This is a genomic window from Pedobacter frigidisoli (assembly GCF_032678525.1).
In the GTDB taxonomy this organism is placed as follows: Bacteria; Bacteroidota; Bacteroidia; order Sphingobacteriales; family Sphingobacteriaceae; genus Pedobacter; species Pedobacter frigidisoli_A.
Genome location: NZ_JAVTSE010000010.1, coordinates 1 through 56335, shown reverse-complemented (window position 1 = coordinate 56335; position 56335 = coordinate 1). Strand labels below are relative to the sequence as shown.

At 38.3% G+C, this 56335-nt stretch carries 64 protein-coding genes, 1 tRNA gene and 1 pseudogene; 26 read left to right on the top strand and 40 right to left on the bottom strand.

The features are described 5' to 3' along the window. Positions 1-904: 904 nt before the first annotated feature. From R2Q80_RS20715 to R2Q80_RS20695, 5 genes are all read right to left on the bottom strand, one after another. Complete coding sequence (locus R2Q80_RS20715; protein WP_316801441.1) at positions 905-1972, bottom strand: DNA adenine methylase; 1068 nt, start codon at positions 1970-1972, stop codon at positions 905-907. Then, a complete protein-coding gene (locus R2Q80_RS20710; RefSeq protein WP_316801440.1) occupies positions 1960-3696 on the bottom strand; it encodes a hypothetical protein in 1737 nt (578 codons plus the stop codon). The genes R2Q80_RS20715 and R2Q80_RS20710 overlap by 13 nt, the downstream gene beginning before the upstream one ends. Positions 3697-3698: 2 nt before the next feature. Next, the gene (locus R2Q80_RS20705; RefSeq protein ID WP_316801439.1) at positions 3699-5213 is read right to left on the bottom strand and encodes a BREX system ATP-binding domain-containing protein; all 1515 of its coding nucleotides are present in this window, start codon (positions 5211-5213) and stop codon (positions 3699-3701) included. Continuing rightward, the gene (locus tag R2Q80_RS20700) at positions 5207-6160 is read right to left on the bottom strand and encodes a hypothetical protein (RefSeq protein ID WP_316801438.1); all 954 of its coding nucleotides are present in this window, start codon (positions 6158-6160) and stop codon (positions 5207-5209) included. The genes R2Q80_RS20705 and R2Q80_RS20700 overlap by 7 nt, the downstream gene beginning before the upstream one ends. Positions 6161-6668: 508 nt before the next feature. Then, positions 6669-6738: transfer RNA gene (locus tag R2Q80_RS20695), tRNA-OTHER, on the bottom strand. A gap of 686 nt (positions 6739-7424) precedes the next feature. On the opposite strand from R2Q80_RS20695, the gene R2Q80_RS20690 reads away from it, so the two are divergent. Further along, the gene (locus R2Q80_RS20690) at positions 7425-9269 is read left to right on the top strand and encodes an AAA family ATPase (protein WP_316801437.1); all 1845 of its coding nucleotides are present in this window, start codon (positions 7425-7427) and stop codon (positions 9267-9269) included. Beyond that, positions 9269-9937, top strand: coding sequence for a hypothetical protein (locus R2Q80_RS20685; RefSeq protein ID WP_316801436.1), 669 nt, complete (start codon positions 9269-9271; stop codon positions 9935-9937). Before R2Q80_RS20690 ends, R2Q80_RS20685 begins: the two co-directional genes overlap by 1 nt. A 216-nt stretch (positions 9938-10153) precedes the next feature. On the opposite strand, the gene R2Q80_RS20680 is transcribed toward R2Q80_RS20685, so the two are convergent. From R2Q80_RS20680 to R2Q80_RS20645, 8 genes are all read right to left on the bottom strand, one after another. Next, positions 10154-10309 carry a hypothetical protein gene (locus R2Q80_RS20680; protein WP_316801435.1) on the bottom strand — a complete coding sequence of 52 codons (156 nt, stop codon included), beginning with the start codon at positions 10307-10309 and terminating at the stop codon, positions 10154-10156. Positions 10310-10406: 97 nt separating this feature from the next. After that, positions 10407-10532: a hypothetical protein gene (locus R2Q80_RS20675; RefSeq protein ID WP_316801434.1), complete on the bottom strand. Its 126-nt coding sequence runs from the start codon at positions 10530-10532 to the stop codon at positions 10407-10409. Between the two features lie 271 nt (positions 10533-10803). Next, positions 10804-10944 (bottom strand): hypothetical protein, encoded by a 141-nt coding sequence (locus R2Q80_RS20670; RefSeq protein ID WP_316801433.1) that lies wholly within the window; start codon positions 10942-10944, stop codon positions 10804-10806. Positions 10945-11216: 272 nt separating this feature from the next. Next, positions 11217-11636 carry an arsenate reductase ArsC gene (locus R2Q80_RS20665; RefSeq protein WP_316801432.1) on the bottom strand — a complete coding sequence of 140 codons (420 nt, stop codon included), beginning with the start codon at positions 11634-11636 and terminating at the stop codon, positions 11217-11219. Between the two features lie 60 nt (positions 11637-11696). Further along, complete coding sequence (locus R2Q80_RS20660; RefSeq protein WP_316801431.1) at positions 11697-12167, bottom strand: DUF6428 family protein; 471 nt, start codon at positions 12165-12167, stop codon at positions 11697-11699. Between the two features lie 49 nt (positions 12168-12216). Further along, on the bottom strand, positions 12217-12546 hold the full coding sequence (locus R2Q80_RS20655; RefSeq protein WP_047801009.1) for an ArsR/SmtB family transcription factor: 330 nt from the start codon (positions 12544-12546) through the stop codon (positions 12217-12219). 113 nt (positions 12547-12659) lie between these two features. Then, positions 12660-12863: a hypothetical protein gene (locus tag R2Q80_RS20650; protein ID WP_316801430.1), complete on the bottom strand. Its 204-nt coding sequence runs from the start codon at positions 12861-12863 to the stop codon at positions 12660-12662. 5 nt (positions 12864-12868) lie between these two features. Continuing rightward, entirely contained in the window at positions 12869-13975 is a 1107-nt protein-coding gene (locus R2Q80_RS20645) for a transglutaminase domain-containing protein (RefSeq protein WP_316801429.1), read from the bottom strand. A gap of 283 nt (positions 13976-14258) precedes the next feature. Here R2Q80_RS20645 and R2Q80_RS20640 point away from each other — a divergent pair, with 283 nt between their 5' ends. Further along, positions 14259-15464 carry a hypothetical protein gene (locus R2Q80_RS20640; RefSeq protein ID WP_316801428.1) on the top strand — a complete coding sequence of 402 codons (1206 nt, stop codon included), beginning with the start codon at positions 14259-14261 and terminating at the stop codon, positions 15462-15464. A gap of 313 nt (positions 15465-15777) precedes the next feature. On the opposite strand, the gene R2Q80_RS20635 is transcribed toward R2Q80_RS20640, so the two are convergent. Next, complete coding sequence (locus R2Q80_RS20635) at positions 15778-16578, bottom strand: metallophosphoesterase (protein ID WP_316801427.1); 801 nt, start codon at positions 16576-16578, stop codon at positions 15778-15780. Between the two features lie 82 nt (positions 16579-16660). On the opposite strand from R2Q80_RS20635, the gene R2Q80_RS20630 reads away from it, so the two are divergent. Genes R2Q80_RS20630 through R2Q80_RS20620 form a run of 3 tightly spaced genes read left to right on the top strand, consistent with a single transcriptional unit; the run spans position 16661 to position 19228 of the window. After that, entirely contained in the window at positions 16661-17104 is a 444-nt protein-coding gene (locus tag R2Q80_RS20630) for a DUF6932 family protein (RefSeq protein ID WP_316801426.1), read from the top strand. Beyond that, on the top strand, positions 17101-17631 hold the full coding sequence (locus R2Q80_RS20625) for a helix-turn-helix transcriptional regulator (RefSeq protein ID WP_316801425.1): 531 nt from the start codon (positions 17101-17103) through the stop codon (positions 17629-17631). Before R2Q80_RS20630 ends, R2Q80_RS20625 begins: the two co-directional genes overlap by 4 nt. A gap of 1 nt (position 17632) precedes the next feature. Next, positions 17633-19228: a KGGVGR-motif variant AAA ATPase gene (locus R2Q80_RS20620; protein WP_316801424.1), complete on the top strand. Its 1596-nt coding sequence runs from the start codon at positions 17633-17635 to the stop codon at positions 19226-19228. Between the two features lie 243 nt (positions 19229-19471). On the opposite strand, the gene R2Q80_RS20615 is transcribed toward R2Q80_RS20620, so the two are convergent. The 5 genes from R2Q80_RS20615 to R2Q80_RS20595 form a co-directional block, all read right to left on the bottom strand. Then, entirely contained in the window at positions 19472-20641 is a 1170-nt protein-coding gene (locus tag R2Q80_RS20615) for a chromate transporter (protein WP_316801423.1), read from the bottom strand. A 3-nt stretch (positions 20642-20644) separates the two neighbouring features. Beyond that, on the bottom strand, positions 20645-21160 hold the full coding sequence (locus R2Q80_RS20610; RefSeq protein ID WP_316801422.1) for a hypothetical protein: 516 nt from the start codon (positions 21158-21160) through the stop codon (positions 20645-20647). Between the two features lie 62 nt (positions 21161-21222). Beyond that, positions 21223-22062 carry a chromate resistance protein ChrB domain-containing protein gene (locus tag R2Q80_RS20605; protein ID WP_316801421.1) on the bottom strand — a complete coding sequence of 280 codons (840 nt, stop codon included), beginning with the start codon at positions 22060-22062 and terminating at the stop codon, positions 21223-21225. 158 nt (positions 22063-22220) lie between these two features. After that, a complete protein-coding gene (locus R2Q80_RS20600) occupies positions 22221-22439 on the bottom strand; it encodes a hypothetical protein (RefSeq protein ID WP_047801004.1) in 219 nt (72 codons plus the stop codon). Next, positions 22439-22816 carry a hypothetical protein gene (locus tag R2Q80_RS20595; protein WP_047801003.1) on the bottom strand — a complete coding sequence of 126 codons (378 nt, stop codon included), beginning with the start codon at positions 22814-22816 and terminating at the stop codon, positions 22439-22441. The genes R2Q80_RS20600 and R2Q80_RS20595 overlap by 1 nt, the downstream gene beginning before the upstream one ends. Before the next feature lie 774 nt (positions 22817-23590). On the opposite strand from R2Q80_RS20595, the gene R2Q80_RS20590 reads away from it, so the two are divergent. Next, positions 23591-24556 carry an NADP-dependent oxidoreductase gene (locus tag R2Q80_RS20590; RefSeq protein ID WP_316801420.1) on the top strand — a complete coding sequence of 322 codons (966 nt, stop codon included), beginning with the start codon at positions 23591-23593 and terminating at the stop codon, positions 24554-24556. Next, the gene (locus tag R2Q80_RS20585) at positions 24556-25467 is read left to right on the top strand and encodes an AraC family transcriptional regulator (protein WP_316801419.1); all 912 of its coding nucleotides are present in this window, start codon (positions 24556-24558) and stop codon (positions 25465-25467) included. The genes R2Q80_RS20590 and R2Q80_RS20585 overlap by 1 nt, the downstream gene beginning before the upstream one ends. A 688-nt stretch (positions 25468-26155) precedes the next feature. On the opposite strand, the gene R2Q80_RS20580 is transcribed toward R2Q80_RS20585, so the two are convergent. The 3 genes from R2Q80_RS20580 to R2Q80_RS20570 form a co-directional block, all read right to left on the bottom strand. Beyond that, a complete protein-coding gene (locus R2Q80_RS20580) occupies positions 26156-27046 on the bottom strand; it encodes a DMT family transporter (RefSeq protein ID WP_316801418.1) in 891 nt (296 codons plus the stop codon). Positions 27047-27059: 13 nt separating this feature from the next. Then, positions 27060-27581, bottom strand: a complete 522-nt coding sequence (locus tag R2Q80_RS20575) for a GNAT family N-acetyltransferase (protein ID WP_316801417.1) — start codon at positions 27579-27581, stop codon at positions 27060-27062. A 64-nt stretch (positions 27582-27645) separates the two neighbouring features. After that, positions 27646-27825 (bottom strand): hypothetical protein, encoded by a 180-nt coding sequence (locus R2Q80_RS20570; RefSeq protein WP_316801416.1) that lies wholly within the window; start codon positions 27823-27825, stop codon positions 27646-27648. Between the two features lie 73 nt (positions 27826-27898). Here R2Q80_RS20570 and R2Q80_RS20565 point away from each other — a divergent pair, with 73 nt between their 5' ends. The 6 genes from R2Q80_RS20565 (at position 27899) to R2Q80_RS20540 (ending at position 31747) form a co-directional block, all read left to right on the top strand. Continuing rightward, positions 27899-28765 carry a LysR family transcriptional regulator gene (locus tag R2Q80_RS20565; protein ID WP_316801415.1) on the top strand — a complete coding sequence of 289 codons (867 nt, stop codon included), beginning with the start codon at positions 27899-27901 and terminating at the stop codon, positions 28763-28765. A 247-nt stretch (positions 28766-29012) separates the two neighbouring features. Continuing rightward, positions 29013-29444 (top strand): response regulator transcription factor, encoded by a 432-nt coding sequence (locus R2Q80_RS20560; RefSeq protein ID WP_316801414.1) that lies wholly within the window; start codon positions 29013-29015, stop codon positions 29442-29444. Between the two features lie 19 nt (positions 29445-29463). Beyond that, on the top strand, positions 29464-29877 hold the full coding sequence (locus R2Q80_RS20555; protein WP_316801413.1) for a hypothetical protein: 414 nt from the start codon (positions 29464-29466) through the stop codon (positions 29875-29877). A gap of 278 nt (positions 29878-30155) precedes the next feature. Next, positions 30156-30503 carry a helix-turn-helix transcriptional regulator gene (locus tag R2Q80_RS20550; protein WP_316801412.1) on the top strand — a complete coding sequence of 116 codons (348 nt, stop codon included), beginning with the start codon at positions 30156-30158 and terminating at the stop codon, positions 30501-30503. Beyond that, on the top strand, positions 30490-31224 hold the full coding sequence (locus R2Q80_RS20545) for an ImmA/IrrE family metallo-endopeptidase (protein WP_316801411.1): 735 nt from the start codon (positions 30490-30492) through the stop codon (positions 31222-31224). The genes R2Q80_RS20550 and R2Q80_RS20545 overlap by 14 nt, the downstream gene beginning before the upstream one ends. Then, the gene (locus R2Q80_RS20540) at positions 31208-31747 is read left to right on the top strand and encodes a hypothetical protein (protein WP_316801410.1); all 540 of its coding nucleotides are present in this window, start codon (positions 31208-31210) and stop codon (positions 31745-31747) included. Before R2Q80_RS20545 ends, R2Q80_RS20540 begins: the two co-directional genes overlap by 17 nt. Before the next feature lie 219 nt (positions 31748-31966). Here the strand turns inward: R2Q80_RS20540 and R2Q80_RS21940 are convergent. Continuing rightward, positions 31967-32107 (bottom strand): annotated as a pseudogene (locus R2Q80_RS21940) (zinc-binding dehydrogenase); the annotation flags it as partial. A gap of 366 nt (positions 32108-32473) precedes the next feature. Between R2Q80_RS21940 and R2Q80_RS20535 the strand changes: the two are divergent. Together R2Q80_RS20535 and R2Q80_RS20530 are read left to right on the top strand one after the other, a co-directional pair. Continuing rightward, positions 32474-32878: a hypothetical protein gene (locus R2Q80_RS20535; protein ID WP_316801409.1), complete on the top strand. Its 405-nt coding sequence runs from the start codon at positions 32474-32476 to the stop codon at positions 32876-32878. A gap of 52 nt (positions 32879-32930) precedes the next feature. Further along, a complete protein-coding gene (locus R2Q80_RS20530; RefSeq protein ID WP_316801408.1) occupies positions 32931-33578 on the top strand; it encodes a DUF4279 domain-containing protein in 648 nt (215 codons plus the stop codon). A gap of 9 nt (positions 33579-33587) precedes the next feature. Here the strand turns inward: R2Q80_RS20530 and R2Q80_RS20525 are convergent, their stop codons facing one another. Further along, the gene (locus R2Q80_RS20525) at positions 33588-34010 is read right to left on the bottom strand and encodes a hypothetical protein (RefSeq protein ID WP_316801407.1); all 423 of its coding nucleotides are present in this window, start codon (positions 34008-34010) and stop codon (positions 33588-33590) included. A gap of 338 nt (positions 34011-34348) precedes the next feature. Between R2Q80_RS20525 and R2Q80_RS20520 the strand changes: the two genes are divergently transcribed. Continuing rightward, the gene (locus R2Q80_RS20520) at positions 34349-34786 is read left to right on the top strand and encodes a hypothetical protein (protein ID WP_316801406.1); all 438 of its coding nucleotides are present in this window, start codon (positions 34349-34351) and stop codon (positions 34784-34786) included. Between the two features lie 128 nt (positions 34787-34914). Here the strand turns inward: R2Q80_RS20520 and R2Q80_RS20515 are convergent, their stop codons facing one another. Next, the gene (locus tag R2Q80_RS20515) at positions 34915-35811 is read right to left on the bottom strand and encodes a helix-turn-helix transcriptional regulator (protein WP_316801405.1); all 897 of its coding nucleotides are present in this window, start codon (positions 35809-35811) and stop codon (positions 34915-34917) included. A gap of 192 nt (positions 35812-36003) precedes the next feature. Between R2Q80_RS20515 and R2Q80_RS20510 the strand changes: the two genes are divergently transcribed. From R2Q80_RS20510 to R2Q80_RS20500, 3 genes are all read left to right on the top strand, one after another. After that, positions 36004-36576, top strand: a complete 573-nt coding sequence (locus tag R2Q80_RS20510; protein ID WP_316801404.1) for a DapH/DapD/GlmU-related protein — start codon at positions 36004-36006, stop codon at positions 36574-36576. A gap of 255 nt (positions 36577-36831) precedes the next feature. Beyond that, positions 36832-37236, top strand: a complete 405-nt coding sequence (locus R2Q80_RS20505) for a cupin domain-containing protein (RefSeq protein ID WP_316801403.1) — start codon at positions 36832-36834, stop codon at positions 37234-37236. Positions 37237-37317: 81 nt separating this feature from the next. Beyond that, on the top strand, positions 37318-38316 hold the full coding sequence (locus tag R2Q80_RS20500) for a carboxymuconolactone decarboxylase family protein (RefSeq protein WP_316801402.1): 999 nt from the start codon (positions 37318-37320) through the stop codon (positions 38314-38316). Between the two features lie 276 nt (positions 38317-38592). Here R2Q80_RS20500 and R2Q80_RS20495 read toward each other — a convergent pair whose 3' ends face one another. Together R2Q80_RS20495 and R2Q80_RS20490 are read right to left on the bottom strand one after the other, a co-directional pair. Then, the gene (locus R2Q80_RS20495; RefSeq protein ID WP_316801401.1) at positions 38593-38799 is read right to left on the bottom strand and encodes a plasmid stabilization protein; all 207 of its coding nucleotides are present in this window, start codon (positions 38797-38799) and stop codon (positions 38593-38595) included. A 58-nt stretch (positions 38800-38857) separates the two neighbouring features. Further along, positions 38858-39106, bottom strand: coding sequence for a hypothetical protein (locus tag R2Q80_RS20490; RefSeq protein ID WP_316801400.1), 249 nt, complete (start codon positions 39104-39106; stop codon positions 38858-38860). Positions 39107-39517: 411 nt separating this feature from the next. Here R2Q80_RS20490 and R2Q80_RS20485 point away from each other — a divergent pair, with 411 nt between their 5' ends. From R2Q80_RS20485 to R2Q80_RS20470, 4 genes are all read left to right on the top strand, one after another. After that, on the top strand, positions 39518-39991 hold the full coding sequence (locus R2Q80_RS20485; protein ID WP_316801399.1) for a hypothetical protein: 474 nt from the start codon (positions 39518-39520) through the stop codon (positions 39989-39991). Positions 39992-40192: 201 nt separating this feature from the next. Continuing rightward, on the top strand, positions 40193-41998 hold the full coding sequence (locus R2Q80_RS20480; RefSeq protein ID WP_316801398.1) for a glycoside hydrolase family 13 protein: 1806 nt from the start codon (positions 40193-40195) through the stop codon (positions 41996-41998). A 1402-nt stretch (positions 41999-43400) separates the two neighbouring features. Continuing rightward, positions 43401-43988 (top strand): Crp/Fnr family transcriptional regulator, encoded by a 588-nt coding sequence (locus tag R2Q80_RS20475; protein WP_316801397.1) that lies wholly within the window; start codon positions 43401-43403, stop codon positions 43986-43988. A 99-nt stretch (positions 43989-44087) separates the two neighbouring features. After that, positions 44088-44837, top strand: a complete 750-nt coding sequence (locus R2Q80_RS20470; protein WP_316801396.1) for an SDR family oxidoreductase — start codon at positions 44088-44090, stop codon at positions 44835-44837. A 66-nt stretch (positions 44838-44903) separates the two neighbouring features. Here R2Q80_RS20470 and R2Q80_RS20465 read toward each other — a convergent pair whose 3' ends face one another. The 3 genes from R2Q80_RS20465 to R2Q80_RS20455 all read right to left on the bottom strand — a co-directional run bounded on the left by R2Q80_RS20465 (position 44904) and on the right by R2Q80_RS20455 (position 46354). Beyond that, positions 44904-45482, bottom strand: coding sequence for a Crp/Fnr family transcriptional regulator (locus R2Q80_RS20465; protein WP_316801395.1), 579 nt, complete (start codon positions 45480-45482; stop codon positions 44904-44906). Position 45483: 1 nt separating this feature from the next. Next, entirely contained in the window at positions 45484-45831 is a 348-nt protein-coding gene (locus R2Q80_RS20460; protein ID WP_316801394.1) for a hypothetical protein, read from the bottom strand. Between the two features lie 196 nt (positions 45832-46027). Further along, entirely contained in the window at positions 46028-46354 is a 327-nt protein-coding gene (locus tag R2Q80_RS20455) for a multidrug efflux SMR transporter (RefSeq protein WP_316801393.1), read from the bottom strand. A 294-nt stretch (positions 46355-46648) separates the two neighbouring features. Here R2Q80_RS20455 and R2Q80_RS20450 point away from each other — a divergent pair, with 294 nt between their 5' ends. Then, the gene (locus tag R2Q80_RS20450) at positions 46649-47935 is read left to right on the top strand and encodes a DUF2252 domain-containing protein (RefSeq protein ID WP_316801392.1); all 1287 of its coding nucleotides are present in this window, start codon (positions 46649-46651) and stop codon (positions 47933-47935) included. A gap of 179 nt (positions 47936-48114) precedes the next feature. Here the strand turns inward: R2Q80_RS20450 and R2Q80_RS20445 are convergent, their stop codons facing one another. Genes R2Q80_RS20445 through R2Q80_RS20435 form a run of 3 tightly spaced genes read right to left on the bottom strand, consistent with a single transcriptional unit; the run spans position 48115 to position 51423 of the window. Then, positions 48115-48657, bottom strand: a complete 543-nt coding sequence (locus tag R2Q80_RS20445) for a hypothetical protein (RefSeq protein ID WP_316801391.1) — start codon at positions 48655-48657, stop codon at positions 48115-48117. A gap of 20 nt (positions 48658-48677) precedes the next feature. Then, positions 48678-50018, bottom strand: coding sequence for a paraquat-inducible protein A (locus R2Q80_RS20440; protein WP_316801390.1), 1341 nt, complete (start codon positions 50016-50018; stop codon positions 48678-48680). 34 nt (positions 50019-50052) lie between these two features. Beyond that, complete coding sequence (locus R2Q80_RS20435; protein ID WP_316801389.1) at positions 50053-51423, bottom strand: paraquat-inducible protein A; 1371 nt, start codon at positions 51421-51423, stop codon at positions 50053-50055. A 615-nt stretch (positions 51424-52038) separates the two neighbouring features. Between R2Q80_RS20435 and R2Q80_RS20430 the strand changes: the two genes are divergently transcribed. Next, entirely contained in the window at positions 52039-52314 is a 276-nt protein-coding gene (locus R2Q80_RS20430; protein ID WP_316801388.1) for a hypothetical protein, read from the top strand. A 17-nt stretch (positions 52315-52331) separates the two neighbouring features. Here R2Q80_RS20430 and R2Q80_RS20425 read toward each other — a convergent pair whose 3' ends face one another. The 7 genes from R2Q80_RS20425 to R2Q80_RS20395 form a co-directional block, all read right to left on the bottom strand. Continuing rightward, the gene (locus tag R2Q80_RS20425) at positions 52332-52643 is read right to left on the bottom strand and encodes a hypothetical protein (RefSeq protein WP_316801387.1); all 312 of its coding nucleotides are present in this window, start codon (positions 52641-52643) and stop codon (positions 52332-52334) included. Positions 52644-52822: 179 nt separating this feature from the next. Then, positions 52823-53227: a DUF1634 domain-containing protein gene (locus R2Q80_RS20420; RefSeq protein WP_316801386.1), complete on the bottom strand. Its 405-nt coding sequence runs from the start codon at positions 53225-53227 to the stop codon at positions 52823-52825. A 9-nt stretch (positions 53228-53236) separates the two neighbouring features. Next, on the bottom strand, positions 53237-54070 hold the full coding sequence (locus R2Q80_RS20415; RefSeq protein WP_316801385.1) for a sulfite exporter TauE/SafE family protein: 834 nt from the start codon (positions 54068-54070) through the stop codon (positions 53237-53239). An 8-nt stretch (positions 54071-54078) separates the two neighbouring features. After that, entirely contained in the window at positions 54079-54735 is a 657-nt protein-coding gene (locus R2Q80_RS20410; protein ID WP_316801384.1) for a FadR/GntR family transcriptional regulator, read from the bottom strand. Between the two features lie 120 nt (positions 54736-54855). Further along, positions 54856-55236 carry a response regulator gene (locus R2Q80_RS20405; protein WP_316801383.1) on the bottom strand — a complete coding sequence of 127 codons (381 nt, stop codon included), beginning with the start codon at positions 55234-55236 and terminating at the stop codon, positions 54856-54858. A 197-nt stretch (positions 55237-55433) separates the two neighbouring features. Then, the gene (locus R2Q80_RS20400; RefSeq protein WP_316801382.1) at positions 55434-56081 is read right to left on the bottom strand and encodes a response regulator transcription factor; all 648 of its coding nucleotides are present in this window, start codon (positions 56079-56081) and stop codon (positions 55434-55436) included. Positions 56082-56184: 103 nt separating this feature from the next. Beyond that, positions 56185-56310: a hypothetical protein gene (locus R2Q80_RS20395; protein ID WP_316801547.1), complete on the bottom strand. Its 126-nt coding sequence runs from the start codon at positions 56308-56310 to the stop codon at positions 56185-56187. Between the last annotated feature and the right edge of the window lie 25 nt (positions 56311-56335).

The following is a 56335-nucleotide window of genomic DNA, read 5'->3' as shown; positions in this document are numbered from 1 at the left end:
GTGGTGCGTGTGTAAAATACCAAAATTAAAAAGAGAAGCTTTATTTTGTTCAAAGAGTGATTGAAGTATGGTATCGACGCGAGGATTGTGATGTTGAAATCATGTGTTAGGGGGATAATGTATATTAAATTTTCAAGCAAAGGCAAAGCCTTTGGTTGCTTAAACGTTACCGGGAGAAATATAACCGGATTGGCGCTATATCCTGGTCTTGCCTGCCTTAACCATCAATGAGTATGCGAACCAGCCGAGTATAATAATCGTTGCAATGAAAGAGCTGTTAAACTTAATAAATCGCTATCAGGTTAACAGAAACGACAAGAGATGAAAAATTAAGGCACTTAGTTTTTTCATTAAGTAAAATACTGATTATACGGTAGCCGATCAAATGCTGTATGATTGGTATTATATAAATTATTATTTTAACCGAAATCCTTATATAGGTCTCATCCCATCCGGTGACACTGTTTAACTTTCACTTTCAATTATTTTTAATGAAAAAAAATTAATTATTAAAGCATTTGTCATTATTGTCGATTTCATTTGCCTTGAGCAAACTAGCAGATGGCTTACAGAATTACAGTTAATTCCAGAACTCAGGAGTCTTTTCTATATTTTTGAGGAGGATGGAGTTTCACCAGAATTAAAAAAAACATATTTTATTCAATTCAAACAGTCACTGAAGTAGGGTATCGGCGCGACAATTATGATTTTGGAATTGTGTTCTATGGCAATCCTGTGTCTTAAATTTCGAGCATAGGTTCAAGCTTTTGCCTTATCTGGCAACCATTAAGTTAATATTTGGTTGCCAGACTAAACCGACTAAAATTTAGTCATAGATTAAGCTTTCGCATAAGCTATTGGGGAGCTTTTCTTTGCGATCAATTTTAATCAACTTGATTGGCTCCTATTCTTTCAAGTGATTAGTTCCGATAACCAAAAATTCACTGTTTGTTAAATTACTCTTACTTAATGCATATCCATACATCCCCAAATTAATAGTATAAACTTTATAATTCGGCTTGCATTTGACCATAAGATCTTCTATATCCTTAATTGACGGCTTACCATTATTTCGGTATGAAATCACGATATGTGAATGTTGGTGCATTAAAATTAGTTTCTCGAGTTGTGGAAGAAATGTTGCCCCCTGTTCAAATTCATTACTATTATTAATCTCTATCTGCTTATTTTTCTTTTGACTATTTATATGGGCTTCAATATCTTCATAATGAGCCAATCCTTCTAAAAAATGATATTTAGAATGATAAGTGGTATGACTACCATTTAAGCTAAAATAGGGTGGATCAATATAAACCAAATCTGCAACCTCAGTACAATTCAATGCAGAATCATTTGTTACGAGATTGTCGCGACCGTTATCAAATGTAAACTCGTCTAATTCTTGAATAAATCTTAAGAAAAGATCTTCAAAACTCCGTTCCCAAGTCGTTTTATTGCCAAAACCACCACCTGTGTAACCAGTACGCATGTTCAAGTTGTTCCGATGAAAAAGATTGTAAGGCCGCTTAATTATGCATGATTGGAAAAGTATATAGTACGCACTTAATTTTTTGTTCGGATCAATTAGCCTGTTGGTATTCTGGATAAAAATATCAATTTGTTGATTTTCGGAGTCCGTAAAATATATACCCGAGAAGTTTCTTTGAATTACATTGTCGTAAACAATACCTGGCTGTTGCAAAAGAAGTTCAACAGCTTCATTGTATGTTAGATTATTTGTAACATTCTCAATGAGTTTTTTGCCAATTAGCGAATTAAAAAGAAAGATATCATTATATATCACCCTCTTACCCTTGATTTTTGAATAATATGAAAATATCCCTGTCCCGCCAAAAACATCTAGAACAGAATCAAATTCTAGCCCTAACCTTTCTATCTCATTCCATATTCTATCTACTAATTTTCTTTTTGATCCATAGTATCTAGTAATGGGTAAGTTTATTTCAGGCATATTTTCTTTATTATGTTCTTCAAGTTAGTGTAATTCGGCTCGGCAATACAAGAAATCTGTTTACTGCTGTTTTCGATAGGTACATTAAATAAATATGGACGTACTGCTAAATCTGGGTTATCGCTATTATACCTTTTCATCCCTTTATGGGAGTTATCTATGTAAACACGTAAATCCTCGACGGTAGTATTACTATAAGCTCCAACGATAAGAAATTCAAGCTCAACATCTATGTCTGAAAATGCTCGGATAATTTTCTGACATTTTTTTTGATAGTCTTTTATATAGAATTTCGTAAGAGTAGTTTTGGCTTCAACAAAGAAGAATTTATTTTTATGTTTAATTAAAAAGTCAAATTCCCCTAGAGCCGTTGAACCTTGACGAAGATGAAAGTTGCTAATGAATTGAAAATCCATTTCTGTGAAAAGAGTATCTAAGAAATCCTCAAAGTATTTTGTAATAAAATAAAAAGACAACTCTGGCTGTAAAGCACTTACTGAAAGAGCGTCATTTTTTTCAACCCTACCTGGACCAGAATTATCTCTATAACGCTTTTGCTGACCAGCAGTCTTATCGTACCAATGCAAAAGGTTAAAATGAGTTGCGTCCTCCCCAATTTTCTCAAAAGAATATATCCCTAAAGCCGTAGAGTCTTCCGAATCTGAGATAAAGAAATTGAACTGTTTCAAGTATTTTATTTGACTAATTTTAAGGGTATTAGTAAAATATTTTTTGTAGGATGGCTTTCCTGTTAGTAAAGCTGTTTCTAGGTATAAATTCTCTTGTAGATTTGACAATAAGGCCGTAAAATCTTTGCGCTTGATCTTAGTTTTAAACTCATTAATCAATGAGGATTGGTAATGGTTCTTATTAATGTCATTAAGCTTAAATACCTCTTTTACCTGTATCCAATGAAATTCTATTTTAGAAGGTGTATCAATGTAAAGGTCGAGTTTCTGTAATATTGGGAAAAAGTAATCATTATATTTAACTCCAATCTCAGAACTATCTGCAACCAAATTAACAGCAGAGATATTTTGTTCTTCACCAATTTCAATTCCAAACGCACTTTTAAATCTTTCCTTATTAACCCATATATCTGTAATATCAATAATATCCTCATTTATCAAATGTGGGTCAAGGTAAGAGAATGACAAGTAAGGAACTTGTAGAGGTACTGCGTCATTAATTATCACACAGTTTTGATAAATTTCTTCAAATTCAATTGAAATAGATTTCAGAATACACTCTCTAATTGTTACATTCTGAATTCGATCAATTATTTGGCGGACAATTCTTTGATCTTTTATCGCTGAAACTAATGCATTTTTGGTGTTTATTTTTTTATTCTCCTCTTCGGTTCTTTCTTTCGCGGAAATAACTCTTTTGCTTTTATTCAGGACATAAATTAATCTTGAAGGTTGATGTAACAAAAGAATTTGGCTCCTTGTTAAATCAAGCCTCGTTATAATTCCACGATTGTGAAATGTAGCGATTTCATTAGCAATCCATGCAATCTTATCTGGCTCGCTAATGTTTTCTGGAAGTAAACTAAAGTCGATATTAATTTCATCTACAAAGGCTGGATCAAATAGTGTTACTAAATCAAATGTAGAATCGCTAATTTTAGAAATATCAAAAGCCAATTGACAAACAAATTGAACAGGCTTCAATAGGTTTATGTCATATCTGAAATATTCAATAATACTATTATTACTCAGCATACCTAAAGATTGTCATTTGTATATGCAGCAATTACTTTTGACAAGCCTGCTTGGTGTTCGAAGTTATCACGGTACATATTCAATAGGATGAAGAGTTCCTGTGGTTCAATATCTACAATCTCAATATTGCAATTTTCAACTACTACCATTCCATTTCTTAGCTCCAATTTAACTGGGGCATAAATAATGATATCTCGTTGAAAAGCTACGAAGATGTCCTCAACTTTATATTGAATAACGTCAATAGTGGTGTTTTCATTTAATATAAAATAATGAACTTTGTTGCCAACATTGTCAATAAATGATTGGTAATCGCGGCTTTTTATTTCGCTTCCGTTTTCAAGAAGTGAACTTCCCTCTAAATAAGTTTCAAGTGGGTCATAAAACTTAGTACTTAAAGATCTTAAAAGTCCTTCAAATTCCAGTTCGTTTTTAGTGTTCTCATATAACTTTCTTAGATTATACTGGTCTAACAAAAAATTCCAAGAGGGTTTATCAATAGCATTTAGTAAATGAGTGGCTTCTCTTATAAGATCTCGATTTTGACCAATCTTTTGTTTTAACAAATTTTTAACGATTGCTTCCTCCTCAGAAGTAGACTTATTCAGGCCAAATAGTTTTCTCAAGTTTGATACCAATACTGAAATCTGCTCCTTGCCGCTTATGTTGGGCAACATTAAAATATGAGGCTCTATCCTTGTGTAGAATGCCTCATTAAGTTGACGGATAAAATCTGGGTCTGAATTTGCGTCAGTTTGGCTACACATTAAATAATGACCTTTTACAAAACTAAATAAATCAAATATTTCTCGGTATGAAGTAAAGAATGCATTGAGTCTCAGCTTAGATTTCTCATAGATTTTTTCCAGCTCGTCTATCTGGAAAATTAAAAAAATATTACTTAATGCAAGTATATTTAAAAAAATAACTAATACCTCTTTACGTTCAAAGTTGGATAATTGTTCAAGTTCAAATCTGCCAAACTCCGCTTTAGTGTATAATCTACCTGTACCCAAATAAATGAGGCGTTTTATGTCTTCTTCCGAAGTTGTTGGAGCAAACAATTTATTAACAAACTCTTCAACAGACCTAAAACTCTCTGGAAAGCCGTTTGTTAATACTTCAAAATTATATGTTGACCTAAGAGCAATGACCTGACTTACAAGAGTTTCGGTGAAATGATCCTGTACCTCCTTTAGTAGAAATAAACCAATATCTGGTTGATCAATATTTGCTCGTTTATACAGAACCCTAACTTGTGCATTGTTTTCAAAAAATAACTCCAAATATTTAAGAAGATTTGTTTTGCCGTTCCCGTATCGAGCAATAATAAAATTGCTAACCATCCTACCTCCATCAATTGCTTCAATCTTTTCTTGAACTTGAGATTTAATGTCATCTAAGCCTACTACAAAATACGGTAATTGAGGTACTTTTCCCTCAGACAAGTCTTTAATTAAATTTTCTTTCGTTTCGTCCTTAATGGTGAGGTTTTGCCAAAGATTTGATATTACCATTTATATTTTATTTTTAAGACAGACACACCCCTTACTCTAAACCGCTTTCTCCTGTCAATTGAAGAAACAATATTACTAAAAAATATATGACTCTTGGCTTTTTCAAGTTCATAAAAAGTATTTAAGAAGAGCTCATAATTGGTATGTGAAATCTTCAGGTTATCTTTTATGTCATAAAGATTAACAAATCCCAAAACATCCTTTTTTTGTGTAATACATAGCTTGTAACTACTAGTAAATCGTTCTTTTAATGATTCATAGTCCCTTTTGCTTTTGAAACTTTCTGCCTCATACAGTTTCAAATTATTGGTAATTTCATTGAACCATATGTCTAATCGCATGTCAGATTGAATGATTTTCATGAATCTATTCCTGATGATATTCCTTGCATCTAGAATATCCATAGATCCAATCCAAGAGCTTCTAACTTTATTATAATTTGCAAGGCTTTGGTTATTGTAAATGAAATGCTTAATCCGATACATTTTTTTTATAAAATCAAAATAGCGGTTATCAGAATCAGTAAATTTATATTTAAATTCAAGCCTCTTAAATAAGCACAAAGCAATCAGTAAAAGAAAATCGTTTTCAAGAAGCCGTTTAAAAAAGAATTCACTTTCTTTTTTAGTGAGATGAGCAGGATGGGCTTTTGATTTTATAGAAAGTAGTTGTTTGCCAAAATCTGTTAAGCAATTTTGATCGTCAATTAGTTTTAACTTATCTTTAGAAAGATTAACGTAATAGGAGGCAGCCTTATAAGTCGAATAAATTTGTTTGTCGACGTCTTCATAGCGTTCCATTCTCATAACACTCATGATCAGCTCCTTTTTCTTTGTCTTAGGCAGGCCATTTAAGCGTGATGTTACGCTACTAACGGCATGCCTACTTACTAAGCCTGGATACTCCAAATGGGGACTTTTTGCATATATTTTTTGAAGTTTATTCATTAGATGTAGATAAAATTCCACATTTAATGATGAACTCGCCATTTTTAATTTAGTGTTTCTAATGAACTCGCATACCCATCTCGTTGTCTTCAGCGGTTGATGAAATGGTCGATGGAGGCTTTCAAAAAAAGGGGGTAATTCGGTATTCATTAAGTTGATGAGTAAATTGAAGTTTAAAGTTAAAAATATTATCCAATTGCTTGCCCTCTTTGCTCCGATAACTATTATTACGAGCCTTGATGCGTAAAATAGTACTAGGTTAATACATAGCAATTTGATTCTGAGCTATCTTAACCAATCTCAGAAAGTTGGAAATTGAGCTCGAGTTATGTAGTTTAACATAACTTTCCTGGATTTTTAGGTGCTGAAGCACTCTAGAAACTGTGCCTTCTATTGGGAAAAATCAAAAGACAAAGCTGTAATATGTAAAGTACAAAGAGTTTGGGAAAAGTCTGGGCATAAAAAATCGCTGATTCAGTTGTAATAACTGTTGTACAGCGCATTCCAGTAGCCCGTACGGGAATCGAACCCAGGTTTCCATATGAAAATCTGGCGTCCTCACCCCTAGACGAACGGGCAATTAAGATGACTTTAGACTATGGATCTCTATTTGGAAAAACTCCAACATTAAACTTACTACTCTTTTTGTAGCGGGTATACGACTCGAACGTGCGACCTTCGGATTATGAGCCCTACAAGCCATCAACTGGTCCACCCCTCACTCTATATCTTCAAATTTTCTTCGTTTGAAAGAGTGCAAAGGCATAAAATGTTTTGATACATCCAAACTACCTGATGGGTTTTTTTAATATTTTTTTTACTCATATTTTTTATCTGGAGAACATCAAATGTTAGGGTAGCTTTTAACGATATTTTTAAGGTTGCTAATCAGCGTTTTGAACTGCTAATAATAGAACTAAAACTTATTTTTTTCCAACTTTCGAATTAATAGATTCTCTCTTGCTCATTTAAGCAAATAGCACAATTCATTATTGTTTTTAGTTGGTTATTTTGATTCCAAGTCCTGGTTGCTCTCATCCAATTTGAGATGTTGTTAAGTCAAGTGCTATAACAAAAATAGCTTAATGGTTTAATCAAAGCCAAATGTCCCCATTTTGTATAATAAAAAGGTAGTAGCGAAGCTCGCTCGAATTAATAGGAGACTTCAGGTGTTGCCGAATTGACAGTCAGGGATTAATAAATCATTTGGTTTTAAGTAAAAACATTCCGATTTTGTGAAAAATAACAATCTCAAATTATATGTATGTCTATACCCAATAAAATTAATGCTGAACATGTTCAATCCTCTATAGAGGAAATCAACAAAAATGGTATTCCACGCAACAGAACTTTTGATAGATACTTTTTACTTATTTCCGAAAAGAAATATCCTGTTAAATATGTAATATCGCTTGCAAGTAAATATACGGATAATAATAGCGGTGCATTGGCTCCAAATGTTTTCAATACATATCAAGCACAGAAATATTTAACCAATTTAGGATTTAATATTATTGATAAATACGACAATACAGAAACTACAAATGAGGGATTTAAGCTCCTAAATCTTCGCATTGTAAATAATAAGCTTCTTGGAACAATAAATTATAGCTTTATAAATCAAGAAGATACGCAGAACAAAATTTATTCAACAGTAATAATAGGTCCAAACGGTACTGGGAAAAGCAATTTATTTCGGATCATAATAGAGCTGTTCAGGGAATTACATTCACAATCCTTAGGGGGCGCAAGATTTTACAATGTTGATGGCCGTTTTGACCTAGAATTTTCAATAAATAACGATATCTATAGCTATACTAATCTTATTGATGAAAATATTGCTGCTAAATTTACTATAGCTGGAGAAGTCGCTCAGGTATTTTTGTTAAAAAATGGGGAAATAATTGAGTTTGGTGATGCTCAATTTCCTTTGGCAATTGTTGCCAATTCCATTATGCTAACAGATAAATTTCCTGTGCTAAATAATGATGCTGAGAAGTTTCCCATATATAAATATTTGGGAGTGCGAAATACACCGCAGAACGCTAGTACAAGATCATATGTCAGACGTACAGTTGATTATATAGTTTCTGAAAAAGACTCAAATGCATTTAGAAGTGGCCTTTCGAAAGTTACGGAGTTTCTGGGCATCAATAATTCTATCGAGGTTTATTATCTAACTATAAATGCTCCAACATTCTTTAAAGGTGAAACATCATTAGAAACTTTTAGAAAATATTTTTCTGATTTAGAGGAAAAATATAAAGGTAAAGAATATCCCCCGCAAAAACTTAATGTATATCAAAGGTTGGTTAAAGAGGAAGGAGTGATAAAGTCATTAAGTGATTTCTGCAATAGACTTTTTAGTGAAGGCCGTCTTCAGAAAAACAGAAAGGGAAGTTCTATAAAGAAAATAGCATATAACCTTGTGGAAGAAAGCTCTTTTCAATTATTGAAAAAAGAAGCAGAACTGCTAGATCATTTAAGGGCAATAGGTTTATTGTATGCTCCAGAAATTAGCCTTAATCAATCCGGAGAATACAACTTGCAAGAGAGTAGCTCGGGTGAATACCATTTCTTTTCTTCGATGGTCGCCCTAATGGCAACTGTGAAAATGAATAGCCTAATTTTCTTGGATGAACCAGAAGTAAGCTTACACCCAAACTGGCAAATGAAATACCTTTCATTCTTAAGATCTCTTTTCTCAGATGAAAATTATAATACATGTCATATACTTGTAGCAACTCATTCCCACTTCCTAATTTCAGATTTGGAAGGAGATAATTCCAAAATCATTGGACTTAAAAAGGTGAACAACTCCAAAGACGGGAATAACATTCAAGTAGTTGACCTTCCAAGAAACGTGGATACCTATGGTTGGTCTGCGGAAGATGTACTTTATAATGTTTTTGACGTATTAACAGTTAGGAACAAATATATTGCCGATGAAATTGGGGGAATTTTAGATTTATTATCCAAAGGGCAGCCCAATGAAGTAAATCGCCTTCCATCAAATAAATACCAATTGTTGCTGCACTTAAAGGATAATCTTAAAGATATTGATCCCCTTAAACAAGTAGTTATGTCAATTCTAAAAAAAGTAGAATAATGCCTGTTCCAAATAGTTATCGTTTTTTAATTGCCAATGAATATAATTTAACAGCTGCGGATAATACAGAGATTACGGCTGGGAAGTCAAAAAAAATAAAATGGGATAAGGGTTACCCGGGTTTCAAACTAAATATTAGAAGGCACCTGAAACACGAGCAAAAAAATCGTTGTGCATTTTGTAGGATAAGAGTTTCAGTTGGTACGGCATATTCTAACCTAGAACATTTGGTAGGAAAAACTGATTATCCCCAATTTGAATTTTTATCAAAAAACCTAGCTTATTGTTGTCAAAAATGCAACTTTTCAAAGGTTGCCAAACAAACATTAGCAACACCCAACGCAATTAAATCTTCTCAAATTTATCCGATAGTTTCGAATGGTTTCACAATTGTAAATCCATATCATGATCTATATGAGAATCATTTCGATTTTATTGATCAAATAATTATAACTGTAATTAATAATTCTTCAAAGGGTCTAAATACAATTGAGGCTTATAAGCTATCAAGAGTAGAATTAGCTGAAGAAAGAGCTTATGAACATCAAGTTGACATGAGTACCTTAAATAAACAATTGATATCAAGATTATTAGATCCATCTATTACTCAGGACACTATTACTCAAATTAACAATATAATTGCAGATTTACCTAACTGGGAAGTTTAAAGCCGTTTAATATATCTCAGTTTATAAAATCTTCAAAAAGGGGGAAGATATAGGGGAAGTAAAGCCTCTTACAGGTACGATTCCAAACGATACCCGTAAACGAAAAAAGTTGATCGTCAGCGGTATCGCTTTAAATCAACTTTTTAAATTTCCTGTGGCCCGTAGGGGAATCGAAACCTCCATGCAAAATTCACATTATCAATATTTTACGAATAGTTAAATTTCGTGCTCACTGAATAAAGGCACATCGTTTAAAAAGCTGGTATACATGATGCCGATATATTTTCCATCAATGCTAACGTGATATTCGTTTTGTCTTTCGGCAGTAACACCGATTTCCAAATTATCGATATCGAAGTTATAGATCTCCATTAGAATAAAAGAGGAGTCTTTTTGCTTCTCGGCGTATTATCTATATGATCTAAGGCTTCTGGCTTATTTCCGATTTTCGCCGTTCTCATCAGCAAGTTTAGATGGAAAATCCATTGGCATGGTAATAGATTTGATCCTGTAAATCTTTCTCATCAATTACCGGCGCCTTATAGTAATCGGCGTACTCGTAGGTTTTGCTTTTTTGGGTGGCTCTGTAACACATAACCCTAATTTACAAATATTTGGATAAATCAGCAATGTGTTACTGACTTCAGTACATATTAATTGGCCGATCGACCCTGGCTAATTTCAATAATTGGCTTCTGATTCGATCCCCTACCCTGGTTAAATAAAACTGCTATCTATTTATTCATTTTAACTATCTTTTTTTCAATTTGTGTATCGTACTCTGTGATGATATCAATGAGGGGTTGCAGGTCGCCGGCACAGTAATCGGGATTGTAATTTTGAAAAACCACCTTCCAGCCAGTAGTTTACTTAATGATGCTGCCATAGTAAAAGTTGTTTATCATTAAATGATAATTACCCCCACCTCCGTTCGGTGCAGATACTTCAACAACTTTATCTCCATCAGGAAAAGCACCGATAAATTTTATTGAGATAAGATATGACATACTTTTAAATTAACAGCACAAAGTATGCTAACTTTTTTAGTAAAAGCAAAATAGTTTATAAACAACTGGCAGCGCTTATCGGTGATAATAAACACGGGGAGTACATAGGATTGGTATGTTGTGGTTAGAACTTCAATTTTACTGTTTAATCAAAAGAAGACCGTGCTCACTCCAAGAACCATGGAGATAAATATCCATAAAGTCAGATACCGGTCTAGGAAACCAAGCTTTTTCTTTCGGACACCGGGGCACAATTATTTGCACTCATATCATTATCCCGTAATATAGTTGCTGATAAAATCAGCAGAATAAACTTTAATCAGGTCTCTAACCCTTCTGAATTCGTCCATGATTTCTTCTGGCGTTCCTTTTGCTTTTGCAGGATCCGGAAAGTTCTGGTTAAAGCGCTCTACCTTTCCGGGAAAATAGGGACAAGCCTCATTTGCATTGTCACACACGGTAATCACTGCATCAAAAGGAATAGACAGGTATTCATCCACATGGTTGGAAGTATGAGATGAAATATCAATGTGATCTTCTGCCATTACCTGCACCGCTTTTGGATTTACGCCATGTGTTTCTATTCCTGCACTATAAATATTGGCTTTACCTTCTGCATAATGACGCAGGTAACCTTCAGCAAGCTGACTTCTGCAGCTATTTCCTGTACACAGGACTAATATGTTTTTCAATTCTCTTTAAATTAAAGTTTGACCGAAGAAACTAAAATTCTAATCCCCATGATCATTTATTTAGCAACAGCCACCACCTGGAGTGCATGCATTTGCAGCACCTGTTAGGTTTGCCATTTCAAGTTTTTCTTTCTTTTCCGGAATGCCACATTTGTCCATTGCCAGGCAGGCAGTCGTTTTAGAGATTAAAATAAAGTTATCCCCATCAAAAGCAAGGTCATATTTTCCAATGGTCTCAGATTGGTATTCTACTTCTATATCAAGGTCTTCCATGCCGATTACCCGCTCTGATAAGGAAATGATGTTCAATAATTTCCCTGCTTTTAAACGGTGCTCAAAATCATTGGCATCCCAAAGCTGGAAATTTGCAACTTTTTCATGACGCACAGTACCACCGCAGTCTATAAAGTTTTTAGTGATCACGCCCACTTCTGTAATATGAAAGTGTTCAGGCACAACCTGACCATTCTCTAATTGAAAATTAACACTTTCTTGTCTAGCCAGGATTTCTTTAATTTCTGATAGTTTCATAACGATATTTTAATATTGCAATTTAACGATTGATTTGATTAAAAAAAAGCTAACAGCAGCTAGCCTCTTGTTTATAAGCGCCTAGAAATGCACTCATTTGAGTTTCTATTGATTTCCACGTTACCGGATTGATACAGTAACAAACACTCACTCCTTCAATTGTACCCTGGATAATTTCAGCATTTTTGAGTTCTTTTAGATGCTGTGAAATTGTTGCCTGGGCAAGACCAAGTTCATCTACCAGATCGCCACAAATGCAAGTATTAGAACTGAGGATCCTTTGCAAAATAGCAATACGGGCAGGGTGGGCTAATGCTTTAAATAAAGTAGCCAGTTGGTTTTGTTCGGTGCTGAAAATTTCTGTTCTGGTAAGTCCCATAATTATATATTGCAATATTACGATTAAATTTATTAAAGAGAATGTTTTTAAAAATTTACTTAATGTCCCCCCCTTTGCGATTATTCAAACAACAACTATATCCAAAAACAATTCTACCAATCACAATGCATGATCATATCGCCAATTTTGTGAACCAGCTCATCACAAATGAGGTCGCCGGTATGCCACTGAATAAAAGGCATATCGTTTAAAAAGCTGATATACATGATGCCAACATATTTTCCATCAATGCTAACGTGATATTCGTTTTCTCTTTCGGCAGTAACACCAATTTCAAAATTATCCCTCTGTAACACATACTTTAGTTCATTTTGGGATAGAAATCATTGATATTATTAGTGTAGATACAGTAATCCACTACCGAATTCCAAAATCCTATCTTTACCAGTTCGGGAGCGCCTTGAGGTACAAGCATGATGGAACGTTTTCCTTCAATTGTTTTCTTGGCGGAAATGCGGTTATCAAGGGCGGTATCGAGATAATAAAGGTAGTCATAAACAAATTCGGTGTAACCCCGTTTAGAAACCTGATCACGGCTGGAGATTTCTACCTGATCGTAATGTTGGCTAAGTGCCTGTTGAAATTCGACGGCATTTAAAGGTTTGCCATTAAGCATTGGCATTACATTAAACTGTCCGTCGATGAATACCCATTTCTTCAGGTCTTTCAAGTATACCTCTGTGGCCACGTGGCCAGGAGAGCTTTTTCTGTGTTCAGCATCCTTGGTTTTTAGGTAGAGTACCCTTGATGGAAATCCGTATGCGGTAAGCTGATCCCGAAGCACGATGGCGTAGGCAAAACAAGGAAATCGTCCACCTGCCTTTGCCTCATTCAGGATGGAGATGCCATCGCCGCCCTTAGGGGTATTCCCACCGTCGTGCTTCCACTGGTGGTGAGTCCAGTTGAGGATTGAAATAACATTTTCGGTATCGCTCTGTTTTTCGTCGATGAGGCTTGCGATTGGATAGGAAGACCTAAGAGAATCGAAATAGGAATGATCCTTATTCTCGAAAAGCAGCTGCACATCCTTTCTTTGGGCAACATTAGCATATGATATCTTATCCCAAGGATAGGCAGAAGCGCTAATAAAAGTATGCGCGGGTGGGGCATCTCCAAGCTTCACGTAAAATGACTTAGTCTCCCCACGTTTAATGACAAATCTAATGCTGTCCTTATCGGTTTTAAAAGCAAACTGCTCATTTTTTCCGTAGATCATTATGCGCATGCTATCACGTTTGACCTGAGGGGATATCCGCCAGCGATTTTTGTACCAATCATTCCCGATAGATATATCCGCACGCTCGGAAGAGGCATAAAGCAACTGCTCTTGGTTGAACTTTTGCTGGCTGGATGCCTGATGTGCAAAGGCAATAAATAAAATCGAGAGGGATAAGAATGATGTTTTCATAAGCGTAATTTAATGCCCGAAGTTAATCAAATAAACAGCCTAAACCGCTCTGTTTATAAAGAAGTTACAGAGTGTTGAACATACTTTTCGCCGGAAAACCTTTGTGTGGACGTTTTCATTTTTTGGAAATTTTTATATTGGCCGGTCATGGGCAGTTACTTTGTTAGGCCTGATTTCAATCCCCCAATAAATTGTTGTTTTAAATTCCCTGAATATTTATATTAGCCTTACCTATTGTTGTTGATCATTTTCATGATGGCGGTTTAATTAACCTTCTTCATCAATGAGCAAACTACATTCACCAGACCAGGAATCACCTGCGGATATGGCTGTAAAGCGATATGGGCCTCAGGCATTATTATTATTAATCATTTTTGGCTTTCATCGGCTAAGTGGCTATGTATTTTCCATGGAGCCGTCCATCACCTACTACCTCTTGCTCATTCTGAATATTCTGCTCTTCTATCACCACTTTCTGATCGCAATGAGCTGTATAAAACGCAACAGAGATGAGGCGTTGATTTTAGGTTTATTAATGGTTACGGTTGAACTGTTATGTTATTTCGGATTCTTTTCGGTAATAGTTTACACCACCGGGGCGAACTTGGCATATAAAGCAGGCACCGCCGGCAGCATTTCTTTAGGATATATGATTTTAGCAGGCTTATTTCATATATTAATGGCTACTGCGTTCTTTTACATGATTAGTGATTACTATACCACGCAGGAAGGTATTGAAAATGGGGAATTAATTAACGAAATCGGGAAACTGCAGATTGAATGTGATAGGCTGAAGGACCGGATTCGGCAGCAACACCTTCGGGAAAAAATAGCGAATAAAAATGGTGAGTTAGAAACAATTGAAAGGTTGCAGGCAAAGACTATAGAACTAAGGAAAAAGGTTACTGACGATACCAAAACAAGAACTCGCAGGGATATGAATTTTAGCCTGATTTATGCGACGTTGAAATTAATAAGAGTTGACCTGCGTGAACTCGATGAAGCACTTGCACAGGCGGTAGAAAGCTTTAGTGCGATGATTAGATATGCTAGCCGTATTCACAATAAAAATGTGGTGTTATTAGAACTGGAAATTAAACAGGTGACTAATCTGATCAGATTTTATGAGTTCTTAAACAAGGGAAATACTAACATTAGAATCAGGTGTAAAGTGAACCCACAGCGATATCAAATTACTGCTTTGATTTATGTAAGCCTGGTACTAGACATGCTGAACAGCGCTGTGTTGACAAACCCTGCATATACATCTGAAATATTAATTGAAGTGAGTAAAGGCCATCTGGTATTTTCAACCAGATATTTCGAGATAGAATCATTACCCCACAGAATAGGTAGGGAAATGACGAGACTCCAAACACGCCTCTACCAGTTTTACAAAGGAAAGGCTTGGCTAGATTATAAGATTGATGAGCAGAAATACGTGATATTTTCTATATGGATTAACCTGGAATGTTGTGAGTTAGGTTAGTGAAAACAACAACTTTACCAGGGACTTATGCCATTCGATGCATTTACATATCATCAAAATCAATTAGGGTAAACCCTTTCCCAACAAGAATGGTCTGCTGTTTAAACAAGCTTCAAATAGAAATTCGAGTGTGATGACTCATTAGTAAGTTATTGAGTGTGTTTAAATATGTTAACCGTAACCCAAATTATAAACTATGAACTGGAAGTATTTTATTGGCATTGATCAAATGAATGAAATGTCCGATTGCTCAATGAATGCCTCAGAACTCAGGTTTACAATTATCGAAGTCTGTTGACCATACCCATATCGATTATGATTGCTTGGCGTCAAGAACTATAACATCAGTCTGTTCACCGCCTGCTATTGAACCGAATAAAAAATGTTCTCCATTGTCGACATAACCTAACTGGTTACAACGCATTCGGGTTTTCCCGACAGTGAAGTCCCGAACAGGTTGATGGTGATGCCCATAGATCCAATAATCCGGTCCATGTCCTATCAGCCAATCGCCAAGTTCAGTGGCGAACGCCGAATTGAGTATACTGCCGCGAAAGGCCGAGGGATAGTTTACAAAGGTAGGTATATGGTGGGATACTACGATTTGTCTTTTGGTTTCTAAGCCGGTAATTGTCTTTTTTAAAAAGCCAAAGCACACTTCATGCAGCTTGTTATAATTTTCAATGGAAAAAAGCTTTTCTTTAAAAAAAATTTCTCTAAAATCGGGCATGAATCTCCTAACCTCATAAGAAGTTCTTTTCGGGATTTTCGACCATAGGGTTGAAAAAATCAAACGGCATCCATGGCTTTCTACCACTTGATTGTTCAGCAGGACAACATTCTTACGGATTTCTCTGGAGAATGAACCTTCAAATTCTGAAATGTCACAGCCATAAAACTCATGGTTTCCGGGGATCCAGTAGACTGTTTTATAATTGGCACTGAGAAAGTCAAGGAAGTAAGCCTGCTTTCTCAAGTCTTTTAAAGGCATGATATCGCCTGCCATCAATAAGATATCCGAGCTTGGTAAGATTGGAGAATTCTTAAGAAATTCACGATTTGATGCGTATTCGAGATGGATGTCAGATATAAATTGAAAAGTTTCTGCGTTCATTGATATAACAAATTTAAAAAATTAAACAAATAAGACAACAAATTTGTTGGGTTATTATATATTTGCTGAAAACCAATTCACTTTGATTCCAGATTTTACCGAAGAAGGATTTTTACCGCCCGGCATACACCTCTCTACAATTGAAAAATTTCAGGAGCGGTTTGCGACCAATATGGTACGAAAGCAGATATTTGCTGGTTTGTTGCGTCTCATGGCCGATTTAAAGCGAGTCGATTGCAAGAATATTTTCGTCGACGGTAGCTTTGTCACCAAAAAAGAGCATCCGAATGATATCGATGTTTGCTGGGATGACAGGGGCATGGATTACGATAAAGTCGAAGCCGGGCTTCCGATTTTGTGGGACCTCACCCCTCCTCGTAAAAAACAGCAAACAGTCTATCGCGCCGATGTATTCCCGGCATTTATCGAAGAGCGGGGCAGCGGGAAATTTTTCATCGACTTTTTTCAGCAGGTCAAGGGTGAAGAACACTTAAAAAAAGGAATCATTCAACTACCAATCACATGATCAAAAACCAGAAGCAGGCAAAAGCAACAGAGCGTAAATTAAACCAATTGATCCAGGACCGTGATAGTTACCAGAAAAATAACGAGATCCAGGCAGGCAGTGCGAAATATAGATTGGCACTGAACGGTTTTAATGGCCTGATCCAAGATTTGGAGACGCAGTTGCAGCAGTACAAAGATTTATCGGAGGGAAATTTCAATCTGGTCAATCCCAACTTACACAATTTCAGCGAAGCGTTAATCGCTGCCAGGATTGCGCAAAAAATCTCTCATGAGACCCTGGCGGAGCGAACGGGAATTTTAGAGCAACAGATTCAGCGATATGAGGCAACCGATTACGAAGGCGCGAAACATTCGCGAATGGTAGACATCGCAATTGCTCTTGGTTTGAACTGTAACTTTGAAGGTACCTGGTTGATGAACCAGGATAAACACATCACTTTTGATTTGCCCACTGGTGTAAGCCAGCAGGAAATTGATGAGTTGACGCAGAAAGTAAAATTAAACGGTTCTATCCTGATACATTAATATGAAGACAATCACCTTTTACTCTTATAAAGGAGGAGTTGGACGGTCTCTTGCGCTAAGCCAGATTGCCATACGTCTCTCCATATTAAAGAAAAAAGTCTGCGTATTGGATTTTGATTTGGATGCTCCTGGACTTCGTTTCAAGTTCAAGGATTATAATCTCTCTAAACCCATAACAAAGGGTATCGTAGACTACATCTATGATTTCTCGTCAAATGGCGAAAACAAAGCACCTATTAAGAACTATGTGGTCAAACTAAAACCGGTCAACAAAGCCGCATCGGAAATCACTTTTATTTCTGCCGGAGACATTTTGGGAAACGGATACTGGAAAAAACTTTCCATGATCAACTGGGCAGATATGTTCTACGGAAAAAATCCACATGGAGTTGCCTTTTTCCTTGAACTCAAATCCAAGATTGAAAAGGAAATTGCTCCGGATTATTTTCTTATAGATTCCCGGACGGGCATTACCGACATCTCCGGGATTACCCTTAAGCTCTTGGCTGACCAAGTAGTCGTCCTTGCTGTTAACAACCCGGAAAATATTTTTGGATCTAAAAAAATAATCAAAAACCTATTGGGGGATAACCCGGCTGGCGAGGGGCAGAAAATTGACTTCGTGCTAACCAGGCTTCCCTACTCGAGTACGGAAATAGAATTGGAAAACAAAATGATCGAGAATCTCCGGGAAGATTTCAAGCAGAACCTGAACCTGGCGGATTTTGGCATTTCGGTAATCCATTCCGACGTGCAGATCAAGATGAACGACAGTTATGTATCGCACCGACTTTCTTTACCAGAACAGAGTACTTCCACCAGGGATTATCTGAAACTTTTTGACCAGATTACCGAGAATAGCCTGAAGAAAGATGAATTGATCCTTAGGATTCGCGAAGGCGAATTAGAATTTGAAAAATATCAATCGGAGAACAATTGGGAACTCAAGCTTAAGCACATCAGCAAGGCAATAGATCTCAGTCCGAATAACTATATCTACTATGCACATAGGGGAATCGCGTATCACCAGTTTGGAAGACTGGATGATGCTATTGCCGATTATACAGCGGCCATAAAAATGAACGACAATGATCCGGTTCTGAAATTTAACATGGGGCATTTTTATGAGCAGAAAAACGAACTGGAAAAGGCACTCCATTATTTCGGTTTGGCAGAAACATATGGGGTGGACGCATTTTTAGCCAAAAGCAGGGTTCTATTCAATATGGGCAAAATTGAAGAATCCATAATTGCGCTAACTCGGGCGCTTGAGATCAACCCCTTAAGTCCGCAGGCGCTCAACAGCCGGGCACACCAGTTACGCATACTGGGAAGATATGCAGAAGCGTTCACAGATATATCCAAGGCTATAGAAATCGAGCCTGGCCAGCCTATATTTTTCGCCACGCTTGCCGAAGTATATGCCGCCCAGGATAAAATAGATGAATTTTACCTCAACTTTTCCATCGCACTTTCCAAAGGCCTAAAAACGGCTTCGATTCGAACTTCTAAAGATGTTTACGCCAGGTTCAAGGACGAGAAGCGTTTCAACGAACTTTTGCAGAAATATAAAATTTTTCTGGATGAGGCAGATTAATCAGTCCTAAAATAATTGCGGAGTTTAGACTCCGGTTTTTTGCCAACGAGATTATCCTTCAAATGATTACTTATGATGAATTTGAGAAAACCGAAGCAAATATTACCGGGATTCACAATCCTTGTTTCAAAGGGTCGTGAATCCCGATAAGCTAAAGATCTGACAATCGAAGTGATAAGCATCTAATTATGCTGACATTGCATGGGCATTTTTCGCTCTAAAAAGTAAGAGCTGGTTCATTAATCAGAGACCCTTGATCATTAAGCCGGTTATGGCAGCCAGCAATATGATATGCGGTTCTTTGATTTTCTTGCTGAAGATTAATATTAAGATAGCAACGACAGCTATCAGTACGGTTGGAACATCGACAATTGCCCTACTGGCAATAATGATCACCGCACCGACCAAGGCGCCGACTACCACTGCCGTTATCCCATTCACAAACTCTTTAATGCTCGCGTTCCTGGCGATTTTTTTAAAGGACGGGGCTAAAGCTACCGTGAACAGGTAACAGGGAAGAAAGGTAGCAAACGCTGCTACACATGCACCCGGGAAGCCTGCCACCAGATAGCCGATAAATGCAACTGTAATCACAACAGGGCCGGGTGTAATCATGGCTACCGCTACCGCATCGACAAACTCCTGTTCATTCAACCAGTGATATTGATCTACCGCACCGCTGTGCAAAAAAGGCACTATAGCAAGTCCGCTGCCAAAAACCAAAGCACCAGCTTTTAAGAAGAACCAGCCAAGTTCCTGTAAAGTCTTGCTTTCATACTGCCAGAAACCTGTACCCGTGAATATCAATACCGGCAATGCAGATGGTTTTTTGATCCACATGGGAGGTGCTTTGACCAGCATATAGATGACACCACATCCGGCAAAGAGCAGAATATCCTCTCTTTGGGTAATCACAGTAAAGACAACGCCGATCAGATAAAAAAGCCAGAGCAACCACTTGGAAAGTATTGCATCTAGATTTATCCCGCTAACGGATTTTATCGTCAGCTTGTATGCGCTGATGGCAATGATACCGATCACCGCAGCACTTACCCCGTAAAAAACAGCCTGCATCCAGGATAGTCCGCTATAAAGTTGATAGGCCATCCCCAGCAGAACTACCATTACAAAAGATGGCAGCACAAAAGCTAATCCGACCAGTGTTGCACCCAAAAAGCGATAATGTACAAAGCCGATATATATGCCGAGTTGTGCCGCAAGCGGACCAGGTGCAAGTTGCGCCAGTGCCAGACCTTCCTTATATTCTTCTTCGGTAAGCCATTTCTTGCTTTCAACAAGATCCCTGTACATGTATCCGACAAGGGCAACCGGACCGCCAAAACCCCATGTACCCAATTTTAGAAAATACAGGATCAGATCGGTTAGCCTATATCGTGCATGTAATTTTTCCATAAACTAAAAAGCAATGCCAAATTGAAAGCCAATACCAAAAGATGAAGGCTGATCATTGCCAAATCTTGCCGGAAGCGGAATAGCGACAAAATAGCTGCTGCCTTTATTCTTCTTTACCGTTTTATTGATAACAGGGGTTAGCCCGTAACGCCCTGAAGTTTCAAAAGCGGCGCGCCCTGCAAAAGTAAAGCCACTGCCCAGAACCACGAGTATACCCGGATGAAAAAGCACATTACTGACTTTGCTGCTACTATTTGTGGCCTTTATTGTGGGGACAATTTCAGTGGAGAAACCGATTTTGGCACTTTTCCAGATATTAATACCAATGGGAATACCTACCGTATAACTATCTTTAAAGTTGGTGTGCGTGCCTTGCGAACTAAACGTGACGATAGGATGCACGATCCCGATATAGCCGGCCAATTTGGGATAGGTTTGCGTGGTTTGCCCTGAACTGATGCAAGCGTTTATCATCACCAGGACTAAACAGATAAGAATTTTGTTTACTTGTGTTTGCATACCACAAGATTATAGGATTCTCCGGCGCTAAAATAGAACAGGATTTACTATTGGTATGTAACTTACCTTTTGCTTCTGTTTTTCTTAAATTCAGACGGAGTACGTCCGGTTTCCAGCTTGAAGATACGTGTAAAGTGGCTCTGGTCAGAAAATCCGGTCAGATAGGCGATCTCAGATAAAGCATAATCTGAGGTCTGGATGTACTTAATAGCTTTCTCAATTCGTATTTTACGAATGTATTCACCGAAGGAAAGATTATCAAAATATTTGGAAAACTCCCTTGATACGTAGGCCGGGTTTATGTTGAGCTCACTGGAGATTCCGGTCAGGGTCAATGCCAGGTTGGTATCGATCTGATCCTGTATAATGGTTTTCAATTCTTTAGCCCACGCGGGAATCTTGCTACCTTTGCCCTGCTTTAAAAATTTTTGATAAACATCTACCAGTAGTTGCTCCACCGGGCTTTCGGTGTGCCTTACATCCTGAAGGTGTTTGGCCCATGTGTACAATGCATCATAAATGATCATGCCTGCTTTTAGCAATTCCTGGTCATCCTTGATATTATATGCCATGCCCGCGGCAATTGCCCATAGTCCGCAAGCCTGGCTTGCAAGACCATGCTGATCGGTATCTGCTCCCCTTACGATGGGCGCCATGACCTGCAAAGCAGGATCATTCAGCTTATATTTTTGAAGCAGAACATCAAAAGTACAAAGACCGTTTTTATGGGTCAGCTCCACTCCCAGTACGTCAAATGGGGTAGCGTTTAATTCACTGGCTTTCTCTATAACCGTATCGAAAGGCACGTAATAAAAAACGGCATCAGGATCAATAAAATTCCTGATCAGCCAGGGGCAGGCTATTCGGTCAATCTTTGGTCTTTCTCGGGTGATCCAGTTCATGATCCAAAACTAATGAGAAATAATGAGATATGATCTGTCATCAAATGATGTAAATGCCATAAGCCGGGATTTAAACGAGTTAAATGACAACTGCCTCCACCTCCGTTCGGTGCAGATCCTTCAACAACTTTATCTCCATGAGAAAGGCCCGATAAACTTTATTGAGATAAGATGTGACATACTCTGGCAAAGATTAAATCATGAATATCACTGCCGGCTGTTTTTGAGTACTGGCCGTCTTGTTTGATGATATACCCTTTAAACGTTTGGTGAATGCTGATTCTAAATAGCGTTTTATCACCTTTTACTGGTTCAATACTGATCAGGTCAGACCCTATTTTAATTTCTCTTTTTTCGGTTGCTGCTTTAATATTCATTATTTGTATTTATCTTTTGATTTTGCCTGGTAGTAATTGATAACGCGTTGTGAAAAGACCTCTCCCCGCTCACGAAGCTCTTTTGTTTCAGCCTCGAACTTTGCTAACTTATCGGCTAATGCTTTGTGATAGGCTTTGATGCCTTTATTGGGATCGATGATTGAAATGTTTTCGAGTAAGGTTCTGAGGTTGAAGTTGGTATCCCTGTGGTTTGAATACTTTTCATAAAATTCTTCAGGAGTGTACCAGGTATTGTTTAATTTATTGTAGAGCCAGCAGTTAGCCCTTTTTGCTTCACCCACTATCGCCATACTGGTAAACACGCCTACTTGTTTATCAAAATCGCTTTGCTGATTTGTACCATTCACAATTTTCATAAAACAAAGTTTGCTAACTTTTTTAGTAAAAGCAAAATAGTTTATGAACATTTTACAGCGCTTACTAATGATAATAAACAAAATGAAAATACAGGGTTGGTATCTGGTCGCTTAGAAACAATTTGATTCACTTAAATCTGAAATTGCCTATCACGGTGGGGTGCTTCATCTATGTTCAAGGATGCTAACGATTTGCAGGGAATATAACGCGGATCTGGTTATTTCTGAAAGTATGTATCAAAATACGCTGCAAAAAAATCAGTTTGCCTTTTCGCCCATTGCGGATATTGAAGTTAAAGGAATTTCCAAAAACAATTGGTGTATCAGGTAGAAAAGGCTAAATAAGAATTAGGCAGTGCGGGAACTAAAATTTGCATCAACTCGTTAAATATCTTACGTTTATTAATAATACTGAAAAGAGCGAAAAAAAGCATTACAAACAAATTCAAATTCTAATAGGTTTTTTGACTTAAACAAAAGGTGTTTTGGCTAACTCCGTCTTTCAATCATTTTTAACCTTTGTATCACAAAGAAAATGAAATGTAGCAAAATGGAAAAAGTTAAGATTAACAAAGCAGGAAACCCTCCTACCATCGAAGCACCAGAAATGGCACAACGAATAATCAAACACTTACTTACGCTGCTATTCACAAGCGTAAAAATAGAAACGCTGTGTGGTTTTTACAAAAACAACAGATGAAGAGTATATAAAAGAACAAACTCCTCTCAATTAGAATCCTGATAAGCAATTTATTCACGAGAAAAATAAGGTTTATGAAAGCAATTAGAATTAGCGAATTCGGACTACCGAAAGTAATGGAATTAAAAGAAATAGACAGGCCTGTACCTAAACCGGATGAAATTTTGGTGAAAGTATATGCAAGCGGCATAAATCCTGTAGATCTAGTGGTTCGTGCCGGCAGTAATGCTGCACTAAGCTCCCTTCTCAGCTTGCCGATGACGCCTGGTTGGGACACAGCAGGAACTATAGAAGAATTGGGCGATGAAGTAACCGGATTTCAAAAAGGAGATGCCGTTTACGGAGTTCCGAATTTCCCCGGCGACGGGAGTTATGCAGAATATGTTGTTGCAAAGGCATCACAATTTGCAATTAAACCAAAGAATATCTGTTTTAATGATGCAGCAGGAATTCCATTGGCGGCACTTACAGCGTGGACTGCCATGTTTGAATTTGGAAAATTAAAAATGGGTGAACGGATTTTAATTCAAGGTGCATCAGGCAGTGTAGGTGGTTTTGCTGTGCAGTTTGCAAAATCAATAGGAGCTTATGTAATAGGAACTGCATCTGCAAATAACTTTGATTACCTTAAACAAATCGGCGCAGATGAATTGATCGATTACAAAACACAAAAATTTGAAGATTTAGTACAGGAAGTCGATATTGTGTTAGAAGTTTCATCGGTTCGCGATAACAATGAACGGATAAAATCTGTACAAGTTTTAAAGCAGAGTGGTATTTTTGTGAGTGTAAATACCGATTTTGCCTTTAATGATGAAGTCATTCATGCACTTGATGAAAAGAACTGTAAGGGTGAACTTTCCGCGAACCATGCAAGAAAGGAATCATTGGAAGAAATCGCAAAACTTATAGAGTCAGGACAGGTAAAAGTTCCACAAGGTAAAATCTTCGCACTGCGTGATGCTGTTGAAGCTCACCAATTAATGGAAAGTAAATCTGTTAAGGGGAAAGTAATATTGCAGGTAAGAGAACAAGACTAATGAAGCATATTAAAACCATCAGTGAATTCCACGAATATACGAATCTGCCACAACCAAACCATCCGCTCATTAGCGTCATAAATGTTGCAGATGCACATCCGGATTCGCATGGTGGCAATTCAGAACATTTGATATTGGATTTTTATTCGATCGCTGTGAAAAGAATGCACAATGTCAAAGTAAAATACGGACAGCAACCGTTTGACTTTAATGAAGGTGTGATGTCATTTATGTCGCCCAAACAAGTGTTTAGCATGACTGCTGACAACAAAGATAAAGAAGTGAAAAAATCAGGTTGGGCTATTTATATCCATACTGATTTTATCTGGAATACATCTTTGGCAAAAACGATCAATAATTATGATTTTTGGGGTTATACGCTAAATGAAGCGCTTTTTCTTTCTGAAAAAGAAGAGGAAACCATCAACCATATTATTCAAAATATTAAAAAGGAAACCCGATCCAACATTGACAAATTCACCAAACACATTATCATCTCGCAGATTGAAACCCTTTTAAATTACGCTGATAGGTTTTACAGCCGTCAGTTTATTACCAGAGAAAAAAGTAACCATCAGATATTGAAAGATTTTGAGGTTTTAATAAACGATTATTTTAACCGGGAAAATTTAATTGATGTAGGTTTGCCAACTGTTCAACACATTGCACAACAGTTGAATGTTTCCCCGAAATATCTTTCCAGTTTATTTCAAATGCTAACGGGACAAACTACACAGCAACTTATACACGATAAACTGATTGAGAAAGCAAAGGAAAAATTATCTACATCACAACTGACGATTAGTGAAATTTCCTACTCATTGGGATTTGAGCATATCCAGTCATTTAGCAAACTTTTTAAGATAAAAACAAATCTTTCGCCAAAGGAATTCAGACAGTCTTTTAACTGAAAAAGATGGTAAACCTTTTTAAAAAACCGCACCCTTTTTTTATCATAATGCAACCTTCGCATTGCTATGTCGATGAGCCGCTAACTCCATTTTTTATAAGCAAAACACTTTTTTATCAACAGATGCTAAACTCACATTTGCCATTATCAGGAAAAGCACCGATAAACTTTATTGAGATAAGATGTGACTTACTTTGACATTGACAGCATAAAATATGCGAACTTTGTTTAGCAAAGCAAAGCTGTTTATGAACAATTAGCAGCCCTTGTTAATCATAAAGATTGAATAGAAAAAAATTGGGATGGTATCAAGACGCTTGGATCATAAATTAATTTTTCTTTCATATATGCCTGATGGGCAAGCTGCATATATTTTTCTTTTGATAGGGTCGTAATATGATGTCCAAAAATTTTCGTCAGTTAATCCTTCAGTATAAGCACTCCAATTTTTACCTCTATCATTAGTGATGAAAACACCTTTATCCAAAGTGGTACAAATAATTGTCTGGAGATTCGATGTGAGGGTGGTCATTAAATCTTAACCAACTTTGTTTCCAGATAGATGTCCGCCTTTTGCAATCATTTAAACAATAAGTATATTCAAAAGCAATTTCACCTATCACAATACATGATCATATCGCCAATTTTGTGAACCAGCTCATCACAAATGACAAATCTTTGTCTGAATTCTATATCTCTAAATTTCGTTTAAGTAATAACGACAACTGAGAAAGCTTTACTTCCGAAATAATCGTGGCTGCAAATATCAAACTGCCGCCAAGTACCAGTCTCCAGGAGAGTATTTCTCCTAATATGAAGTAAGCAGCCACGGCTCCGAAGATAGGTTCGAATAAATAAATAACTGATACTCTTTCTGCACTTAGGTATCGCTGTGAAAGATTAGATATTGTGTACATATATGCTGTAGAAAAAAGAGCACAATATGCAATGCCTATCCAAAAAATATTGCTTTGAGGCATCCAGTCAGCCTGGCTATCTATTACGGATAGGAAAGCTGTGATTAGGGTACAGGTAGCAAACATGGGTACAATCGTTGTAATGATATTAAGGTTTTTCGAGTGCTGCTCCACTTTGATTAGGTAAATGGCAAAACCTAAAGCACCAATTAAGGTATATAAATCCCCAATATTAATTGAAAAGTTTTCCTTGATGCAGATAACAAAAAGACCTGTCAGAGCGACCGAAGCAGCCAGCCATACCTTCATAGGTACTTTGTCTTTATAGAGAACTATCTTTAGTACTGGGATAATCACTACACACATCCCTGCAACAAAGGCAGACTGGGAAGCAAAACTGTGGCGGATGCCAAGCGTTTGCATATAGATACCAAACGTAAGTGGAATGGCCAGGCTAATTCCAACTTTAATGGATTTCCAACCGGTGTTTTTGAACTGACCAGCAAAAATTACTGATAAAACAAGGCTTGCTGCCAGAAAGCGGTAAAAAAGGAATGTAGATGATGAAAATTCTCCTATAGCTAGTTTAACTACTGGAAACGATATACCCCAAAAAGCCGTACCTAGTACCAATAAAATTAGAAATAGATTCTTTCTGTCCATTTATTGTAGGGTATTATTTAAGAATCTTTTTCATCATGATGTCGGTTTGTTCGTCATCGCCTAGTTTGAAAATGTGCTTGTCAAACGCTATAAAGCCATTTTTTTTATAAAAGCTGATCGCTCTGGAATTTTCTTCCCAAACTCCTAGCCACACATATTCAGCCCCCACTTCCTGAGAGATGTGCATTGCTTTTTCGTAAAGTAGCTGTCCAACTTTTTTACCATGAAAGGCTTGTACAACATATATCCGTTCAATTTCAACGGCGTTAACATCTTTAAGTTCTGTCTGTGAATTTCCAGTATTAAGCTTTAAATAACCAATAACATCACCACCGGTAACAGCAAAGTAAAACTGTGAATATGCGTCGCTTAGCTCAGCTTCCAATTTCTGCAGCGAAAATCCCTCTTCGAGATATTTCGTCATATTTTCTTCTGTGTTAACTTCAGAGAAGGTTTCAGAAAAGGTTTGCTCACCAATTTGAGCTAAGGCTTCGATATCTCTTAGTGTAACTTTGTTAATTTCTATATTTTCCATCTTGTAATAATTTGCCAGGAGATTTCCCGATTTAATTCTCGTAACCAATTACCTGTCCGTCAATTTAAGCCACTATGCAATTCAAAGGTGGCTGTTCACCAAACAAAGCTGCTTCTAAGCTCGCCAGCTTTCCTTCTGTCGTAAAAACAGCCTTTTCAAATTCGGCATGTTTTTCTATCAGCACCACTAGCTTATCTAAATCTAATGGGGTGCATGGTCTTATATTAAATGCTAATTGTTCCATGAGTACAAAGTTACATTATCCGCTAATGCCTAAAAATGCTATTATAACATATATTAATGCTTATATTGCATTAATGAATACTCAACAGATCAAATATTTTCTGGCCCTTGCGAAAGAACTCCACTTCTGGAAAACAGCTGGAAGGATGCATATCACTCAATCTGCCCTTAGCCGTCAAATCCAGGCACTGGAACGTGAGTTAGATGTTCAGCTATTTGAGCGTGACAAACGGAATGTTAAACTTACTTCTGCAGGGCAATTCTTAAAAGAAAAGTGGGAAGTGCAGATAAACGAGTTGGAGTTTTTCCATGAACACGCCCGTCAGATACAGTTAGGTGAAAGTGGTACTATAATTATCGCGCACCCCGATTCAATATCTGCGTCCATCATGCCGGAAATGCTCAGCAGTATTGCTTCAGCCTATCCTAAACTTAAGATCGAACTCGTACAGGTATGGTATGAAGATCAGCTGGAGTTCCTACGCAACTACAAAATAGACCTGGTAATCACCAGGGATATCAATAAGGCCGATGATATCAGTTCAGAAAAGATTTCTACCGACTTTTTGTCTATTGTAGTGCCTGATAACCATCCTTTTCTTAAAGCAGAGGATCTTACAAAAGAAAGCCTTAGCAGCCAGAAGTTTATTTTACCGATAAAGGATGAGGGAAGCAGCTACAGTGACCTTATTCAACAGTTGTTCCGGACTCATGATATTGTACCTGAAGCATATTTACATTCGGAGTTTGGTTCTGCGATTATTGCATTGGTAAAAAAGGGTTTAGGTATAGCCGTATTGCCCAACTCTTACAAGTACCATGAAATTCCTGGTATTAGATTCATCACCTTGCCGTATCAGACCGATTTATTCCTTAATTGGAGAGTTAATGATCATCACCCGGTTCTAAATAATGTACTAAAGTTCATTTTGAAAAGCTAATCTCCCTATAATACTTAGTTATTAAAAATCCTTCGTTATTTGATATTCATACCTTGTGATGATATCAATGAGGTGATAATTACCTCTACCTCCATTTTTGGCCTGCCTGTAACTTTACTATCACCATTTTACTTACACGCTTTTTTATTGGATTATTTATTTTCTATTTCTTAAATTAGCAGTATCTCCATTGTTGTAAAACATCTCATGATTTAGCTGGCATTTAAAAAAGTCAAATCTATTTATCATGAGTGAAGAATATTCTACCGCATCGAGGCAACCAATTACAATTGGTTATGCTGAAGATGACTATGTGCAACTTAAAGCTATTGTTGAAATACTGGAAGAGAACGGATTTGTTGTAGCTTTTGCGGTGCGCGATGGTGCGCAACTGCTGCGTGTGGCAGAACAATCCCCGAAACAACCGGACATCTACATTACCGATTTGAAAATGCCCGGGCTGGATGGTATACATGCGGCATCAAAAATAATTAGCCGCTGGCCGGAAAGCAAAGTGATGATATTAACCGGCGAAACCGAAAAATGTTATGTGGATGCTGCTAAACACGCTGGCGCTGTAGCCTATCTTAATAAACCGGTTTCTGACAAAAAACTGAACCTGGCAATAAGGGAAGTTTATGAAACAGGCAAAACCAGTATAGGGTTGATTAATGTATAGCCCAGCTCATGATTTAAGTATGGAAAGTATACAGGATAAGGTGACGCCATTGGGAACCGAGTTGGAAGTGCTAGGGGAAATGATTGCAAAGTTCGCAGCGCAAAGCACCCCTCCTTATGTGATACTGGCATCGCCCGATAAGCTGGAAAACTTATTCGTTATGCCTCGCTTAATCATGTGCCTTGCCCAAAATATGTACAAGCATGGAGATTTAACTAAGGCTGAATACCCGGGATTAATCAGGATTGAGCATCATTTAGCTACCCTAAGAATTACGACTAAAAACCTGATCAGACCTAACCGGCTGGGTGCTGGCTTTTATAGTGGAATGGACGATTTGAGGAAAAGGCTAGCCTATACTTATGGAGGTGCGGCAAGTATGGAGACCTGGAGTGATGGAAAGTTTTTCGAAGTGAGGGTGGTGATTTGGTAAGAATTGTTCTTGTCTTGCTGTTTGCAATAGGCCAGAATACCCCTTAATTATACTTAGTATGATGGAAAATATTGTTACACATCTAAAGAAATCAATAATAAATTTCTTGCTGTAGTGCAATTAAAAATATTTGTTATAACAAAAAGAAATAGCTGCTATATCCTGATTATTAGAACATAAAAAATTAGTTTCATTAAACAAAAGTTAAATTTTATCTGTTACATCCAGGTATAAATAAAAATTTATACTGTATATTTGTAACAGCTAAGCAAATCCAAATGACCAACAAAAACATAATAGGCAACAATATTCGCACCTTTCGAGAACAGATGGGACTAACGCAAGACGCTCTTGCCATCTATTTGGGAGTTAAGCGCGAAATGATCAGCTTCTACGAGACTGGTTCGAGAGAACCGCAGGTAGAAAACCTGCTAAAGCTCGCTGATCTTTTTGGATGTGACCTAGAAAACCTTATAACAGATAACGCGCAGGACTTAGATGCCTGTTTGGCCTTTGCCTTCAGAGCTGACCAGTTAGAGGAGCAGGACCTTGAAAGCATTGCCGAGTTCAAAAAAGTTGTTAAAAATTATCTCACCCTGATGCACCTGAAGCTTGCTAATCAATAATAATATCATATCAAAAAAGGCTGCAGAATTTCGTCAGGATAATGGCCTGAACAGTAGCGAACCGGTACTGCTTAAGAGCGTATTGCTCAGCAACAACGTACTTACCCTATTCAAGCCGCTGTCACCTTCGTTTTCTGGCATGGCCATAAAATCAGGAGAGAATCGTTTTATCTTGATCAATTCCAACCATAGCTTGGGAAAGCAACATTTTACTATTGCACACGAACTCTACCACTTATTCAAACAACCGGACTTCCGATTTAAATCCTGCCAAACGGGACGTTTCGACAAATCGGATATTAATGAATACCATGCAGATCTATTTGCCGCTGAACTTCTGATGCCTGAAGATGGGCTCTACAAGCATATCCCTGATGCTGAGCTCGCGAAAGATAAGATTCAACTGTCCACTATCGTAAAACTGGAACAGTATTTTAATTCATCCAGGAGCGCACTGCTATATCGACTCAAACATCTAAAACTTATTTCTTCCGAAAAACATGAGGAATTCAGGTATGATGTAAAGAGAGGTGCAGTAAACCTGGGCTTTGACACAAAACTTTATGAAAAAGGGAATGATGGGCTTATTATAGGTCAATATGGCCAATTAGCTAAAGAACTCTACGATAAAGAAAGCATCTCGGAAAGCTACTTTATGTCGCTGATGATGGACATCGGAAAAGACATTTACTCAGACTTAACAGATGAGCCAGGACAGTAGACTTATTTTGGCTGATGCTGACATACTTAGCCATTTTATGGTCTCAGGAAACACCTTATTCCTTCCCAAAATATTCAAAAACAAAAAGATAGTCCTTACTATTGTAGCAGATGAAATCAGAAGGCATCCAAAATTCAGGGATCATATTAATATGCTCATACAATCTGGGAACTTATCTGAAATTGCTATGCCCAACACCCTTGAAATCGTGCGTGAGTTTGCTACTCTAAAAAAATCGGGAAAGGGCGCAGGCGAAAGCGCTTGCATGGCTGTTGCCAGATTTGATAAAAACATCATTGCCTCCAATAATTTTAGAGATATTAAGCCATATTGCGAACTCCATGGCATTAGCTACCTCTCAACCATGGATTTTCTTTATGAGGCATACTGCTCAAAGGTGATGACCCTTTCCGATATAGATTATATGATTTATGAACTAATTACAATGAAGATCCCAGCCAGGATCCCAAGTACATGCCTGGAAGAGTATTGTACTCGTAACGGAAAACCCTTTCCAATCTGAAAGTACTATACTATCTTTGGTCAACTAAATTGCTGGTAGTTATTATTCCGAAATTCTAAACCGAAGTAACGCATAAAAAAACCATTTGAGTGACTTAAGCCTGAATCTGATCTTCAAACAAAGAAAAACGTTCGCTTGATCTGAAGATAGAATCGCAATCTAAAAACCTTATTTATTGGGAAAATGATCTGATCAGGTGGTGATCAGATTCAAAGGCACTTATTTTATCTTAATTACCACTTTACCTTTTGCACGCCCGCTTTCCACATACTGTAGCGCATCATTTACCTGCCCGAAAGCATATACCTTATCCGCTACAGGTTTAATAAATCCCGCTTCGATGAGGTGTGTAATCTTTTCAAGCTGACTTCCACTAGATCAGACTACCGCCAAGTGCTAACCGCCAGAAAAGTACTTCCCTTAGGCCAATAGCGCAGCCTGCCATACTTTTAATAATGAAAAGTCTTCATAGAACATTATTGTTAAGACCGGAATAATCACCGCGCAAATTATTGATACAAAGGCATATCACCTTTTATATGATAGATGCAACAAAGCAACATTTCGGTTATTGCCATAGATAATGACTATTTTTGGTGGCAACTCCCCGTTGCGATAATGAAGAAGTTCGTAAAAGATTTGGATGGGCTACAATTGCAGGAATGGTCGATAATTTAATCTATCATGAATTAATTTAATTGAGTTTTAAAAAAAGTGTAGCGAAATATGAAACGCAGAATAGTTACTAACCTGATCCTGGCTTTTATAGTTCTTCCGGTTATAAAAATGTTGTTTGATTATATTAAATTGGAAAGATATGGCTCAAAAATGTTTGGTGGCACATTTCTGGAATACGAAAAAGCATACGCTCCCTATGTATTTTTTGGCATCGCTCCCCTTTTTCTGATATTTGTATTGCTGCCCTATAATTATTTTGTATTAAAAGGACGCATTTCTGTTTTGAAAAAAATCGTGTTATGTGAGGTGATTGTTATAGTCAATATTTGTTTGGTAGGCTCATTTTACAATATATGGACCTATCCTTACTGGGAAAATATATCATACGTGATTAAAACGTTTCCTTTAAGTTGCATCGTTGCAATAACTATACATTTTGCGGTAGATCGATAGGATAACTATTTAGATTGATAGTGTAAATCTATAATAATTTAACAACGGAATTATGAACGACCTGCAAGTGATCAAACTGATAGAAAACGAATTCAAGAATAAGACACTTGGCGCTACAGAACAGTATCTTGAAATTCATAGCCCGGTTTATTCTGACAATCAGCTAAAAATTGAACGTATTGACCGGGAGCAAAATGGTAAATTAATTATTGTCTACGTACCCGTATCCGGCGAAAGATTTTATTTTGCAGTTTACATTGACATTGAAAAAAATGAAATCGTTAATGTCGGAACTGAGGCGAAGATTAGCGTATATTTCAGAGCAGACTCAGCTGAATTCACCCTGACGGAACTTTGTAAATGGACGAATCTGAAATCAACTGGCGGAAGAAATAAAGGAGACGAAAGAAGAAATGGCATTTTATGGAAAGAAAGTACCGTTCTGTTTGAGCCCAATCCCGAACCAGATGAGTTTGAAGACAAATTAAATAAGCTCCTTACCTTTTTAGAAAAAGATAGGGTGGGTATTTCAAAACTTGTGGAAAAAGCAAATGGCTATATTCAGGTTGCTTTGGAATTTCATAATGGAAACACAATGCTTGGCGGACCACATATTGACAAAAAAGCAATTGAAAGAATGAATAGCCTTGGTGTATCAATCAACTTTGATTTATATGCTGGCGGAAAAAGTTTCAAATAATGGAAAAATCTACATTCTACGCTCGTAATGCTTGAAAAGCTGATCTTCTCTTTTTATAAAATAATAAGTCAACATGCCAGTAGATAATAACAACCAACAGATATTGTCGTCAAGTGGTACGTTGCACGCCTGTGTGAACGGTTGTGAAACATTTGTGTAATACTGACCCGTTTTTGTGACCTGGTTTTCGGTTACCGAACAGCTGCCACTTGGCGCTCCGAAAACCTGAATATAGGTATGAGGTCCACAGGTACCCGTATAATTGACAAAGTTATTCCCATTCCCAGGAATAAATGTTGTTGCGCCTGCAGCAGTGGGTTTATTAAATACCTTATCAAATTGATCGTAGTTGTTGATCAGGCAGCCCTGGGCTGAACTGGATTGCGTTACGAAAATGGTCAATAATGCAGCAAGAGTTAATCTGATTTTCATGAGATGGCGCTGGATTTAGCGAAAAAATAGCTCATCAAATGACTCAGCCAATATCCCTGTCATCAATAAAATGATAACAATAAATAAAGCCAGTAGAAAAAGGGAAACGTTTTTGCAATAGCTAATGAATTTCGTTTCATTAAACATTACGCAAGCTTTGACGGCAAGCCAGTCGTAAGCCGAGATTATAGATCGCATAAATAAGGGATAGATGATAAGTTAACAACATTTGTCATCTAAAAGTTTTAATAAACTTTAATGGCCAATAAATCAATCCATTTTTACAAAATCCCCGTACAACTTATCATACAAAAAAATAAAAAAAGTACCTTTACACAATGTCTATCCCTTTCCGTTTAATTGTCGCGTCCATGCTAATGGTATGCGCTGCGACTTCTGTATTTGCCGAAACTGGCTGCCTGGTACCTCCCGCAGGAAGTGCTGGACGAAGCGCTGTAGATCTGATATATTCAACCCCTCAACCAGGCGAGACGCCTGGTAAATTTTACACCAATGACAATCCGTATCGGCTAAACTGTTCATCCGGAGCCGCATCTTCGACCACTTATGCTACGAATGTTACTGATGTGCCTGGAGCCGGATGCTGGGTTGAATATAAAGGAGGCGGTACCCAGTACCCTAATAATTATTATCAAAATGGAAGGGTTGTAAACTTTAGCATCCAACAATGCCCCATTGATGATTATATGCCAATAATTTTTGTTGGACTTGGAGGGTTTGGCTATTTCATTGTGAGACGATCAAACCTCGCTTAGCTAACGCTTACCATGCAGTTTATTCAATATACATCATGGTATTCATCCGTTGATGTTGATGAATTTAACCAGGTTTAATAATGTTATATATCTTTTCGTTAATTGGCAATATGGTTTTTGGTATCACGTTAATTTAGATTTCTGTACTCATTTGGCGTCATGCCGGTTTTTTGCTTAAAAATCCTGGTAAAATGCTGCTGATATTTAAAGCCGAGATTGCTTGCAATTTCATTGACGGTTTTTGAGCGATCAAAAATATAGGTTTTTGCCTGGTCTATCATTTTGGTTTGGATGTAATCTAGTGCGGTACTGCCGGTTTCCTTCTTGATCAGGTCGCCAAAATAGTTCGGTGAGAGGTGCAACCGATCTGCACAATAGGCCACGCTTGGAAGACCTAGCGCTGATGCCTTGCCAGACTGAAAATAATCGATCAAAAGGGTTTCAAAGCGGACCAGGATATCCTTATTTGCATGGCTACGGGTGATAAACTGGCGATCATAGAAGCGCATACAATAGTTCAGGAAGAGTTCGATGTTGGAAACGATCAGCGTCTTGCTGTGCTTGTCGATGTTCTGCTCTATTTCTGCAGAAATCTTTTTCAGGGAATCCATTATCGTCTCTTTCTCCTTTTTAGAGAGGTGAAGTGCCTCATTAACTTCATATGAAAAGAAGGTATACTCCCCTATGGTTTTCCCGAGATGCGTACCCTTTAGCAGATCAGGATGAAATACCAGTCCATATCCTGACGGAATCACTGCTTTGCCATTGCTGTCTATTCCGTAGACCTGTCCTGGTTGAACAAATACCATGGTTCCATCCTCATAATCATAGGTTTGGCAACCATAAGTCATGTTGCCACATTTGATATTCTTGAAAAATATTGCATAGATACCCATGTAATGTCGATAGTGGATAATGGTTGGAATTTCGTTGAAATTAACCACACTAACTAAGGGATGCAGTGTATCTACCCCGACATAATCATTATACTGGCGGACAGTGTCCAATCTTTTTACCTCTGCCATATCATTGGTTTATAGATCAAATTTAGCAAAAATGAATCTTCGTAGTTCACGTGTAATAGAGAATCCGTAAAAGCGGTAAACAAAACAGTATTCTGTATAACACCGAAGCCAGCACTGCTGCCGATATTTGCATTACAAATTTTAGAAAGGCAAGCTCACCAGGAGCAGTATTTCAAATCAAATTCGATGATAATGAATGCAGCAGATGAACAAGTAAATATTTTAGAAAGGTTAAGGTCAGGTGAACTCATTCGTTTAAACGACCCTGAATATTATCAAATAAATGAAGTGGTGGGAAGAACCATCAAGCTTTCCGGGCAGCTGAATAATGCGACTGACATCAATTCCATACGTGATCTATTTAGCGAGATCATTAGTACCAGAATTGATGAAAGCACGACAATTTTTGCTCCCTTTTATACCAACTTCGGAAAGTTTATCACTATAGGCAAGAACGTCTTCATCAACCATGCATGCTCATTTCTCGATATGGGCGGTATCACCATCGAAGATGATGTTCTGATCGGGCCGAGGGTTAACCTTGTGACCGAAAATCATCCATTGGATCCGGCAGATAGAAGCGCCTTGCTTACAAAGCCAATTGTGATCAAACGAAATGCGTGGATTGGTGCAGGAGCAACCATACTTCCGGGGATTACCGTCGGAGAAAATGCTGTAGTTGCCGCCGGAGCCGTTGTTTCAAAAGACGTAGCAACAAATACTGTTGTCGGAGGTGTGCCTGCTAGATTTATTAAGAGAATTTAACAATTAAATCTACAAAGATGCGAGATTGCCATAGATGCTACATATATTGTTCGCCTTCAGTTACATGCTAGTAGGAAGGAAATTAGCAGGAAAATACATGGCGCAAGGGGAATGGAGGCACTTAAAGTCAGTAGTACCTTCGCAGTAAAAATAGAACTGGAAAATAAAATGAAAATAAACATCAAAAATTTAATAATGCTGTTAGTTATGATTACGCTAACCACAGCTTGTTATCAAGATATAAAAAATAAAACTATGGAAACAGAAAACTCGCTTTTTCCAAAAGGCGACAAATTGGAGAGCGGATATTTTACAGGTGATGCATTCTTAAAGCCTTTACTCGCAAAAGACAGGAACAACGAATTTGCACTGGGGAGTGTAACTTTTGAACCGGGAGCAAGAACCAATTGGCACACACATCCTAAGGGTCAAGTACTGATTGTGACTGAGGGAGAAGGCTTTTACCAGGAAAAAGGTAAATCTGCTCAATCAATAAAAAAAGGTGATGTGGTTAATATTCCAGAGAATATAACGCACTGGCACGGAGCAACGGCGAATACCCGGATGGTACATATTGCCATAAGCAACTACAAAGGAGAAGAGAATGTTACCTGGCTTAAACCAGTGAGCGACGAAGAATTTGACGCAGTAAATAAATAATTAATTACAAAAACCATGAGTAAAATCAAGTTTTTCAAATGGATGCTTTGTTTCATTTTAATCATAGTTGGAAGGACAATCATGAACGCACAAACAATATCTAAAACTTCGGATCTTAATCCAGGACAGAGAAGTCTGGTAACGATTTCCGCTCTCACTGCAAAGGGAGATTTGGAAAATCTCAACACTCAACTTCATATCGCACTGGATGAGGGCCTTACGGTCAATGAAACGAAAGAAGTCCTCGTTCAGCTGTACGCGTATTGTGGTTTCCCCCGGAGCCTTAACGCAATCAATACTTTTATGGGAGTATTGGAGGAGAGAAAATTGAAAGGAATTATTGATAAACAAGGCCCGGCAACAACTAATAGAAGTGACACAGCTGATAAATACGAACAGGGCAGGAAAGTCCTGGAACAGCTAACAGGAACGCCACAGGCTAAGCCTGCGCCAGGTTTTGGTGAGTTCGCACCCAGGGTTGATGCATTTTTGAAGGAGCATTTGTTCGGCGATATTTTTGAAAGTGATGTGCTTACCTATCAGCAAAGAGAATTAGTCACAATATCAGCATTGGCTGCGATGCCGGGTGTTGAACCACAGCTTCAAGCCCACATCAAAATGGGAATCAATACCGGCATCACGAATGGACAACTCGTAGAGGTTGCAAACATGATCGCAAAATTAGTAAGCAAAACTCAGGCAAACGTTTTATATAAATTAATAAATAAACCTGAACTCCCGCTTATAGCAGCCGACATGATGGTTCGCATTTCCGAAATTGAGGTACTACCTGATTTTCTGGAAGAATACAAATCGATCCTTAAAGAAGAATCAGCTGTATCAGTGAAAATTGAACCAGGGGTTATAGCGCTGTTCGCGATGTATCAAAAAGAAAATCCGGTTCAGGTTAGAATTGTCGAAATCTATGCCAACAAAGAAGCTTACCAGTCACATTTGAAAACTACACATTTTCAGCACTATAAAACCACCACTATGAAAATGGTAAAATCTTTAAAGCTAGTTGATATGACAGATGTTGATACGCAAACAATGCAAGGAATATTCAAAAAAATAAATTAACTTAAACATCTTCACTTATGGATGAGTATCTCTATTGCAGGCTTTACTAACTCAATTTCAGGCGATATCTATTCTTTGTTACAATAGAATTTCATAATGGAAACACAATGCTTGGTGGACCACATATAGACAAAAAAGCAATTGAAGGAATGAATAGCCTTAGTGTATCAATCAACTTTGACTTATATGTTGGCGGAAAAAGTTTCAAAGAGTAACACTGCACTGTGCATAGCGAATTTGTTCAAAGTGGCTGATGATGAATTATCACTGATGGGATCAGGGAAATATCTTGTATATGTTGTTTCTTTTTACAAAACGGGCTATCTCAATCGTGTTTTCATTCTTATAAAACCCCAATCGATAATCCCCTACTCTCCAACGACAAGCTGTAACGAACCCCCTCATTTTTTTAATATTTGCAAGTTCTTCTAAACTTTCAGCATTTTCAATCTCTAAAATGAAGTCTTTAATTTTAGATTTCATTTTTTTATCGTTGAGTTTCTGAATATCATTTAAAAGACTTCGTAAAAAATAATGTCCATTAGTCCAAAGCCTTCATTAATTCCTCACGGCTTACTATATCACTTCTATCTGCTTGTTGCATAAGTAATAATACCCCCAAATCTTCTTTATCTTCTTCAGACCATGTCATCAGCCGCTCTTTTTCTTTATATTCTACATAAAAAGAGACAGCCTTTTCCATAACTGATTTAACGCTCACTTCTTCAAAAACAGACAATATTTTTAACTTAGTTAAAAGACTTTCGTTAATATCAATGTTCTTTTTCATTCCGTAATTTCTTTCAAAGCAATTATATACAAAACATTTTATATATAAAAAGTATATAGTATACTATTGCATCTTACCTTTATAAGGCTTAGTGTCATGGAATCATTCATATTTACTTATTAAATTGATTGTAACATTGCATACGGTGTCGTATCTAACCCGGCACAAAAAAGAAGGTATAGTAACCCGTATTGATGATAACAGTGTTTGAGGATCAAACAAAAATTATCGGAGGTATAAAAATTTTCAATTGGATATAATCAAAATATTTTCTAAGTTTAAACCGTAAGCGCTAAGCTGCTCATTCCTATTATTACCGTTTAAACATCCCATATGTGCGTAATACCATAGCTATCCTACGGCTTTTGAGCTGACAGGGGGCTATGGTTTTTGATATGCTAATGGATAAATATGATAATAGACCAAAGTTATACCGACTGTAAAGCCAAGCTTACCGCCTTTCGAGCCAGCTATGAACAAATCAGTACCATTCCCCGAACGGTAACCCACTTTTTTGATCATTTGTATCTGTTGCGCAACTGTTTAACGCATTTGAATACAGCACTGGAAATAGCACCAGAGCTATCCGCAGATGATAAAGTCATCATCTGCACCATTTGTTCCTGGCACCTGTATGTGTTGTTTCCCTCCCGCCGCATTTACCGGCCTCTGGAAATGGAAGGGATAGATACCATTGCCGATTTATTAAACAGCAATATGGAAACCTTGCGCAGTATACGGGGTTTAGACGAATCGGCGGTCGACAAAATTAACATCACACTCTGTCAGCACAACCTGTATTTCGGTATGCTTGATAATCACGACCACATCTTCGAGCAAGAACCATTGGAGATGGACTGCAGTATGGTTTCGACCGGAGGATGATAAACCGTAAACGCGCCTGTCTTTTTATCAAATCGCTTTGCTGGTTTTTACCGCTCATAAGTTTAATAGCGCAATTCTACTAACTTTTTTTAGTGTAACCATAATAGTTCATCAACAACTTGTACAAATGTTTTTGCTTATTATTGCGCCGTAGATGAAATTACCTGAGGTCAGGTAAATGATTCCATACATCAATTTTTTATGAAACATATATTCAGATCAGCCTTATTGGGCGGACTATTGTTAATAGCTGTTACTTCTTTTGCCCAAAAAAGTTTTACACCCGAATGGAGCAAAGGGATTGTGTGGTACCAGATTTTTCCGGAGCGTTTTAATAATGGCGATACTGCCAATGACCCAAAAGCCGAAGACCAGGACGGGGCTTACCCCTTTAATACCACTTCGCCGTTTCAAATCCATCCCTGGACGAGCGACTGGTACGAACTGCAACCTTATGAACAGCAAAATGGTAAGGATATTTACTACAACCTGCAACGTCGCCGGTATGGCGGGGATTTAAAGGGCGTTATCGATAAACTGGATTACATCAAGTCTTTAGGCGTTGATGCCATTTACATGACGCCTATTTTCTGGTCTCCATCGTCGCACAAATATGATGCCTTGTGTTACCACCACGTTGATCCCACTTTTGGACCCGACCCTAAAGGTGATATTGCCTTAATGGAAAAGGAAAACCCTCTGGATGTAAAAACCTGGGTGTGGACAAAGGCCGATCTTTTAGCTTTAAGGCTTATTAAAGAGGTTCATGCCCGAAATATGCGAATTATTTTCGATGGTGTATTTAACCACATGGGCGTAAAAAGTTTTGCCTTCCGTGATGTAGAGAAAAATCAGCAGGCTTCACCATATGCAGATTGGTTTACGGTGAAAAGCTGGAACGACGCCGCCAAGGGTACTACTTTTGATTATAGCGGATGGTTTGGCGTAAAGACATTGCCAGAATTCAAGGAAGATGAGCATGGCATAGTGGCTGGCCCAAAACAATATATTTTTAATGCCACTAAACGCTGGATGAATCCTATGGATAAGGGCACAAAAGATGGAATTGATGGTTGGCGCCTGGATGTGGCATATGATGTGGGACATCCCTTCTGGAAAGACTGGAGAAAATGGGTACGCAGCATTAACCCAACTGCTTACATGACTGCAGAGCTGGTTTATCCTATAGATCAGACCAAGCCTTACTTGCAGGGTGATGAGTTCGATGCGACAATGAACTACAATTTTGCATTCATTATGCATGATTTTTTTATTCAGGACAAAACAGGCTCTTCCGTAACGGCATTCGACGCCCGTTTGCGAGAGCTGCGTGAGGCCTTTGGGAATGATGTGGCGCTAAATATGCAGAACCTGATGAACAGTCATGACGCTACCCGCCTGGCAAGTGCGGTTGCTAATCCTGACGGGTTAAAATTTGGTGATTGGGGAAATTATTTCAACTGGAGCCAAAAGAGTAACAACAAAAGTTATAATGCCCGTAAACCTACGGCCAGTCAGATACAGAAACAGAAGTTGATTGCTGCTTTTCAGATGCTATACTTAGGATCGCCCATGATTTTTTATGGAGATGAGGCTGGAATTTGGGGCGGTAATGACCCTGATTGCCGCAAGCCCATGATTTGGGAAGGCAAAAAATACGATCCCGAAACCTATAATCCGGACCAGACCAAACATGACGCCGACCCCGTTGCCTTCAACAGGGAGCTATTTGAATGGTACCAGAAGTTTATGGGCTTGCGCAAAAAGTATAAATCGCTGCAACTCGGAGACTTTACTACAATTGAAAAAAATGATGCTCAAAGATTCTATGTTTTCAGCCGAAAATACAATAATGAAGAAGTACTGGTGCTGGTGAACCGTTCTGATAAGTCAATTCATTATAAAAGTGCGAAATTAAAGGGTAGCCAGTATAGGGACGTTTTTTCAAAAAAGGTGCTAAGCTCGGTAACGATTGAGCCTATGAATCTGGTGGTATTAGCGAAGTAAATCTTTTAAGGTTTGATGATGAAGAATATTAATATGTTAACGATTTAAACTTTCTCGACTTCATCTAAGGCTTTCACATTCTCAAAGTGATCTTTAACAAAGCGAATTGATTTCTCTTCATGTGTAGTAATTGATGAAAGTTCGATTTATCCCGGTTTTTTTGAGCTATTAAAGTATGCTCATGCAATTTAGAAAAATTACTTGAAGCGTTGGACTCCATAAAGTGCTCATTCCTGGATTAGACAACACCCGCTTCTACTGAGGAGGATTCTAATGTAAAGCGTTATCCCAAGCAAGAATCCTCAAAGATGATGGCAATTTACTTCGTATGATCTTCAATATTGGTTATTAGATACTCAATAATTTGATGGATGTTCTCTTCTCTTTTAATGTCTCTATCAGTCCATCCCGGATCATAATCGTAAATAAAATTTCTTACCCTATCCCCAAGCTTGATTTCAAAATAAGCTTGAGAGCCGGAATCATTGTAGTGCTCAACATTTTTGTTTTTATTAAATTTCTTCAACTGTGTATTACCACAATTGTAAAGAAAGGTTGATGTTGAAACCATATCGCTTATAATACTCTCCTTGAGTAGCTTCCCGGAAATCGACTAAACCATCGCCTATGGTTTTTCAGCGGATAATGAGGGATGTCGACAAGAAGTATCTGGACCATCTGGACAAAATCTCCATCTATTAAGATTTCATTTAGCTCAAATATTTTGCTGTTATTAAAATATAATACGATACCATTTCGGTCGCCAAACCTTGTTGCATAGCTAATTTTGCTATATCCATCAATTTCAGATATCGAAAACTTATAACCTGAAAACAAATATCCGGCATTGAAGATACCCTCTGTATAAGAAAAAGAAATTGGCTTAATCAGTGAGAGAATCCCGTCATATAAAAATAATAAAGCTGCTATAATCAACATGCATTTCAGCCACAGAGGATAAAGAAATTTTTCAGGCGGAAATAATATAAAAATAATTAAACCTATTCCAACCAATGCGGAATATATCGTAGCAAGTAAGCGCAGTAGCCGGGTCTTATAATGGAGATTTGAAAATGTCATATCTGATTTAAAAGTTGATAATTGATTTTATTGACATGCAGGCGCTGCCATATAATCTGCTTCGGTAAATGTATAAGTAATTTTAAATAACTCTTAAATATAAGCAACAACAATAGCAAATATGAATTGCAGCTAAATTTAGTTGCTAATCTGGATTTGTGTTTTGAACCAGGTTAGGGTACAATGTAGTCCACCTCCGCGATTGAATTTTAAACAGTATTTAACAGAAACGACTTAGCTATTAAAAAACAAAATGGCTAAGTCGCTATTTCTTTAGGCTATTGTTACAGCTTAAATACAAACAGCTTTTTATCTTTGACAAATGGAAAACGTTTCACCAGTGCTTGACTACATTCAAAGGTATATATCGCTGAACGAAGATGAGCAGCAGTTTCTGAGCTCATTCTTACAAATCAAAAAAATCAGAAAAAAGCAACACCTGGTGCAACCTGGTTTTGTTTGTACTCATAAAAGCTATGTGGTAAAAGGTGCTTTAAGGGCTTATCTTGTAGATCGTGAAGGCAAAGAACATACTTTAGCTTTTGCCATAGAAGATTGGTGGGTATCTGATTATAGCAGTTTGATTTACCAGCAACCCGCCACACTATTTGTGGAGGCCCTGGAAGACTGTTCATTAATACAGATCAGCTACGCATCAGAACAGGAACTATTTGATAAAATACCGCAATTGGAAAAATTCGAACGCATTATTACACAGCGATCACTAGCCTTTCAGCACAAAAGACTTCTTGAGAATTTTACACATACAGCAGAAGAACGCTATGACGAATTTCTGCGCAAATATCCAGAGATTGTACGGCGGGTACCACAATATGCTTTGGCTTCATATCTTGGTTTTAGCACGGAATATTTAAGTAAAATCCGGAACCGTAAAGCGGGGAAAAGTTAATCTAGTTCATTGATTTTTCCTAATCTGGTTCATCTTTATTACGTTCTGCCAGCTGCATCTTTGTATTGTCGGTATGACAACAAATTTAGAACAAAAGATATGAACAAGACTATTTTGATCACGGGCGGAAGCCGTGGACTAGGAAAAGAAATGGCACTGAGTGTGGCTAAAGAAGGCAATGATGTGATTTTAACTTATCACACCAAAAAACAAGAGGCTGAGGGTGTAGTGTCTGAGATAAAAAAACTGGGACGGAATGCGGTGGCCCTGCAATTGGATGTTTATAACAGCGATTCAATAAGTGATTTCGCCAATGATGTTAAACGTTACCTGGAAGTGAATAATACAACCCTTTATGCTTTGGTAAATAATGCGGGCACCGGATCTTATGAACCCATATCCGACACAGCCGGAGATCAAATCGACAGGTTGTATACCATGCACTTTAAGTCTGTATTTTTACTGGCAAAGGAATTTAGCACAATCATTCCGGAAGGTGGCAGCATTATTAACATATCTTCAGGTTATAGCAGATTTTCTGCAGTTGGTTTCTCCGTGTACGGAGCCATGAAAGGAGCCATCGATACACTCACCCGTTTCCAGGCACTGGAATTTGCACCATTTAAAATCAGGGTAAATGCTATTGCGCCTGGTGCTATAGAGACTGATTTTGCAGGTGGAATTGTTAGAGACAATGCTGATATCAACAACTTTGTAGCAAACCAAACAGCATTAGCAAGAACAGGCCAACCAGATGATATAGGCAGTGTAGTTGCTTTTATGATCAGTGATGCAGCTAAATGGATCAATGGTCAGAGGATCGAGGTGTCAGGTGGAATTTATCTGTAGCATCAATAAGCCTGTGAATCAATGGATTTGCAGGCTTATTGTTTTTGATTGTTTGTCGTAGAGATGTTATCCTTTCCTTTTACGAATCATGCTTAAAAATACTGGTGTAATCCCCAGGTAAGACGCAATATATTTCTGGGCGATGCGCTGTTCAAGTTTGGGATAAAGTTGCTGAAACTGCAGATAACGTTCTTCGGCGGATCGGGAGATGATTGAATTTACGCGTCGCTGGTATAAGCTGAAACCATTTTGTGCCAATATTCTGAAAAATCGTTCCATTTTAGGCACATCAGCATATAATTGCTCCAAAGCCGGATAACTAAAATAAAATAGTGCCGTATCTTCTAATGCGGAGATGTTGTAATACGCTGGCACCTGACCGGAAAAGCTGGTCATGTCTGCAGCCCACCAGTTTTCGGTACAGAAGAGCACGACATGCTCCAAACCCTCTTTATCACGGTTAAAAACACGCAGGCAGCCTTCATCAACGAAGTAGAGATTACGGCATATTTCTCCGGTCGCTAACAGCATTTCGTTCTTTTTTAGTTTCTTATACTGAAGAACAGACTGTATATGAGTCTGTTCTTCAGCGTTAAGATTAACATGAAGTGCAAAGTTTGCAAAAATGTGTTCAAAAGAAAGCATGCTACAAGGTAGGAACAAATCCTATAATCCTGGTAAGCTTGTTTTCATCATTGTATTCAGCATAATCTTTTCCGGTAAACTCACCATGGCCAGGGATGTTGATCTTCCAGCTGTAAAAACAATGTTGATCAAAATATTCCGGTTCACTCAATAGCGAAAAGGTACGGCTGGGAACTTTCTCATGCGAGGACATTACCAGATCAACAAATGCATCAATTCCAATTACCAAAGGCGTGTTCATATCCTGGTAAGTAATTTCATCAGCTAAGATGTGTACTAAAGCAGCTTTTACTTCCTGTTTTGTTTTCTCGTTCCAGGCGTTTGTATAGCGCTCAATTGTTTCTGTCATATTTTTCATACCACAAAACTAGGGAATCGCCATCAGCCAGAAATTAAAGTAGTTTAATAAAATGCTTTTATTTAAGGCAAGAGATGGGCATTCCCCCGTTCAACTGAAGCACATCACCACGGCATTCATGATGTCTGGCCTATTTTCTCGGCATTCATTTACGGTGCAAAGTGACCTGTGTTATCAAAATGTTTTATCAATGTGATACCGCTTTCAGTCCGATAATGGAGCCAATGAGGGTAAGGAGAAAGAGCAGCCTTAAAAAGGTTGCCGGCTCTTTAAATACCAGTATTCCCACCAATGCGGTGCCAACTGCACCGATGCCCGTCCATACCGCGTACGCCGTTCCAATGGGTAGCGTTTGAGTAGCCTTGATGAGGAGTACCATACTTAACGTAAGCATCACCAAAAACCCGGCATACCAGCCGTACATTTCATTTCCGGAGCTATCCTTAGCCCTGCCAAGACAGAAGGCGAATGCCACCTCGCAAAGGCCCCCGATAATTAAAAGTATCCAGTTCATTTTTTTATGATTTATAGCGGCAAAGTAAACCTCGCCTTATTTTTCTCAATTCCACCAATAGGCTGGCAGAAGTAACAAAACTACGTAATCTGTTAATGACTAAAAATGCTATTTTCACATGTAAACATGCCTATATAACCATGCTTTTCAACATGCAGCAAACTGTACTTAAGAAAGTACTGACAACCAGAAGTTTATCTTCCCATACCAAATCAACCAGGATATATTCTAATGCCGTTTTAATAAAAGCTTAAACTATTTGCGGCTTAACGGGGTTGTATCGCTAAATTTTAGATGTTTCAGATGCACTTGCAGAAACAAAATCTAAAAACATTACACACAAATAAAAACATCCCTGTTACCATGTCAGCACGCTCAGAAAAAATAAAATCCTTTAATCAGAATAGGGTCCCAGAAATCCTTCAGCTAAAATATGAAGCCATGAGGGAAAACGCCTTCAGGTTTTACAGGGGTACCTGCGGGCTTTTTTACGAAAGGTTATCTAAGGTGAAACATATTCCCGCTTCTCCGACAGGCTGGATTTGTGGCGACCTGCATCTGGAGAATTTTGGCAGTTACCGGGGAAATAACAAACTGGTTTACTTCGACCTGAATGATTTCGATGAGGCGATAAAGGCGCCGGTGCTTTGGGAAGTGATCCGTTTGGTAACCAGTATACTTATTGCCTTCCAAACATTGGAAATAGAATCAGATCAGGCCATGCACATGGCGGGGTTGTTTATTAAAACCTATGCGGCAACCTTGTTTGGCGGAAAGGCAATGGACCTGGATCCACGGACTTCCAAAGGGATTGTACGTGATTTTCTCACCCGCGCAGAAAAAAGCAAATATGGCGATTTGCTGAAAAAACGGACGCTTGAAAAAGGCGGTAAAATATTATTAGACCTGGAGGATGAGCGCCATTTTAAATTGGATAAGGCGTTAAAATCTGAATTGAAAGAGCATATAACTAGTTGGCTTTTAAATAATAACGACAGCCCGTATAATTATAAGGTTAAGGATGTAGTATACCGGATTGCCGGAACAGGTAGCCTGGGACAAAAGCGGTATTTGTTTTTGCTAAAAAGTACCAATAGAAAAGACAGTTACCTGCTGATTGATATGAAGGAGGCTTACCCATCATCTCTGGCAAATGTTGTTAAAGAACAACAACCCCAATGGACTTCTGAAGCTGAACGTATTGTAAGGGTTCAAAAAAGGATGCAGCATGTTTCCTCCTCGCTCCTCTCGACAAGTGAGTTCAAAGGTGCGCATTACGTAATGCAGGAACTTCAGCCGGTGAAAGACACTATTAAATTTAAACTGATCAGGGAAGATTACCGGCATATTTATCAGGTGATTGATGACATGGCCATGTTAACCGCATCGTCACAACTACGTAGTTCTGGTATGGATGGTACTGCAACTAAGGATGAACTGAAAGCTTTTGCTGATAGAAATGACTGGCAGGATAGCCTGCTTAAAATTTGTACGGAACAGGCAGCACTGGTTTGCGCTGATTACGGCGCTTTTTTGCAGGATTACCGGAACGGGGATTATGAAACGCCAAACCAGGAATAGCACAGATAAGGATGCCTGGTGTTTTAACGATTTTAGAAAGCATGGGTGGCTTTCTGAATAGCAATAAAAAATTAAAGAACCGGTTGCACGATCCAATCCTAAACCGGTTTCACGAAGGTTTAGTAACAGCTTCGGGAAAAGATTTGTTTGGCTATTCCGTCATTCTTCATTTGATTCTTCTAATGAATGAGATGTTTGTCTTCCACATTTTTTAATAATTTCGTTTTTCGGATAATGCGAATCCAGAATACCGAACAAACAAATCCGGAAATGATTTGAGCAGGAAGAATGACAACCCTCATGACTTCACTGAATGCATTTACATTTTTGTAAATATATGGCACGAAGTGTACCTGTGGGTCGGTAAAACAGTACAGGTAATAAATCATTATCGTCCTGAAAGTGGTGATGATTAACACAGTTAGCGCCATCGTTAGTGGCGATAGCTTCTTCAGATTCCCCAACATCATGAACAGGATAGCTAGTGCTGTGTTAACAATAAGTTCCAGGATGAAAAAGCCAACATGAACAATATCATAAGTAGGTTCCAGGCCCGCCTTCTGATCCTTTAAGAATGCAAGAAGGTCAATACATTCCAATAAAACGAAGGCCGCATATATACCATACAACCAGGCATACAACCTGGTGAGGTGATTTCCTTTCTGCATCATGACTGTAAACTCCCGCATGCCTGGCTTGATCGATTGATGTTTTGCTATCATAAGCTTTGGGTAGAGGTATTCTAATTTTTAACCGTTTCCAGCTTTTTGTTATCGCGATCGATGCGTTTAAGTATCCATGACAGGATGATCACAAATACCACATAGGTAACGAAAACGTAGTAACCTGGCTGTAAGGAAGACTTGTTTGCAGTAATGGTTTTCAGTGTATCGGTATCCATGTTTAGCCCCGAAAGCTGACTCTTTAATATACCATTCAATCCGATATAAGTCATGGCGATTCCTACTACCATCACATCAGCCATATCCCATTTACCTAGTTCGAGTGCTATATACCGGATTATTTTGTTGTCGGCATAACGGTCTCTTCCCCATACATAAATGGCCCTGCCCACCAACCTGACTACCGGGAGTACCACCACAAATAGCAGGATTAATACACCTACGATTACCGCATCGGGTTTTGGTTGCGCCATTAAAGTTTGAACAATTCCAAGAATACTTTTACTTTGAAAAAACAGCACCTGGTTCATAAAAGTTATTTTCTCACCAAGCAACATAAAATCGAGCCGCTCCATGCGGGCGTCGACCTCAATGATGGTAGTACTTACCCCTACCCATATCAGTACGAGGGCGATCAATGCGGAGAGTACGAAAAGCGAAGGATGGAGCCACCTGTATTTTCGCAAAGGGATCCATAACAATAAAGCAAACAGCGCACAGGCCGCCATTGCATAAAAATAGTTTTTCAATTGTACCTGAATAGCTGTAATCTTTGATTTTATGCTTTCTTCAAAATCACTAACATTATCAACTTTATATTTTTGATAAATGTACTTGCTTACTTTTGTGGTGGCAGAGCTGGAACGGTCGAACGTTTGCTTTTCGAGCTCTTCCATTTTGCTGGTGGCAATCCCCTTTAAGCGCTTCATACTGCCCGGGCTATTGATTTTATTGATAATGGTGCGTGCAAATGAGGGAACCTGTGCATGCAATTCATCTGTATCTACAAAGGTATTGAAAGCCAGTTTCTTCAGCTTGCCGGCAAGTGACTTCTGAGGTTTGGTAATTTCCCGGGTTGTTTTGTTGATTAAACCATTAAGTTGCCCTTCAATTTCTTTCTGAAGGTCTTCTTTCTGATCGGTATTCATATTGAAATTACCCACCTGATGGTTCACTACGTTGCCAATCTTTTCGCCCCATTCATCTACAGAAAATATACCGAAGGTGATGTTGTTGATCAGGCTGTAATCTTCCTTTATTTCTTCCTGCTGCCTTGAAAGCACATGTTGCTCCATACCCAGATAAACCATAATGGCAAGCAATGCCAGGAGGACGGTGATCAGTACCGCGGTACTGACGTTTTTTGTTGTGCGGGAAACCTGTTGAATTTGTGCTGACATGCTATGATCAAATTTTTGGTTAATAAGGTCCGGGTTAGTGGGCATTGTGAGGGGTAATGGATTTTAGTATCGTGGACAAGATTAATCCATAAAGTACGAAGCTGATGAAAATAATGTAGCCGGGTTGCAGTGCGGTGTTATTAGTGGCGATAACGGTCAGTGTTTCACTTTTTAGGTTAAGTGCTCCTAACTGACTATCGAGCAAACCATTTAGACCGATATAGGCCATTAATATGGCAATCACAATCACATCAGCCATGCTCCATTTACCTGACTGAAATGCGAAATATTTCACCACCCCATTTTCAGCAATCTTTTTACCGGAAAGCAGATGTACTCCTGTAGCGCTTAGTTTGACTACAGGAAACAAAATACTGAAAACCAGGATGAGTACACCTACCAGAATGGAATCGATTCCGGGTTGGGTGATGAGTACATGAACCACATCCATGATGCTTTTACTTTGGAAGAACAGTACCTGATCTTTGAAGGTGACATGTTCTTTAAGCAACACAAAATCAAGGGAACTGATGCGGGCATCTACTTCAATCATCGAAGCGGTGAGTCCAACAGCAAGTAAAATAAAGGCGAATAGCAACGACATGATGAACAAAGTGGCATGCAGATCAGTGCGTTTGCGAAGAAACCACCAGGTTAGCAATACGATGGCGATACATCCCAGCATCCCAAAAGAATAGCTATAGGTAAGTGTGCGGATTTTCTGCAGACGGTTTTCGAGATTAGTGTTGATTTGGCTGGCATCTTTAACCTGATATCTTCTAAAAACAGTATCTACTTGAGCTTTGTATGCCGTTAGTGCGCTGTCGATTTTCTCATTCTGCTCGATTTCATTGAATTTTTTCATCGCCTTTCGGCTGAGCATTTTCTTATTTTTCGGATTGTTTACTTCAGCAATAATCTGGCTGGCAAATGCCGGCACCTGTGCTTTGATCTTATCGGTATCGACGAAGTTTTTAATGGCAAACTTCTGGATTTTGCCGCTAATGGTTTTTTTCTTTTTGTTTACCAAAGCTTCAGCTTTATCAATCAGTGCGAGCAGAATCTGCTCCACTTCCTTATGTAAGTCTTTGCTTTGCTGCTTAGTCATGCTAAAATGCCGGACCTGATGGTTTACAATCCCGGCTACCCGATCTCTCCATTGTTCGACGGAAAAAAGGCCATAGGTAATATTGTTAATGTGTGCATAGTCTTGTTTGATTTGCTCCTGTTTGCCTGATAAGATATGCAACTGGTAACCGAAATACCCCTCAGTTCCCAGCAATAAAGCCAGTATCATAATGAGTAGCCATTTACCTCTCTGGCTTGCTGACCGATCAGCTTTTTGTTGGTTAGAATATGTTGTGGTGGCCATATGTAATTGATCTGCTGATGATAAAACTGTCATTAGTGACGCCACTTTTTGACCATTATCCATACCACAACATCAAATTGTAAAAATGGTTTTAAAGGGGCAAAAAATTGATTCATACAGTCTGAATGCATTGAAGTTTAACTGTGTAGTTTTTTAAAAATTTCGCGTAAAGTGGTGTCAGGAAAAACTAAAAAAGACAACTGTTGTTATGGTAAAAAACGCCTGAACCAATGAACCGAAATTACGCTGAAAAGAAAAAGCAACATCATTATTTGTTTGCCCTTGCCCTGATCATCATGTTAATTTTCCTGTGCCGCGCACTTGGCCCTGAACACTATAATGTTTGGTTGGCTCAATAACATTTACGGGTTGGTGATATGCGTATTGAAATGTATACAGTTAAGCTGACATGGTACATGTTGGATTGCTTACCTGATGTCGCGTTTGTTGCTTTACCTGAAATTGCCCGGTAGCTTCAATGACTAAAAATTGTAAAACCTGCCTCAAAATTATGTTAAAGACCATAATAAACAAGAAAGCTCTAACTTTTAGCGTAACAAAAGCGTGAATAAAGCACAATGAGTACGACATTTGCTAAATCCTTTTATGTAGATTAATTATACGTCGTAGATCCGATTAAATGAACTTATGCGCATAGGTACAGTTACCCACATTGACCCGATATTAAGAAGGGGATATATTGAAGATGAGAATGAACAAGACATTTGCTTTACGTTGGACTCATCAACCGAACACATTAGTGCAGCAGACAGCGTTAGCTTTGAAATTATTCTTGACCAAAATGGCCTGATTGCTACGCACTTAAAAAGATTAGCTGAATCAGAAAATACTCAAAGTTATGGCAGTTATTTTTGCCCGGATAGCCACACCGGTGAGCTGAAACAATTTTGTGATTATCGGTAAATAAGGCAGGGTTTATTTTAGCTCAGCCAGTGATTTGGAAGTTCAGTTGGTTGCGCAATAACCTCTTTCTGAATATAGACATGCGTATTGCTTTGTATTTCAGCATCAGCAAATTTGATGAGCATATTCAATATTTTTGGAGATATACTGGTTTTATCTGCCGGCAGTAAACCGAAAAGTCTCATTAATGTTGTGGTACTTATGTAATCGTTCTGCCTGATAAAAATCGCAACCGATAGTTGATCACAAGCCTTACGATTTACCTCTATATTTCCAATTTTGTTGAGCAAGCCCGCACGTAGCGCCTGCAGGTTATCGAAACCGTACATATTGATCAGTTAAGTCACTAAAGTAAGACATAGCTCCAGCATCTACAAATCATTATAGCTAAACCGTTTAAAGTAAGGTAAAAACACCCTGTCAAATGTATAGTTTCAACAGGGTGTAATGTATGTCCTGCTCAATTTAAGCAGATCACTATTCTGTATTCGTAAGTTCAATATATCGTTTAGCCCGCAAAACCACCTAAAGTACTGATTAGCATTACAAAAAGTACGATGAGCGTTATGACAATGTACAGCTTATCTTTTTCGAGCGTAAAGCCTATTAAAGATAACAGTATGCGCATAATGGGCGTGGCTATGAGTACCAGCACGCCAAACTGAATGATGCCTTTAGCGTGCCCGCTAAGCAGGCCACTGAAAATGCCCTGAAATGTGGTGAAGCCAGCACTTTCACCACGAAACTGAGCATATGACGGCATGGGATCTCCTCCCATATGAATCAGGTAAAGGATTCCCCCTACAAATACAATACAGCTTGCGGTGACTACCCCTACCCGCAAAAGACGGCCAACCAGCTGCTCGATGTCGTAATCTTTAATATGTTTTTTAACTTCTTTTGTTTTCATCATTTTTTATTCTTAAAATTTATGCAGGAAACCGTTATACATCATCTCAACAGCCACAAAAACAATGGCTACGCAAAAAATGTAACGTAGCACTGTAGGGTTTATCCGGGAAAGCAGTTTTGAACCCAAAAATGCCCCACCGAGTACACCTAGTACTACTGGAAAAGCAATAGCCGGATCCATATAACCGCGTTGCAAATACACAACTGCACTGGCAGCAGCGGTAACCCCAATCATAAAATTACTGGTGGTGGTACTTACCTTAAAGGGAATATGCATGGCAGTATCCATTGCAAGCACTTTTAAGGCGCCCGAACCGATTCCTAGTAAACCGGAAATGACGCCGGCGAGTGTCATAATGGAAAAGCCTGCACCCACATTTTTGAGTTCATACTTAACAATACCCTCCGCCGTGGGATAGCTGCCGTTTAATTTCAGCTTTGCTGCCAGGGGGCTACCATGTTGCAGTGCATCCTGATTCTTTTTTCTGATGGTCATGGCTGCAGAAAACAAAAGGATGCTTCCAAAAAAAATAGCAATGGTATTGGTTGGGGTGTAAACGGCAATCACCGCACCCATCACCGCACCAACTGTTGTGGCTATTTCCAGAAACATACCCAGCCGTATATTGGTTATGCCTTCTTTAACATATGCGCTTGCAGCGCCCGAAGAGTTAGCAATTGACGCCAGTAAAGCTGCACCTATGGCATACCGGATATCTACATGAAAGACGAGCGTTAATAATGGAATAACCACCACCCCGCCACCAAGACCTGTAAGCGAGCCCACGAGGCCCGCCAGAAAAGCACCCAGCAATAGAATAATGGAAAAAGTTAGAATAGTCATAATGGTAATTAATAATTGTTTTCAAGAATTTCATTTGTGATCTGGCAGGCTTTAGCAGCATCTGCATTTTGGATGGCATTATAGAGTTCCTCATGAAGGTGGTGGCTCATGGCAAAATGACTTAAACCCTGTTTTTCACGCTTCAGAAAGAAGTCGCGGATCAATGCCGTAAAACTGCGATACATATCAGCCAGAACTTTGTTGCCTGATGCATCTGCTATGGCTGCATGGAAAGCAATGTCGGCATTAATACAATCCTGCCGGTTTTCGTCAAAAATTGCATCCTTTCTGGCTTTCAACTGTTCGGCCATCACTTTTAAGTTCAATGTTGAACGACGTGTGGCCGCAAGATTTACAATTTCAAGTTCCAGTAATTTACGAACCGCGTTAAGTTCATCAAAATCGGCACGCCGCAAACGCTGGTCTATGGTTTCTATGAGACTTACGTCACTTACAAATGTTCCCGATCCTTGTTGAACACGTAATATGCCAATCTGAACTAATGATCGAACAGCTTCACGGATGGTGGAACGGCCAACACTGTACATTTCCATCAATTCGCCTTCGGATGGTATCTTGTCATTCTCCTTCCAGCGACCTGAAATAATATCCTGACGGATTTGCCTGGTCACCTTATCACCTAGCCTTTCTTTAGTATCATTCATAGACACAAAGGTATGATGTTAGTTTTAAACATCAGATGTTTAGTTTCGATATGACATTAATCAGATGATGAGATTAATAGCCCATGACTAATTATTGTTAATGAATACCCCGAGATAAAATTAGTTAACTACAGATTGTTCTGTTTGTTGTATAAGGCGGAGAACTGTTTGTGTAAAACGTTTTGGAGAGATGGGTTTTCCGAGGTAACATTCAAATGAACCATCAATATTACGGATGTCTTGTTCAAGATTGGAGGAGGCGTAAATGACATTTTTTACACGTGACTTTAAATGCTGCCATAATTCTGTCCCTTTCATACCGTCCATATCAACGTCGAGAAAGAGGATGTCAATCTGATCATCAGAAGTGATTTCGGCAAGGGCATTTAACGGACTGTTGTACGTTTTTGATAAATTAAGAAATTCACATTCATTGATATAATCATGCAGGATATCTATTGCATGTTTCTCATCATCCACGATGGCACAGTTGTACGGCATAAAAGTCTAGCTAAGTATACAAATATGCTTTGCGAAAACTTATATCCCAAATAAAATAATTAAATAGGGTGAAATTACGGTAACAGAGGCTAACTGCCTAAACCCTGGTATAAATCAAAAAAATACGTCTGACAAGTGAAGATGAATTGACTGGATATGGCATATAGAGTGGCGATAGAGAGCGCTAATCACTCTTTCTATCGCTCATAAATACTCATCTTTTCAGCAAGTTCAATAATACTTTTAATCTTTAACTTCTGAAACAAACGAAGTTTATAAGTACTTACTGTTCCCATTTGCAGGCTGAGCTGATTCGAAATTTCCAGCACCCCAATTCCCTTTGTCAGCAACTCAGCTACTTCAAGTTCTCTTGAAGAAAGTTTTGTAAATGGATTATCGGTATCATTGCCCAATATGCTATTGAACATGTTTTCTTTGACATTTCTGCTTGAGTACCTGCTACCCGCAAGTATCGTGGTAATTGCTGTTACAATTTCTGATTCCTCTGCATTTTTAGTCAGGTACCCTGATGCACCAGATTTAAGATAAGGTACTGCATAGATATTTTCATTCAGTGAAGAAAATACCAGGATTTTGGCGTTTGGCTGAACCAGTTTTAGCTGATCAATTACTTTGAGGTTGTTTCCACCCGGCAGGTTTACATCGATGATGATGAGGTTGGGTGCTTTTTCTGTTTCAATTAGTGCCTGTTCCAGCGTAGATGCCTGAAGCAGCTGAACACCGGCCCAGAAATCTGCAATCAGACTTTTTAAACCTCTGCGAATGATCTCATGGTCATCAGCGATAAGAATAGTAAACGTCGATACGGCGTTTTTAGGTTTCAATGAATTTGGGATAGTTGACAATGTTGTAATGTTAGTTGTGATATATTGCTTGTTATATTGTTTTTCTTTTTTGTTTCTTTTGTTGATTCATTTTAACTTGATCTTAGAACACCCTTGGCGTGGCCAGGCGGATGTTTTGCTTGATGAATGAGTAGGCAATCGAGATCTCATGTGTACCCCCGCTATAGCCCTGTAATGGACCAATCGAGAAATCATAGCCATAACCAATCCTGATTTTTTCTGATGGGAAAATT

Bases quoted from the DNA above. Each gene is read 5' to 3' on its own strand.
- R2Q80_RS20715 (WP_316801441.1), bottom strand. From the start codon at position 1,972: ATGCCTGAAATAAACTTACCCATTACTAGATACTATGGATCAAAAAGA.
- R2Q80_RS20710 (WP_316801440.1), bottom strand. From the start codon at position 3,696: ATGCTGAGTAATAATAGTATTATTGAATATTTCAGATATGACATAAAC.
- R2Q80_RS20705 (WP_316801439.1), bottom strand. From the start codon at position 5,213: ATGGTAATATCAAATCTTTGGCAAAACCTCACCATTAAGGACGAAACG.
- R2Q80_RS20700 (WP_316801438.1), bottom strand. From the start codon at position 6,160: ATGAATAAACTTCAAAAAATATATGCAAAAAGTCCCCATTTGGAGTAT.
- R2Q80_RS20690 (WP_316801437.1), top strand. From the start codon at position 7,425: ATGTCTATACCCAATAAAATTAATGCTGAACATGTTCAATCCTCTATA.
- R2Q80_RS20685 (WP_316801436.1), top strand. From the start codon at position 9,269: ATGCCTGTTCCAAATAGTTATCGTTTTTTAATTGCCAATGAATATAAT.
- R2Q80_RS20680 (WP_316801435.1), bottom strand. From the start codon at position 10,309: ATGGAGATCTATAACTTCGATATCGATAATTTGGAAATCGGTGTTACT.
- R2Q80_RS20675 (WP_316801434.1), bottom strand. From the start codon at position 10,532: ATGTGTTACAGAGCCACCCAAAAAAGCAAAACCTACGAGTACGCCGAT.
- R2Q80_RS20670 (WP_316801433.1), bottom strand. From the start codon at position 10,944: ATGTCATATCTTATCTCAATAAAATTTATCGGTGCTTTTCCTGATGGA.
- R2Q80_RS20660 (WP_316801431.1), bottom strand. From the start codon at position 12,167: ATGAAACTATCAGAAATTAAAGAAATCCTGGCTAGACAAGAAAGTGTT.
- R2Q80_RS20655 (WP_047801009.1), bottom strand. From the start codon at position 12,546: ATGGGACTTACCAGAACAGAAATTTTCAGCACCGAACAAAACCAACTG.
- R2Q80_RS20645 (WP_316801429.1), bottom strand. From the start codon at position 13,975: ATGAAAACATCATTCTTATCCCTCTCGATTTTATTTATTGCCTTTGCA.
- R2Q80_RS20640 (WP_316801428.1), top strand. From the start codon at position 14,259: ATGAGCAAACTACATTCACCAGACCAGGAATCACCTGCGGATATGGCT.
- R2Q80_RS20635 (WP_316801427.1), bottom strand. From the start codon at position 16,578: ATGAACGCAGAAACTTTTCAATTTATATCTGACATCCATCTCGAATAC.
- R2Q80_RS20625 (WP_316801425.1), top strand. From the start codon at position 17,101: ATGATCAAAAACCAGAAGCAGGCAAAAGCAACAGAGCGTAAATTAAAC.
- R2Q80_RS20620 (WP_316801424.1), top strand. From the start codon at position 17,633: ATGAAGACAATCACCTTTTACTCTTATAAAGGAGGAGTTGGACGGTCT.
- R2Q80_RS20615 (WP_316801423.1), bottom strand. From the start codon at position 20,641: ATGGAAAAATTACATGCACGATATAGGCTAACCGATCTGATCCTGTAT.
- R2Q80_RS20610 (WP_316801422.1), bottom strand. From the start codon at position 21,160: ATGCAAACACAAGTAAACAAAATTCTTATCTGTTTAGTCCTGGTGATG.
- R2Q80_RS20605 (WP_316801421.1), bottom strand. From the start codon at position 22,062: ATGAACTGGATCACCCGAGAAAGACCAAAGATTGACCGAATAGCCTGC.
- R2Q80_RS20600 (WP_047801004.1), bottom strand. From the start codon at position 22,439: ATGAATATTAAAGCAGCAACCGAAAAAAGAGAAATTAAAATAGGGTCT.
- R2Q80_RS20595 (WP_047801003.1), bottom strand. From the start codon at position 22,816: ATGAAAATTGTGAATGGTACAAATCAGCAAAGCGATTTTGATAAACAA.
- R2Q80_RS20590 (WP_316801420.1), top strand. From the start codon at position 23,591: ATGAAAGCAATTAGAATTAGCGAATTCGGACTACCGAAAGTAATGGAA.
- R2Q80_RS20585 (WP_316801419.1), top strand. From the start codon at position 24,556: ATGAAGCATATTAAAACCATCAGTGAATTCCACGAATATACGAATCTG.
- R2Q80_RS20580 (WP_316801418.1), bottom strand. From the start codon at position 27,046: ATGGACAGAAAGAATCTATTTCTAATTTTATTGGTACTAGGTACGGCT.
- R2Q80_RS20575 (WP_316801417.1), bottom strand. From the start codon at position 27,581: ATGGAAAATATAGAAATTAACAAAGTTACACTAAGAGATATCGAAGCC.
- R2Q80_RS20570 (WP_316801416.1), bottom strand. From the start codon at position 27,825: ATGGAACAATTAGCATTTAATATAAGACCATGCACCCCATTAGATTTA.
- R2Q80_RS20565 (WP_316801415.1), top strand. From the start codon at position 27,899: ATGAATACTCAACAGATCAAATATTTTCTGGCCCTTGCGAAAGAACTC.
- R2Q80_RS20560 (WP_316801414.1), top strand. From the start codon at position 29,013: ATGAGTGAAGAATATTCTACCGCATCGAGGCAACCAATTACAATTGGT.
- R2Q80_RS20555 (WP_316801413.1), top strand. From the start codon at position 29,464: ATGGAAAGTATACAGGATAAGGTGACGCCATTGGGAACCGAGTTGGAA.
- R2Q80_RS20550 (WP_316801412.1), top strand. From the start codon at position 30,156: ATGACCAACAAAAACATAATAGGCAACAATATTCGCACCTTTCGAGAA.
- R2Q80_RS20540 (WP_316801410.1), top strand. From the start codon at position 31,208: ATGAGCCAGGACAGTAGACTTATTTTGGCTGATGCTGACATACTTAGC.
- R2Q80_RS20535 (WP_316801409.1), top strand. From the start codon at position 32,474: ATGAAACGCAGAATAGTTACTAACCTGATCCTGGCTTTTATAGTTCTT.
- R2Q80_RS20530 (WP_316801408.1), top strand. From the start codon at position 32,931: ATGAACGACCTGCAAGTGATCAAACTGATAGAAAACGAATTCAAGAAT.
- R2Q80_RS20525 (WP_316801407.1), bottom strand. From the start codon at position 34,010: ATGAAAATCAGATTAACTCTTGCTGCATTATTGACCATTTTCGTAACG.
- R2Q80_RS20520 (WP_316801406.1), top strand. From the start codon at position 34,349: ATGTCTATCCCTTTCCGTTTAATTGTCGCGTCCATGCTAATGGTATGC.
- R2Q80_RS20515 (WP_316801405.1), bottom strand. From the start codon at position 35,811: ATGGCAGAGGTAAAAAGATTGGACACTGTCCGCCAGTATAATGATTAT.
- R2Q80_RS20510 (WP_316801404.1), top strand. From the start codon at position 36,004: ATGAATGCAGCAGATGAACAAGTAAATATTTTAGAAAGGTTAAGGTCA.
- R2Q80_RS20505 (WP_316801403.1), top strand. From the start codon at position 36,832: ATGGAAACAGAAAACTCGCTTTTTCCAAAAGGCGACAAATTGGAGAGC.
- R2Q80_RS20500 (WP_316801402.1), top strand. From the start codon at position 37,318: ATGAACGCACAAACAATATCTAAAACTTCGGATCTTAATCCAGGACAG.
- R2Q80_RS20495 (WP_316801401.1), bottom strand. From the start codon at position 38,799: ATGAAATCTAAAATTAAAGACTTCATTTTAGAGATTGAAAATGCTGAA.
- R2Q80_RS20490 (WP_316801400.1), bottom strand. From the start codon at position 39,106: ATGAAAAAGAACATTGATATTAACGAAAGTCTTTTAACTAAGTTAAAA.
- R2Q80_RS20485 (WP_316801399.1), top strand. From the start codon at position 39,518: ATGATAATAGACCAAAGTTATACCGACTGTAAAGCCAAGCTTACCGCC.
- R2Q80_RS20480 (WP_316801398.1), top strand. From the start codon at position 40,193: ATGAAACATATATTCAGATCAGCCTTATTGGGCGGACTATTGTTAATA.
- R2Q80_RS20475 (WP_316801397.1), top strand. From the start codon at position 43,401: ATGGAAAACGTTTCACCAGTGCTTGACTACATTCAAAGGTATATATCG.
- R2Q80_RS20470 (WP_316801396.1), top strand. From the start codon at position 44,088: ATGAACAAGACTATTTTGATCACGGGCGGAAGCCGTGGACTAGGAAAA.
- R2Q80_RS20465 (WP_316801395.1), bottom strand. From the start codon at position 45,482: ATGCTTTCTTTTGAACACATTTTTGCAAACTTTGCACTTCATGTTAAT.
- R2Q80_RS20460 (WP_316801394.1), bottom strand. From the start codon at position 45,831: ATGACAGAAACAATTGAGCGCTATACAAACGCCTGGAACGAGAAAACA.
- R2Q80_RS20455 (WP_316801393.1), bottom strand. From the start codon at position 46,354: ATGAACTGGATACTTTTAATTATCGGGGGCCTTTGCGAGGTGGCATTC.
- R2Q80_RS20450 (WP_316801392.1), top strand. From the start codon at position 46,649: ATGTTTCAGATGCACTTGCAGAAACAAAATCTAAAAACATTACACACA.
- R2Q80_RS20445 (WP_316801391.1), bottom strand. From the start codon at position 48,657: ATGATAGCAAAACATCAATCGATCAAGCCAGGCATGCGGGAGTTTACA.
- R2Q80_RS20440 (WP_316801390.1), bottom strand. From the start codon at position 50,018: ATGTCAGCACAAATTCAACAGGTTTCCCGCACAACAAAAAACGTCAGT.
- R2Q80_RS20435 (WP_316801389.1), bottom strand. From the start codon at position 51,423: ATGACAGTTTTATCATCAGCAGATCAATTACATATGGCCACCACAACA.
- R2Q80_RS20430 (WP_316801388.1), top strand. From the start codon at position 52,039: ATGCGCATAGGTACAGTTACCCACATTGACCCGATATTAAGAAGGGGA.
- R2Q80_RS20425 (WP_316801387.1), bottom strand. From the start codon at position 52,643: ATGTACGGTTTCGATAACCTGCAGGCGCTACGTGCGGGCTTGCTCAAC.
- R2Q80_RS20420 (WP_316801386.1), bottom strand. From the start codon at position 53,227: ATGATGAAAACAAAAGAAGTTAAAAAACATATTAAAGATTACGACATC.
- R2Q80_RS20415 (WP_316801385.1), bottom strand. From the start codon at position 54,070: ATGACTATTCTAACTTTTTCCATTATTCTATTGCTGGGTGCTTTTCTG.
- R2Q80_RS20410 (WP_316801384.1), bottom strand. From the start codon at position 54,735: ATGAATGATACTAAAGAAAGGCTAGGTGATAAGGTGACCAGGCAAATC.
- R2Q80_RS20405 (WP_316801383.1), bottom strand. From the start codon at position 55,236: ATGCCGTACAACTGTGCCATCGTGGATGATGAGAAACATGCAATAGAT.